This window comes from Streptacidiphilus jiangxiensis (assembly GCF_900109465.1).
Classification (GTDB): domain Bacteria; phylum Actinomycetota; class Actinomycetes; order Streptomycetales; family Streptomycetaceae; genus Streptacidiphilus; species Streptacidiphilus jiangxiensis.
Map to the genome: position 1 here is coordinate 111,240 of NZ_FOAZ01000020.1, position 55,444 is coordinate 166,683.

General features: G+C 70.7%; 51 protein-coding genes and 9 pseudogenes (1 of these 60 running past the window's edge). 32 read left to right on the forward strand and 28 right to left on the reverse strand.

Features of this window, described 5'->3' with window-relative positions; genetic code table 11:
• Positions 1-24: 24 nt before the first annotated feature.
• Together BMY61_RS46630 and BMY61_RS48875 are read right to left on the reverse strand one after the other, a co-directional pair.
• On the reverse strand, positions 25-201 hold the full coding sequence (locus BMY61_RS46630; RefSeq protein ID WP_161791242.1) for a hypothetical protein: 177 nt from the start codon (positions 199-201) through the stop codon (positions 25-27).
• A gap of 366 nt (positions 202-567) precedes the next feature.
• A pseudogene (locus BMY61_RS48875) lies at positions 568-666 on the reverse strand (hypothetical protein); the annotation flags it as partial.
• A 194-nt stretch (positions 667-860) separates the two neighbouring features.
• On the opposite strand from BMY61_RS48875, the gene BMY61_RS31975 reads away from it, so the two are divergent.
• The 3 genes from BMY61_RS31975 to BMY61_RS31985 all read left to right on the forward strand — a co-directional run bounded on the left by BMY61_RS31975 (position 861) and on the right by BMY61_RS31985 (position 2,931).
• The gene (locus BMY61_RS31975) at positions 861-1,478 is read left to right on the forward strand and encodes an SMI1/KNR4 family protein (protein ID WP_082014965.1); all 618 of its coding nucleotides are present in this window, start codon (positions 861-863) and stop codon (positions 1,476-1,478) included.
• Positions 1,479-2,233: 755 nt separating this feature from the next.
• A complete protein-coding gene (locus BMY61_RS31980; RefSeq protein ID WP_042446690.1) occupies positions 2,234-2,668 on the forward strand; it encodes a DUF6325 family protein in 435 nt (144 codons plus the stop codon).
• Between the two features lie 20 nt (positions 2,669-2,688).
• A complete protein-coding gene (locus tag BMY61_RS31985) occupies positions 2,689-2,931 on the forward strand; it encodes an SHOCT domain-containing protein (protein WP_075004144.1) in 243 nt (80 codons plus the stop codon).
• Between the two features lie 263 nt (positions 2,932-3,194).
• Here BMY61_RS31985 and BMY61_RS31990 read toward each other — a convergent pair whose 3' ends face one another.
• Positions 3,195-3,377 (reverse strand): hypothetical protein, encoded by a 183-nt coding sequence (locus BMY61_RS31990; RefSeq protein ID WP_042447028.1) that lies wholly within the window; start codon positions 3,375-3,377, stop codon positions 3,195-3,197.
• A gap of 64 nt (positions 3,378-3,441) precedes the next feature.
• Positions 3,442-4,053, reverse strand: coding sequence for a hypothetical protein (locus BMY61_RS31995; protein ID WP_143094625.1), 612 nt, complete (start codon positions 4,051-4,053; stop codon positions 3,442-3,444).
• A 204-nt stretch (positions 4,054-4,257) separates the two neighbouring features.
• Here BMY61_RS31995 and BMY61_RS32000 point away from each other — a divergent pair.
• Positions 4,258-4,578 (forward strand): annotated as a pseudogene (locus BMY61_RS32000) (phosphotransferase-like protein); the annotation flags it as partial.
• 91 nt (positions 4,579-4,669) lie between these two features.
• Here the strand turns inward: BMY61_RS32000 and BMY61_RS32005 are convergent.
• Positions 4,670-5,647 carry an aldo/keto reductase gene (locus tag BMY61_RS32005; RefSeq protein ID WP_042446686.1) on the reverse strand — a complete coding sequence of 326 codons (978 nt, stop codon included), beginning with the start codon at positions 5,645-5,647 and terminating at the stop codon, positions 4,670-4,672.
• Between the two features lie 97 nt (positions 5,648-5,744).
• Here BMY61_RS32005 and BMY61_RS32010 point away from each other — a divergent pair, with 97 nt between their 5' ends.
• Positions 5,745-6,338, forward strand: coding sequence for a TetR/AcrR family transcriptional regulator (locus BMY61_RS32010; protein ID WP_042446683.1), 594 nt, complete (start codon positions 5,745-5,747; stop codon positions 6,336-6,338).
• A gap of 163 nt (positions 6,339-6,501) precedes the next feature.
• Here the strand turns inward: BMY61_RS32010 and BMY61_RS32015 are convergent, their stop codons facing one another.
• Positions 6,502-8,820, reverse strand: a complete 2,319-nt coding sequence (locus BMY61_RS32015; protein ID WP_075004145.1) for an XRE family transcriptional regulator — start codon at positions 8,818-8,820, stop codon at positions 6,502-6,504.
• Between the two features lie 72 nt (positions 8,821-8,892).
• Positions 8,893-10,110 (reverse strand): RICIN domain-containing protein, encoded by a 1,218-nt coding sequence (locus BMY61_RS32020; protein ID WP_082014963.1) that lies wholly within the window; start codon positions 10,108-10,110, stop codon positions 8,893-8,895.
• A gap of 331 nt (positions 10,111-10,441) precedes the next feature.
• Between BMY61_RS32020 and BMY61_RS32025 the strand changes: the two genes are divergently transcribed.
• From BMY61_RS32025 to BMY61_RS32040, 4 genes and pseudogenes are all read left to right on the forward strand, one after another.
• Entirely contained in the window at positions 10,442-11,017 is a 576-nt protein-coding gene (locus tag BMY61_RS32025; protein ID WP_143094626.1) for a hypothetical protein, read from the forward strand.
• 50 nt (positions 11,018-11,067) lie between these two features.
• A complete protein-coding gene (locus tag BMY61_RS32030; RefSeq protein WP_042446675.1) occupies positions 11,068-11,289 on the forward strand; it encodes a DinB/UmuC family translesion DNA polymerase in 222 nt (73 codons plus the stop codon).
• A 17-nt stretch (positions 11,290-11,306) separates the two neighbouring features.
• Positions 11,307-11,498, forward strand: a pseudogene (locus BMY61_RS48880) (IS256 family transposase); the annotation flags it as partial.
• A gap of 214 nt (positions 11,499-11,712) precedes the next feature.
• A complete protein-coding gene (locus BMY61_RS32040) occupies positions 11,713-11,907 on the forward strand; it encodes a hypothetical protein (RefSeq protein ID WP_042446672.1) in 195 nt (64 codons plus the stop codon).
• On the opposite strand, the pseudogene BMY61_RS32045 reads toward BMY61_RS32040, so the two are convergent.
• Positions 11,904-12,128, reverse strand: a pseudogene (locus BMY61_RS32045) (integrase core domain-containing protein); the annotation flags it as partial. The gene BMY61_RS32040 and the pseudogene BMY61_RS32045 overlap by 4 nt on opposite strands.
• On the opposite strand from BMY61_RS32045, the pseudogene BMY61_RS48015 reads away from it, so the two are divergent.
• The 5 genes and pseudogenes from BMY61_RS48015 to BMY61_RS32060 form a co-directional block, all read left to right on the forward strand.
• Positions 12,118-12,270 (forward strand): annotated as a pseudogene (locus BMY61_RS48015) (DUF6009 family protein); the annotation flags it as partial. The pseudogenes BMY61_RS32045 and BMY61_RS48015 sit on opposite strands and share 11 nt — an antisense overlap.
• Before the next feature lie 196 nt (positions 12,271-12,466).
• The gene (locus BMY61_RS32050) at positions 12,467-12,997 is read left to right on the forward strand and encodes a hypothetical protein (protein ID WP_075004147.1); all 531 of its coding nucleotides are present in this window, start codon (positions 12,467-12,469) and stop codon (positions 12,995-12,997) included.
• Between the two features lie 36 nt (positions 12,998-13,033).
• Complete coding sequence (locus tag BMY61_RS48500) at positions 13,034-13,168, forward strand: hypothetical protein (RefSeq protein WP_269083963.1); 135 nt, start codon at positions 13,034-13,036, stop codon at positions 13,166-13,168.
• Positions 13,119-13,268: pseudogene (locus tag BMY61_RS32055) on the forward strand (glycoside hydrolase family 3 C-terminal domain-containing protein); the annotation flags it as partial. The gene BMY61_RS48500 and the pseudogene BMY61_RS32055, both read left to right, overlap by 50 nt.
• A 13-nt stretch (positions 13,269-13,281) precedes the next feature.
• A complete protein-coding gene (locus BMY61_RS32060) occupies positions 13,282-13,686 on the forward strand; it encodes a hypothetical protein (RefSeq protein WP_042446665.1) in 405 nt (134 codons plus the stop codon).
• Between the two features lie 20 nt (positions 13,687-13,706).
• On the opposite strand, the pseudogene BMY61_RS48020 reads toward BMY61_RS32060, so the two are convergent.
• The 4 genes and pseudogenes from BMY61_RS48020 to BMY61_RS32080 form a co-directional block, all read right to left on the reverse strand.
• A pseudogene (locus BMY61_RS48020) lies at positions 13,707-13,946 on the reverse strand (IS5 family transposase); the annotation flags it as partial.
• 35 nt (positions 13,947-13,981) lie between these two features.
• Complete coding sequence (locus tag BMY61_RS32070; protein ID WP_042446663.1) at positions 13,982-16,744, reverse strand: helix-turn-helix transcriptional regulator; 2,763 nt, start codon at positions 16,742-16,744, stop codon at positions 13,982-13,984.
• Between the two features lie 81 nt (positions 16,745-16,825).
• Positions 16,826-17,506, reverse strand: coding sequence for a TetR/AcrR family transcriptional regulator (locus BMY61_RS32075; protein ID WP_236655984.1), 681 nt, complete (start codon positions 17,504-17,506; stop codon positions 16,826-16,828).
• 27 nt (positions 17,507-17,533) lie between these two features.
• On the reverse strand, positions 17,534-19,780 hold the full coding sequence (locus BMY61_RS32080; RefSeq protein ID WP_042446660.1) for an ATP-binding protein: 2,247 nt from the start codon (positions 19,778-19,780) through the stop codon (positions 17,534-17,536).
• A gap of 225 nt (positions 19,781-20,005) precedes the next feature.
• Between BMY61_RS32080 and BMY61_RS32085 the strand changes: the two genes are divergently transcribed.
• Complete coding sequence (locus BMY61_RS32085) at positions 20,006-22,798, forward strand: AAA family ATPase (protein WP_042446657.1); 2,793 nt, start codon at positions 20,006-20,008, stop codon at positions 22,796-22,798.
• Between the two features lie 8 nt (positions 22,799-22,806).
• On the opposite strand, the gene BMY61_RS32090 is transcribed toward BMY61_RS32085, so the two are convergent.
• The 3 genes from BMY61_RS32090 to BMY61_RS32100 all read right to left on the reverse strand — a co-directional run bounded on the left by BMY61_RS32090 (position 22,807) and on the right by BMY61_RS32100 (position 25,260).
• Complete coding sequence (locus tag BMY61_RS32090) at positions 22,807-22,998, reverse strand: hypothetical protein (RefSeq protein WP_042446654.1); 192 nt, start codon at positions 22,996-22,998, stop codon at positions 22,807-22,809.
• Between the two features lie 35 nt (positions 22,999-23,033).
• The gene (locus tag BMY61_RS32095; protein ID WP_042446651.1) at positions 23,034-23,543 is read right to left on the reverse strand and encodes a hypothetical protein; all 510 of its coding nucleotides are present in this window, start codon (positions 23,541-23,543) and stop codon (positions 23,034-23,036) included.
• An 82-nt stretch (positions 23,544-23,625) separates the two neighbouring features.
• On the reverse strand, positions 23,626-25,260 hold the full coding sequence (locus BMY61_RS32100; RefSeq protein WP_042446648.1) for an ABC-F family ATP-binding cassette domain-containing protein: 1,635 nt from the start codon (positions 25,258-25,260) through the stop codon (positions 23,626-23,628).
• 329 nt (positions 25,261-25,589) lie between these two features.
• Here BMY61_RS32100 and BMY61_RS32105 point away from each other — a divergent pair, with 329 nt between their 5' ends.
• The 5 genes from BMY61_RS32105 (at position 25,590) to BMY61_RS32125 (ending at position 30,620) form a co-directional block, all read left to right on the forward strand.
• Positions 25,590-26,306, forward strand: a complete 717-nt coding sequence (locus BMY61_RS32105) for a molybdopterin-dependent oxidoreductase (protein ID WP_042446645.1) — start codon at positions 25,590-25,592, stop codon at positions 26,304-26,306.
• Positions 26,260-26,868 (forward strand): cytochrome b/b6 domain-containing protein, encoded by a 609-nt coding sequence (locus tag BMY61_RS32110; RefSeq protein WP_075004148.1) that lies wholly within the window; start codon positions 26,260-26,262, stop codon positions 26,866-26,868. Before BMY61_RS32105 ends, BMY61_RS32110 begins: the two co-directional genes overlap by 47 nt.
• A 184-nt stretch (positions 26,869-27,052) precedes the next feature.
• A complete protein-coding gene (locus BMY61_RS32115) occupies positions 27,053-28,666 on the forward strand; it encodes a tannase/feruloyl esterase family alpha/beta hydrolase (RefSeq protein WP_174514491.1) in 1,614 nt (537 codons plus the stop codon).
• Between the two features lie 200 nt (positions 28,667-28,866).
• The gene (locus BMY61_RS32120; RefSeq protein ID WP_042447019.1) at positions 28,867-29,661 is read left to right on the forward strand and encodes an alpha/beta hydrolase; all 795 of its coding nucleotides are present in this window, start codon (positions 28,867-28,869) and stop codon (positions 29,659-29,661) included.
• Between the two features lie 65 nt (positions 29,662-29,726).
• A complete protein-coding gene (locus BMY61_RS32125; protein ID WP_042446637.1) occupies positions 29,727-30,620 on the forward strand; it encodes a Bax inhibitor-1/YccA family membrane protein in 894 nt (297 codons plus the stop codon).
• A 103-nt stretch (positions 30,621-30,723) separates the two neighbouring features.
• Here BMY61_RS32125 and BMY61_RS32130 read toward each other — a convergent pair whose 3' ends face one another.
• Positions 30,724-31,791, reverse strand: coding sequence for an alpha/beta fold hydrolase (locus BMY61_RS32130; protein ID WP_042446634.1), 1,068 nt, complete (start codon positions 31,789-31,791; stop codon positions 30,724-30,726).
• A 249-nt stretch (positions 31,792-32,040) separates the two neighbouring features.
• Between BMY61_RS32130 and BMY61_RS32135 the strand changes: the two genes are divergently transcribed.
• A complete protein-coding gene (locus tag BMY61_RS32135) occupies positions 32,041-32,514 on the forward strand; it encodes an SsgA family sporulation/cell division regulator (protein ID WP_236655983.1) in 474 nt (157 codons plus the stop codon).
• Between the two features lie 61 nt (positions 32,515-32,575).
• Positions 32,576-33,130 carry a CGNR zinc finger domain-containing protein gene (locus BMY61_RS32140; protein WP_042446632.1) on the forward strand — a complete coding sequence of 185 codons (555 nt, stop codon included), beginning with the start codon at positions 32,576-32,578 and terminating at the stop codon, positions 33,128-33,130.
• A gap of 51 nt (positions 33,131-33,181) precedes the next feature.
• Here the strand turns inward: BMY61_RS32140 and BMY61_RS32145 are convergent, their stop codons facing one another.
• From BMY61_RS32145 to BMY61_RS32165, 5 genes are all read right to left on the reverse strand, one after another.
• The gene (locus tag BMY61_RS32145; protein ID WP_042446629.1) at positions 33,182-34,696 is read right to left on the reverse strand and encodes a GMC family oxidoreductase; all 1,515 of its coding nucleotides are present in this window, start codon (positions 34,694-34,696) and stop codon (positions 33,182-33,184) included.
• Positions 34,697-34,799: 103 nt separating this feature from the next.
• On the reverse strand, positions 34,800-35,231 hold the full coding sequence (locus BMY61_RS32150; protein ID WP_042446627.1) for an Ohr family peroxiredoxin: 432 nt from the start codon (positions 35,229-35,231) through the stop codon (positions 34,800-34,802).
• 68 nt (positions 35,232-35,299) lie between these two features.
• On the reverse strand, positions 35,300-36,163 hold the full coding sequence (locus BMY61_RS32155; RefSeq protein WP_042446623.1) for an alpha/beta fold hydrolase: 864 nt from the start codon (positions 36,161-36,163) through the stop codon (positions 35,300-35,302).
• Positions 36,164-36,220: 57 nt separating this feature from the next.
• Complete coding sequence (locus tag BMY61_RS32160) at positions 36,221-37,057, reverse strand: alpha/beta fold hydrolase (protein WP_042446619.1); 837 nt, start codon at positions 37,055-37,057, stop codon at positions 36,221-36,223.
• A gap of 80 nt (positions 37,058-37,137) precedes the next feature.
• The gene (locus BMY61_RS32165) at positions 37,138-38,583 is read right to left on the reverse strand and encodes a dihydrolipoyl dehydrogenase family protein (RefSeq protein WP_042446616.1); all 1,446 of its coding nucleotides are present in this window, start codon (positions 38,581-38,583) and stop codon (positions 37,138-37,140) included.
• 264 nt (positions 38,584-38,847) lie between these two features.
• Here BMY61_RS32165 and BMY61_RS32170 point away from each other — a divergent pair, with 264 nt between their 5' ends.
• Positions 38,848-41,112 (forward strand): ATP-binding protein, encoded by a 2,265-nt coding sequence (locus BMY61_RS32170; protein WP_042446614.1) that lies wholly within the window; start codon positions 38,848-38,850, stop codon positions 41,110-41,112.
• 1 nt (position 41,113) lies between these two features.
• Here BMY61_RS32170 and BMY61_RS32175 read toward each other — a convergent pair whose 3' ends face one another.
• On the reverse strand, positions 41,114-41,575 hold the full coding sequence (locus BMY61_RS32175; RefSeq protein ID WP_042446613.1) for a nuclear transport factor 2 family protein: 462 nt from the start codon (positions 41,573-41,575) through the stop codon (positions 41,114-41,116).
• A 326-nt stretch (positions 41,576-41,901) separates the two neighbouring features.
• Here BMY61_RS32175 and BMY61_RS32180 point away from each other — a divergent pair, with 326 nt between their 5' ends.
• Together BMY61_RS32180 and BMY61_RS32185 are read left to right on the forward strand one after the other, a co-directional pair.
• On the forward strand, positions 41,902-42,330 hold the full coding sequence (locus BMY61_RS32180; protein WP_042446611.1) for a hypothetical protein: 429 nt from the start codon (positions 41,902-41,904) through the stop codon (positions 42,328-42,330).
• A 52-nt stretch (positions 42,331-42,382) separates the two neighbouring features.
• Entirely contained in the window at positions 42,383-43,297 is a 915-nt protein-coding gene (locus BMY61_RS32185) for an alpha/beta hydrolase (RefSeq protein ID WP_042446609.1), read from the forward strand.
• A 252-nt stretch (positions 43,298-43,549) separates the two neighbouring features.
• Here the strand turns inward: BMY61_RS32185 and BMY61_RS32190 are convergent.
• The 3 genes and pseudogenes from BMY61_RS32190 to BMY61_RS32200 form a co-directional block, all read right to left on the reverse strand.
• A pseudogene (locus BMY61_RS32190) lies at positions 43,550-44,005 on the reverse strand (transposase); the annotation flags it as partial.
• A 73-nt stretch (positions 44,006-44,078) separates the two neighbouring features.
• Complete coding sequence (locus BMY61_RS32195) at positions 44,079-44,816, reverse strand: hypothetical protein (RefSeq protein ID WP_052438628.1); 738 nt, start codon at positions 44,814-44,816, stop codon at positions 44,079-44,081.
• 1,011 nt (positions 44,817-45,827) lie between these two features.
• Positions 45,828-46,589, reverse strand: coding sequence for a TetR/AcrR family transcriptional regulator (locus BMY61_RS32200; protein ID WP_063773233.1), 762 nt, complete (start codon positions 46,587-46,589; stop codon positions 45,828-45,830).
• Positions 46,590-46,652: 63 nt separating this feature from the next.
• On the opposite strand from BMY61_RS32200, the gene BMY61_RS32205 reads away from it, so the two are divergent.
• Positions 46,653-47,285: a class I SAM-dependent methyltransferase gene (locus BMY61_RS32205; protein WP_042446605.1), complete on the forward strand. Its 633-nt coding sequence runs from the start codon at positions 46,653-46,655 to the stop codon at positions 47,283-47,285.
• A 41-nt stretch (positions 47,286-47,326) separates the two neighbouring features.
• Entirely contained in the window at positions 47,327-48,001 is a 675-nt protein-coding gene (locus tag BMY61_RS32210; protein ID WP_052438627.1) for a DUF2218 domain-containing protein, read from the forward strand.
• 51 nt (positions 48,002-48,052) lie between these two features.
• Here BMY61_RS32210 and BMY61_RS32215 read toward each other — a convergent pair whose 3' ends face one another.
• A complete protein-coding gene (locus tag BMY61_RS32215; protein WP_042446602.1) occupies positions 48,053-48,907 on the reverse strand; it encodes a class I SAM-dependent methyltransferase in 855 nt (284 codons plus the stop codon).
• A 101-nt stretch (positions 48,908-49,008) separates the two neighbouring features.
• On the opposite strand from BMY61_RS32215, the gene BMY61_RS32220 reads away from it, so the two are divergent.
• From BMY61_RS32220 to BMY61_RS32235, 4 genes and pseudogenes are all read left to right on the forward strand, one after another.
• On the forward strand, positions 49,009-49,587 hold the full coding sequence (locus BMY61_RS32220; protein ID WP_042446600.1) for a TetR/AcrR family transcriptional regulator: 579 nt from the start codon (positions 49,009-49,011) through the stop codon (positions 49,585-49,587).
• A 205-nt stretch (positions 49,588-49,792) separates the two neighbouring features.
• Positions 49,793-50,056, forward strand: a pseudogene (locus BMY61_RS32225) (integrase core domain-containing protein); the annotation flags it as partial.
• Between the two features lie 98 nt (positions 50,057-50,154).
• Positions 50,155-51,393, forward strand: a complete 1,239-nt coding sequence (locus BMY61_RS32230; RefSeq protein WP_042446597.1) for an IS256 family transposase — start codon at positions 50,155-50,157, stop codon at positions 51,391-51,393.
• Positions 51,394-51,645: 252 nt separating this feature from the next.
• The gene (locus BMY61_RS32235) at positions 51,646-52,125 is read left to right on the forward strand and encodes a hypothetical protein (protein ID WP_042446594.1); all 480 of its coding nucleotides are present in this window, start codon (positions 51,646-51,648) and stop codon (positions 52,123-52,125) included.
• Between the two features lie 194 nt (positions 52,126-52,319).
• Here the strand turns inward: BMY61_RS32235 and BMY61_RS32240 are convergent, their stop codons facing one another.
• The gene (locus tag BMY61_RS32240) at positions 52,320-53,150 is read right to left on the reverse strand and encodes a hypothetical protein (RefSeq protein ID WP_052438626.1); all 831 of its coding nucleotides are present in this window, start codon (positions 53,148-53,150) and stop codon (positions 52,320-52,322) included.
• Between the two features lie 5 nt (positions 53,151-53,155).
• Positions 53,156-54,874, reverse strand: coding sequence for a hypothetical protein (locus tag BMY61_RS32245; protein WP_042446592.1), 1,719 nt, complete (start codon positions 54,872-54,874; stop codon positions 53,156-53,158).
• A gap of 124 nt (positions 54,875-54,998) precedes the next feature.
• Between BMY61_RS32245 and BMY61_RS32250 the strand changes: the two genes are divergently transcribed.
• On the forward strand, positions 54,999-55,444 hold the start of the coding sequence (locus tag BMY61_RS32250; protein ID WP_042447000.1) for a tetratricopeptide repeat protein. 1,972 nt of this gene lie beyond the right edge of the window; 446 of the gene's 2,418 nt are visible here — the first part of the coding sequence; it begins with the start codon at positions 54,999-55,001; the stop codon falls past the right edge of the window.

The following is a 55,444-nucleotide window of genomic DNA, read 5'->3' on the forward strand; positions in this document are numbered from 1 at the left end:
ACGGCCGTAGGGTGGGGCTGGGTATTACCTGCTGTTCATCCAGAACAGCGCGGCTGATGCTGCTGTGACGGTGGTGATCAGTGCGCAGAGGCGGGCGGTTCGGGGCGTGCTTTCCAGGGCTTCCCCGACCGTCCGCTCCACCCAGTCGATCAGGCGCATGACCACCTGGTGCCACCACGGTTCGAACGATGTCGGTTGCAAGTTTCACCTCCTTCGCCGGACTGGCAGGGGCTGTTGCAAGGGCCCCAGAAACGCAAGAACCCGCCTGCACGTGTGTCTGCAGGCGGGGGACGACGCTGGCCCTCTTGCTCCGGAACTTACACCACTTTCGGCAGGCGACGGCGCCTTCTTGCCTCACGCGATGCATCGCCCCTGCTCGGAGGGGAGTTGGGCAGGAAGGCGATGCCAACCGCGTAGCGATTGGGGGTGTCCACCCCTTGGAACCCCGCAGCCGACTCTGGTGGCGAGCCGGCAGGCGGAGTTCCTCGCGGTTGGCGTCCAGCGGCGGGTTGGTGACCTGCGCGAAGGACGGGCAGCTCCTCCTCGGTGTGGCCGAAGGTCTGCTGACGCCTCGCGGGCCGTCATCCGGTTGCGGTTGCCCTTGACGGTGTTGATCTCACCGTTGTGGGCGACGAAGCGGTAGGGGTGCGCCAGCGGCCAGCTCGGGGAACGGCTCGGCTGCCCGGTGGTGATCGACGGCTGCTTCGCCGCTGCCGTTCTGCCACTGAGCGACATTCCCTGACCGCTCTCCGCATCAACACCTGGATGCAGGCATCCCCCAGGACTACCGATGAGCTCCCGAACCTGGCCGCGACCAGCACGGCGTTTGATTGTCGTAGGCCTGGCCTAGGGTCGGCCGCATGGCATCACAGGTTCCCGACCTGCTTCGACCGGCGTGGACTCGGTTCTCCGGCTGGCTCGCCGTGAATGCGCCGGCCAGTCACGCTTCCCTGGGCCGCATCGCTTTCGCGCAGGAGATCGCGTCCCTGGAGAGTCAGCTCGGCTTCCGGCTTCACCCCGAACTCAAAGCGCTCCTGCGTCTGCACAACGGAACGACCGGGGAGGGGTCGGCCATCTTCCTGCCTCTCCATCACCGCCTGATCGGCACCGCCGAGATCCTCCAGAGTCACTTCGCGCTCCTGGATCTGGGGTGGCACGACGAGAACGAGGATCTCCCGTGGGGAGAGGACGACTTGAACGGGCACATCCATCAGTGGGTGCCGTTCGCGGTTCCCCTCGACGGCGGTTACGCGTTCGTCGACCACCGGCCCGGGCCGTCCTATGGCCATGTCTACGAGATGGGCATCGGCTCCGGAGACTGCGACGGGACTCTATGGGCCACCAGCCTCAGCAGCCTGTTCGCCCAACTCGCCGACGCTGTCGAAGGCCAAGCGCCCTTCCGGCGCTTCGCACCCCGGCTTGTCCACGACCCCGATCAGGGCAGCACACTCACCTGGGACATCCTCCCCGCTCGCTGACCGCGACGGCCGTCATTCAGGCGGGGCAGCCGGGGGCTCACCCTCATGACCACACTGTCCGTCGCCGGCTTCGACCAGGGACTCAAGCGGACCTTCCCCGCACCGTGCCGCGCTCAAGGCCACGAGCTGGTTGCCGCCCTGCCCCATTGATCGCTCGGCGGCCCTGGCTGTGCGCGCGGGGGAGTCGGGGCGTCTGGTCGCTCCTCTCTGTCGCAGGTGGCTGCTGGTCCGGTCGTTGAACGACAGAGGATGGATTTCAGGGCCACCCTGTACCGGCAGCTCACCGGTGTCGATCATCAGGTCCCAGGCAGACGTTCCGTCGCGCAGATCATGCCGAATGTGGCCTGAGGCGGGCGCCGGCCGGGTGGGCGTCCTTCACCCTCGACCCTGCTCGGCATCGACGGTGCCGGGCCTCGAGCGTTTCAGAGAAGGCTGCGCGGTCCACCCCAGCGCCGTGCCGGACCGCGAAGCCGCGCTTCGCCTTCACCGAATCGTCGAGGACCTGCCCGACCTCCCGCCGTGAGGCTTGGCGCGCAGGAGCGGAACCCTGACCCCTGGCCGGTCCAGCCCGCCCGGTGCCTTGAGATCAGTGGGGCGGGGTCGGGCAACGGACTGGGGTCGGCTCGCGGGGGAGAGGGACGAATGGAAGACTTTGTCGCAGGTGCGCCGTTTGAATCGCCCGGTGCAGCCACCTCTTCCACGCGGGCCGCAGTCAGTGCTCACGGACCACGCGACGGATCAGTGGAGGTCGTCCCATGGACGCAGAGATCCTCGGCCCGATCGACTACCTGGTGATGGAGCTTCCGACCGGCCACCTGACTGGCGAGGCATTCGACCGTCTCCGTGAAATCGCCGACAATCGAACGGTGCGCGTGCTCGACCTCGAGTTCGTCGCGAAATCCGAGACCGGCAGCGTGAAGCTGGTCGCTCTCAGCGAGGTTGAGCCTGAAGGGCATCACGATGTCCGGCGCTGGGAAGGCCTGTCCTCGGGCCTGCTCGACCAAGCCGACCTGGAACGGGTCGGCTCCGCCATCGACCCGGGGAGCCTGGCAGTCGTCCTGGTCTACGAGAACCTCTGGGCCGTTCCGCTTCTTGCCGCGCTGGACCACGCCGGCGCGAACCTGATCGGCCAGGGCCGCATCATCCCCGAGGACCTCGTGGACCAGCTCGACGCCACCGAGACATCCTGAACCGAGCGGAGGCGATACGGGTGGGACTGATCAAGACAGGACTGAAGGCGGCGATCGCGGTGAAGACCGCTCACATGGTTCACGAACGCATCGAACGCCGGCAACAAGCGAGCCCAACGGCCGAAGCGGCAGCGCCCGCAGTCTCGTCTCCTCCCTCGGACGTGATCGATCAACTCGAACGTCTGGGGAGACTCAGAGACGCCGACGTCCTAAGCCAGGAAGAGTTCGAGACGCAGAAGGCCCGCATCCTTGACGGCCGTTGAAGGGCTGATCAAGAGCGTCAACGCCTCTTCACGGGAGCGGCAAGCCCGTGCAGGGCGTCGCGGGCCAGTGATGCCACGGGTTGCCAAGGGTGCCGGCCTGTCGTGAGACTGCGGTGCCCGGATCCGCACCGACGCTCCTTGTCCTCGTCGTGCACCCCTGGGCAAGGCGAATGTCCAGTCCTACCCAACAACGTGGCACCCGGCGTGTGAGCGCGACGTGCGTGGTCGGGCCTGGACAAGCTAAGGACTGCACGCGGTGAGAGCTACCTGGAGCTGGTGCCCGCGCGGTGGCCGAACCGCTTCCCGAATCGGAAAATCCCGACCAGCACAGCCACGACAAATACGACGCAGCCGATGATCAGGAGCCAGAACAGGCCCTTGATGATCGCGCCGAGGACCCCGAAAACGATGGCGATCAACACCAGGATCACGAGAAAGGCGAGCATGGCCTCCTCCGCTGCCAAGGCGGTCCCCGGCTCCATTGTCGCCCTGGCGCTCAGGGGACGCGCGTCAGGTCTCGCGGTCCATGTCCGGGCCCAGGCCCCGAGTAGCGGCGGCCTCGCGCACGCGTTCACGCAGGCCGGCGAAGAGCCACTCGAAGGTGATGTAGTCCGGCAGGGCGGCGATCGGGACCAGCGGACGCAGCGCTGTTCGCACTGCGCGCCGTTGGGGCTCGGCGAATCGCAGCCGCGTGTAGAGGCGGCTGGTGCGGTCGTCGAGCGGCTCCACCAGGAACAGCCAGCTGAAGTGATAGCCCCCATCTGACCTGGGCCGATCCGGAATGACCGATCCGTAGACCAGCTGGTTCTCCTCGACCTGGAGTACCTCCAGGGAGCCGGGCCCCCAGTCGGCCAGCATCGCGCCGAGCCGGGGCGGGGGCATCTGAGGGTCGATGGTGCGCAGGCTGCGGGGGTGGCCGCCGAGCAGCGTCTGCAGCCATCGGGGTGCGTACCAGCCGCCGCGGCCCTTGCCGACCTGCAAGAGCCAGGGCCAGACCTCGGCTGCTGGTGCGGGTAGCACGGCGGCACGGTCGACGACGTGCCACGGCACCTGCACGACCGAGTCGCCCGGCAGCGTCCTTGCGAGATCCGCGTCGCCGACATCCCCCGACCGGCGAGCCACCCGCGAGCCGGCGCACCACAGCAGAACTGCTGCGACGCCGGCCGGCGCAATTCGTCGGCCCGTCCTCGCGAAAGCCGCACGAGCGATCATCTGCCGTCCTCAGGATTGTGGTCCGCAACCCAACTCTGCCAGTGCGTCGGAGCTGGGCAACCTCAGTCACGGCCACACACACAAACCGGTCGGTGAACGTGCTGTCCGGGCTGAGTCGGCGTTCACTGCCCGTTGCCGGAGCTGGCACGACGGGAACAGATCCGTGGCGACCGGACGCCAGGTTTTGCCGCGCGGCAGTTCGAGCGGGTTCATGCGCACGGCGTCTACGACATCGAATGCGACACGAGCCGGAACACCCCCGGGGAGCTCGCCCAGCAGATCAAGAGCACCTTGGCCCAGCGGCCCACTCCGACCGCATTCACGCGCTTGAGGGTCGCCCTACGCCGGCTGGCTTTGTTCATGAGAACGAGCAGCGTTTGTACCGCACTTCGGACGGCACCTCCGGCCAGCGAGCATTCGAACAAGCCGCGGTGAGGGGGGATCGAAGGGGGCTCAGCCCGACTGCGGCTGAGCCCCCTGCATGCATGGCGCGCTTGTCAGGTGCTGAATCGACGGTAGGTCCTGGTCAGTTCCAGGTGGGCAGGTGGCCTTCGGCGTAGCGGGCGCCGTATCCGCCGGTGGGCAGGATGTCGCTGATCGCGGTGAGGTCGTCCTGGGTGAGGGCGAGTTCGGCGGCGCCGGCGTTCTCTTCGATGCGGGCGGCGCTGCGGGTGCCGGGGATGGGGACGATGTGCTCGCCCTGGGCGAGGAGCCAGGCCAGGGCGAGCTGTGCGACGATGGCGTCCTTGGTGGCGGCCAGGTCGGCGAGCCGGCTCACGGCGTCGAGGTTCTTCTCGTAGTTGCCGGGCTGCCAGCGGGGGTCGTTGTTGCGCATGTCGGTGGCGTCGTACTGGCCGGCGGGCTTGGCGGTGCCGGTGATGAAGCCGCGGCCGAGCGGGGAGTAGGCGACGAAGCCGATGCCCAGGTCGGCCAGGGTGGGGAAGAGCTGTTCGGCGTCGCGCTCGAAGAGGGAGTACTCGGTCTGCAGCACGGAGACCGGCTGCACGGCGTGGGCGCGGCGGATGGTCTGCGGACCGGCCTCGCTGAGGCCGAAGTACTTCACCTTGCCCGCGTCGATGAGCTCCTTGACGGTGCCGGCGACGTCCTCGATGGGGACGGCGGGGTCGACCCGGTGCTGGTAGAAGACGTCGATCTGGTCGACGCCCAGGTGGCGCAGGCTGTTGTCGGCGACCTTGCGGATGTTCTCCGGGCGGCTGTCCAGGCCCAGGCCCTGCTCGGTGCGGGCGAAGCCGAACTTGGTGGCCAGCACCACCTGGTCGCGAAAGCCCTGGACGGCCTTGCCGACCAGGGCTTCGTTGTTGCCGGTGCCCCAGCCGTAGAGCTCGGCGGTGTCGAAGAAGGTCACGCCCAGTTCGTACGCACGGTGGATGGCGGCGATGCCCGCCTGCTCGTCGCCGGGGCCGTAGGCCATGGTCAGGCCCATCGCGCCGTAGCCGAGGGCCGAGACGGTCAGGCCCTGGGCGCCCAGTGTCCGCTGCTGCATGGAATCTCCCGAAGTCAAACCAAACTGTTCGGTTTGACCTTACGCCGCCGACCGCCCGGATCCAAACCAAACGGTTCGGTCAGGTAGCGTGGGATGCATGACCCCCACCAGGAGCAGCGCCGACTCGGCCCGCGAGCGCATCCTCGCGGCGGCCCTGGCCGAGTTCTCCCGGCACGGGATCGCCGGAGCGCGAGTGGACCGCATCGCCAAGGCCGCCAGGACCAGCAAGGAACGCTTCTACGCCTACTTCGGCTCCAAGGAAGAGCTGTACCGGCACGTCTCGGCCCAGGAACTGGCCGCCGTGGCAGAAGCGACCCGACTGGACCCCACCGACCTGCCTGCCTACGCCGGCCGCATCCACGACTACTTCCTGGACCACCCCGAGCACCTGCGCCTCATGCGCTGGGGCCAGCTGGAACTGGACGCCAACGGAGACGGAGCCGACGACGCCGTCCGGCAGTCCGTCGCCGCCAAGGTCGAGCAGCTCCGAATGGCCCAGGAGGCGGGTCGGTTGGACGCCGCGTGGGAGCCGATCGACATCCTCGTCTTCGTCAACCAGATCGCTTTGGCCTGGGCGTCCCAGCCTGATCTGCTGCCACCTGACCACGACGAGCGAGCCGAATTCATGGCGGCCCGTCGAGCAGCGGTCGTCTTCGCCGTCGCCCGGCTCTTCCCGGCATCCACCGGCTGATCGCCTTCAAACCACCGTCTTCCGAGCGCGACCTCGCGAAATCGAACGGCCGCTGCGGGGAGTGCCGCCCACACTCGCGAACACGTGCTGTCTCCATTCATGAACAGAGCCACGCCGGCGATCCGAACTGAGCTGCAGACGTCGGGACGACTTCCCCCAAGACTCACCCAGCCAGGCCGGCCCCGCCGGTCACGTCGGCGAGCCGCTCGATCTCCGCCTCGGCGTCGGCCGTCTGCGGGCTTCCGAGCTGCGCCAGTACTGCGCGTGCATCGACGAGGACCTGGCGCGCCTCGTCCGGGGCGCCGCTGCGGGCGAGGGCGCGGCCCAGAGCCAGTCGGCTCTGGCCGATCCAGCTGGGCATGTCCGCGGCTTCGAAACCGGCAAGGGCCTCGCGCAGCCACGATTCGGCTTGCGCCCACTCCTCGAGGGCGGCCAGGTCGTTGCCGATGTTCAGGCAGGTGGCGGCCTGATACAGCGCGATCAGCTCCGTCGGCTGGTCCGGAACCCCGGCTCGGCAGATGGCGTTGCTCCTGCGGTGCACGGTGAGTGCCTCTTCGGCCCGTCCGGCGTCGCGCAGGTGGTTGCCCAGCGTGTTGAGTGTGTAGAGCTCGGAGAGCCGGGCGCGCCCGCCGCTGAGAGGGGCGAGCGTGTGGGCCGCCTGCCGCAGTCGCTCCAGCGCCGGTTCGACCTGGCCGAGGCGGCGCAGCGCTGCGGCGCCGAGAGCGAGGGCGTAGCCCACCTGCTCGGGTTCTCCGATGGTTTGGGCGAGCCTGAACGCGGCGTCTGCCGCGGCCAAGGACGCGTGGGGATCGTCCGCGCATTCGAGGGCGGCCCAGGCGAGGTTCGTCTGCTGCACGGCCTCGTCGTCGGGGCTGCCCGATGCCCGCGCTGCCTGGGCCGCGTACCGGGACACCTCGCACCACACGCCCCAGTGCCGGTTCAGTTGTGCGAACCAGTGCAGCACTTCGGCGGTCGTGATCACGTCGCGGTGGCGGCCGGCTGCCAGCATCCTTTGCAGCCCCGCCTGCCACTGGGCCTGTTCCGCGTCGAGCCAGGCCTTGGCACTCTCCTGGTCGGTGGGCGCGCTCGCGGGATCGGGGTCGCAGATCGAGGTGTCCAGTCGCCGCACGGCGTCGAAGCGCGCGGCGGCTACCCTGGCTCGGGCAAGTGTCCATTCGTCGAGTTCGCGCAGTGCCTTCTCGCGCTCGTCGGGCGGGTCCTGGCTCGTCAGTTGCTCGGCGGCGAAGACCTTGAGCAGGTCGTGGAGGCGGAATCGTTCCAGGGCCGGGTGCGGGTGGAGCAGACCGGCGTCCACCAGCTCGTCGGCGTACAAGGCCGTCTGGCGGACCGACAGGTCGGACAGCAGTGCGGCGCCGTGCAGGCTGAAGTCGGCTCCGGAGGTCAGCGAGGCGCGGCGCAGCACCCTCTGCGCTCCTGTGGACAGCTGTCGGTACGACAGCTCGAAGGCGCTCCTGATGCGCAGGGAGCCCGCTTGAAGGACGTCGAGTCGGCGCTCCTCACAGGCGAGTTGGGTGGCCATCTTGGCCAGCCGCTCGTTGGGGCGGCTGGCGAGTCGCTGGGCGGCGATGCGAATGGCCAGCGGGAGCCCTCCGCACAGCTCCACCAGGTCCTGTGCCGCCTGCTCCTCGCCCTGGACCCGATGCGCGCCGATGATGCGCTTGAGCAGTTCCAGGCCCTCCCTGGGGTCCAGCAGCGTGAGCTCGATGCGGTGGACCGCCTCCAGGCCGGCGAGGGCGCGGCGGCTGGTGACCAGCGTCAGGGAGCGGCCGGCTCGGGGAAGCAGGGGCCCAACCTGGTCCTCGTCGGCCGCGTTGTCCAGGACGAACACGGCCCGCCGCTGGCCGGCGAGCGTGTGGAACAGCCCGGACCGCGCCTCGGTCCCGGCCGGGACCGCGCCGGCGGCGACGCCCAGCGCCGAGAGGATCCGGCCGAGCGCCTCGTGGGGGCTGGGCGGATCCTCGTCGGTGCCGCGCAGGTCGAGGCAGTACTGCCCGTCGGGGAAGCGGGATGTGAATTCCCGTGCTGCGTGCACGGCGAAGGCCGTCTTGCCCAGCCCCGGCTGACCGCTGACGACCACGGCTGGAGGAAGGGTGGCGACCCGGTCGACGAGCTCGCGAAGATCGCTCGATGCCGCGTCGCGCCCGGTGAAGTCCTCAAGGCCCCGAGGCAGCGGCAGGGACAGAACACCCCCTGCCGCCTGGGCACGGCTCGGACGCGGACGCCCGGCGCGGGCGGCGTGCTCCAGCGCCTGGGTGTCCGCCTCGTCGAGGGCGAGCGCATGGGCGAGTGCCTGGACCGTACGGCGCTGCGGTCCCCGCGAGCGGCCGCGCTCGAGATCCGCCAGTGCCCGGACGCTCGCGCCGGACAGGTGCGACAGGGCCTCCTGGGTCAGGCCGGCGCGCAGGCGATGGCCGCGCAGCAGTACCCCGAACTGCGGACCTTCCGCCGCCCCTGCCCCCATGCCCGTTCCCCCGGAACTACCTCGCCGCACCCCGAACGAGGAGCCTGGTCAGTATGACCGATCCCTGGACGGTCAGCTGGTGTAGGAGTACTCCTGCTGCGGGGCGAAGTTCTGGGCGCCGGTCACCAGGTCGGCCTTCGAGTAGCGGCTGGTCGGGTACAGGTAGGTGCCGTAGCCGATGTTCCCCAGGACGTACACGGACTCTTCGTAGTCGAGCGGGTAGACCGTCGACTTGTACTCGTTGAACTGCCACTGCTGGTTGAGCAGGGTGGGCTGGCAGGTCTGCTGCACCACGGGCGCGTTGTTGCCCCGGCCCGTGGCCGTGAGACAGAGCCCGCTGGCGGAGTTCTTGACCTGCCAGCCCTTGCTCGCCCAGGTCCAGTTCCACACCTGCGTGGAAGAGCTGCTGGTCGTGCACGGCTCGATGTCGACCTGCGCAACGGTCTTGCTGTTGCCCAGGGCCTGGATGCACATGTTGGTGATGTCGGAGTTGACGAGTCGACCGTTCGACGGGTACCAGGCCAGCGTCGAGGCCTGTTGCAGCACCGGAAGAGTCTTGACGTAGGTCTGCCAGTCGCTCCCCGTGCAGTTCTTGATCTCGTCGGTGGACATGATGCGGTCCAGGCCCTGGAATGAGTCCGTGGTCGGGCTGGCCAGTGGCGCGGCCCCGTAGGTGGTGAACTTGTACGGATCCTCAGCGTAGGTCTTGCCGTTGAAGTAGTTCGCGGTGACTGTCATCTGCGATTCGTCGTAGGTGGCGTCGTCCTCGAGCCAGCCCACATGGTGGTAGTCGGCGTTGACCGTCTCGGTCGATCCGTGGGTGCGCTCGGTGACGGTCTCGTACGAGGCCTCGGGTGCGATCGCCGCAGCGATCGTGCTGCCCATCAGTGCGTGCTCCCACTCCATTTCGGGGAACAGGAAGCCACCGAAGTTCCAGCCCGTGGACAGGGTGACCTCGAAGTCCTTGGCGACCGAGATCCCGGACGTCGAACAGGCCTCGCCGACAGGGCTTCCGGTGCCGTCCTTGGAGCTGATCATCTGGGCGGGGAAGATCACCGAGGTCTTCGTCACCGGCCCGGCGGTCACCGTGCACGCGGGGTCGGACCTGTCCAGGAGGTAGGCGGCGTTGTTGCAGTCGTGCATCATCTGCGCGGGGCTCTTCAGGCTGCCGTCGGGATTGAAGGGCGAGAAGGGCGCCGTGTCGGCCGACGCCGGCGTCGAACTCACCAGCATGCTCGCGAGCAGCGCGCCTGCGAACACGGATGCGCCCAGCATGTGTGCGGGTTTCATGGGAAGCCTTCCTGAGACGGACGCGGCGTCGGGTACGAGGACAGATCGCCTGCGGTCGCTACGAGGGGTGCCCGGTGAAGTCGGCACATCCCTTTCCGGGGCCTGAGTGGATCACGCCAGGGCATCGCCGGAACAGGCGGAACTACCAGCAGAATTACCGCCACCGTCTGGTCGTGCCGGTAGTTCCGCCTGGTCCGCATCGCTCGCCCGTGATGGCGTGGGACCCACGTCGACCGCGCGTGTGGCCACCGCATGCGCCGCAGCCCGGGAGGAGCATCGAAAGCGTCCCGCCCGGGGTTGACGCATGCGGAAACCTCCGTAGGGTTGACGCATGCGGAAACCCATCCCCAGGGACACCATGGGCGCCACTGAGCCCAGCAATCCGGGCGGACGACCGGAAATCGGCCCCAAGATCGATGTTCGTCTGCCGGTCGACACCCTCCGCCGTCTCGACGCGCGGGCCGAAGCCGCCGACGAGTCCCGCGCCGTCACGCTCCGTACCCTCATTGCCAACGGCCTCGAACACCCCCGGACAATCGCGGAGCTCGCCGCCGAACGCCCGCTCGAACTCGTCGACGAGGTCGTCGAAGGCGACCAGGCCCACGGTGTCCGGCCCCACGGTGTCCGCGTCCACCGCAGCGGCCGCACGTTCTGGCTCTCCAGCTGCCCGGACGGGTGGATCCTCGCCCACAGCCCGAACACCTACCGCATCGCCGCCTTCCAAGGTGCGGCGCTACTCGCCTTCCAACGCCTCCCCATCAACGAAGTGACACCCCAGCGGCAATCCGACGAGCCCGCCTTCCCCGCCCTGATCGCCGCCGGACGGGCCATCCTCGACGACATCGGCGCACAAGAACGCCTGCTGAGCCGAAACCTCGACACCATGCAGTGGCCGCCCATGCTCTGACCAGTACACGGCCTGGTCAGGGCGACGTGGTGACCGATGGCTGCCGGCCGGTGCCCGAAGCACCCCGAACCACCACCGTCCGCACCCGCAAACTCGCCGAGGCCACCGCCCACACCACGACCCTGGTCGGCGCCGCCTACCGCCTCTACACCACGCTCGGCCTGCAGCGCGCCCGGGTCCGGGTCTTCACCTTGAAGGCCGACGGCATCCGCCCCGCCGAACACGTCACCCAGCAGCTCACCTTCGACCCGGCGACGAGCGCCAGCGCCTGATCGAGACCGTCGCCGACAAGTTCCGCACGAAGGTCATCCAGGGGTGCAGGCAGTCAGGCCGCGGCGCTCGCGATGGTGTTCAAGCTCGTCGAGTCCACCCAGTCCCGCTGGCGCACGATCACCGGCGCCCACCTGGTCCCGCTTGTCCGCGCGGCGCCGGTTTCGAGAACGGCCACCTGGTCGAACGGACCGAGAACCACGCAGCCTGAGGAGCAAGCCCACCGCGATGACCGTCACCGACACCTACGGCATCCACGCCGGCCGCACGTACTCGGGCTCGACGGGCCAGCCTGTCGGGACGTCGGGTGTGGGCTGCTGATGGGTGGGCATGATGCTCGGGTCCTTTTCATAGAGGGGACGGGCTGGCCCGTGCCGCCCGCCTGCACTGCGGGCGGCACGGGTCTCGTTGTCACGGGGGCGCATGTGCTGACGAACGTGGATCACGGCATCACCGCGCTGATTCCGGTCGTGGCCGGCTATGCGATGTACGTCAACTTCGGGGGCCAGTTCGGCAGGACCCCCCGAGCGCGCCGCCGCTACCGACGAGGCGGAATCGCATTGATGGCCTTCGGACTGCTGCTGGTCGCCCTGACGCTCTGGGTTGCAGTGCGCCACTAGCTGTATTGATCCGCAGCGTTGTTGACTCGGCTGACGGGGGTCTGACCTCCCAGGGCGGTGTGGCAGCGGAGGTAGTTGTAGCGGTGGAGGAAGTCGGGCAGTGCGTCCGTTCGTTCCTGGTTGGACGTGTAGGGGCGCAGGCACGCCCACTCGTCGGCCAGGGTGCGGTGGAAGCGCTCAACCTTCCCGCTGGTCTGCGGGCGGTAGGGGCCGCACGACCGCGACACCGCACCCGACGGCCTCTACGCCACCGGCGCCCCGGCCGAAGCGATCGACCCGCGCACCCTGAACCCGGGCAGCAAGGGCAGCAGGACCGAGCGCTCCGGAGGCGGCCCGCCGTGCAGCGCCAAGCAGGAACTCGGACAACCCCTCCGCTGCGACGCTCGAGGCGGTCCATCCACACGCGGCCTCGACCTGGACACTCCGCGCGGACACGTTCGAGTGACCCAGCGGCGAGGCACAACAGACCTTGCGTCGCTGCGGCCTTACGGTCACGGCCATGCGCGTTCCTGCTGCCGCCTGCACGTGCGGGCCTTCCGTCATCGAGGGCCCTGGCCTGATGGCAGCCGACCTCCTCTACCGCTCACGCCTGTACGCCGAACGCCGCCAGAGCGGAAGGCGGCTGCGCCGACGGGAGTCGGACCACCTGCCCGGACACCTGCTCCGCCTGATTGCCGCGAGGATGACCGGGGACGCGGCGGTACTGTTCCGTCTCGACGGCGCCCGGGATGAAGCGCCACCCGACCAGCTGCGGGCCGGGCTGGCATGGTTGCATGACCACCAGTTCATTGCCCTGGAAGGCACCGTGGACGCCATCGCACGGGTGTGGGTGAACCCGGCCGTCGCCGTGCGCGGCGGGGCGGACCCGCGGACTGCCGCTGCCCGACACCACTTCCCGTACATCTCGGTCGCGGACACGGGGATGGCAGCAGAGGAGCCGGTCACTTTCCACCCCTACCATCCGGACCTGTGGGAAGTCGTCTACGAAGGCAACCAGGAGACCTTCGACCAGAGCACCTTCTTGGACTGGCAGTGCCCTCGGCACGGACAGTCCAGTGTCTACCCGCGGCTGGTGCCAGACCGCGAGTAAGAAGAGCGGCACTCGCGGATCAGCTTCCACGATGCGGTGACCAACCAGATCGACCTGGTCGAAGGCGACATTCACAAGCTGCGCGGACTCACCGCACGCGGCGACTCCACCTACTACGTCGACCTCGGTCGTGGTCAACGCTGGCGCCCCCATCCTGATGCCGTGGCGTGACCAGGTCGCCGCGATCCTCCTCACCTGGTTCCCCGGCCAGGAAGGCGGCCCGGCCCTGGCCGACGTCCTGCTCGGCCACCGCGAACCCCAGGGGATGCTCTAGGCTCGGCCACGTGATCTTCGACAGGTTCCCGTTGGTCGGCGGCTTCAAGGAACTGGAGTACGGCAGGCCGGACGCGCCGCCGATCCTGACCGCGGTGCGGGCGACCGCGGCGGAGCGCGAGGACGATCTGGTTCGGTACCTGCGTGCTGGGACGGTCCTGGTCGCCACGCCCTCGGCTGTGCCCGACGTGCTGAGCGAGACCGGCGCGCTCATCGGAGGGCTGCACCTGCTGACCGATGGGCAGTGGCTGTGGTACTCCGACCTGGCTCACTACGTGGGGTGCTACCACGTGGAGCTCGACCCAGTGTTCATCGAGCACGCGCACGGCAACAACTGGGCCGTTCCGCAGGTCGGCGACGAGCACCTTGAGGCGATGGTGGCGTTGCTCATTGGAGACGAAGACCAGTCGAACTGATATCGCTGGCCGCGCCACGATCACACCGAAGTTCGGGTCAACGGACGCGGACCCGAACGCGAAGCCGGCGTTGCCCGGGTCAGTCGCCGGACCATGATGCCGATCATCGCCCAGCGGATCATGGTCTCCGACCGCGCCGGGCTGGCCTCGTCGTCCCTAGCCAGAAGTCGGTGGGCGGTCAGCCACGAGAAGGTACCTGCTACCACCCAGCGCTTCGACTGGACTTGGAAGCCCCGTTGTTCAGGGTCCTTGCGGACGATCTGCCTCCATCCGGCGCGAACGTTCGGGCGCCTGCTCACGCGCTCGTACGGTCGGGAAGTTTCTCCAGCGCATCGCGCAGTGCCGCGCGCGAGGAGACGCCCAGCTTGGGAAAGACCCGATAGAGATGTGAGCTGACGGTGCGGGGGGAGAGATGGGTCCGCTCGCCGATCTCCTTGTTGGTCAAGCCGCTGGCAGCAAGATCGGCGATCCGACGTTCCTGCCAGGTCAGCGAGGTCACCGGGAGTGCCGAGGCGCGGGCGGGCAGGTCGATCGCGCAGAGCTCGGCAAGCGCTCGCTCGGTCCAGGCGGTGGCGCCGAGCAGCTCGAACGAGGCCGCCGCGCGGCTGAGCAACTGACGTGAGGCCCGGCGGCCATGAAGCTGCCGAAGACGGATGCCGCGGGCCAGTTGGATCCGCGCCAGCTCGAACGGGAAGGTCGCACTCGTCGGATGTGCTTCGGCGCGGGCGTACATCTCGGCGGCCTCCTGCTCGTCCTCCGCGGTCATCGACAGGACTCCGTAAGTCAGCAGGGCCAGCCGTGGTGAGATGTACGGAAGTCCGGCGGCCTGGGCAGCCAGCGCGTGGTCTCGGGCCTGTTGGGTGCGTCCCGTGTGCAGGGCAGCCTCGACCAGGTCGAGAAGTGTCTGCGAGGCCTGGTGCTGGTACGGCTCGAAGCTGCCCGGCCGGGTGATGCCGATCGCGTGGAGGTAGGCCGCCTCGTAGTCCCCCTCGCTCAGCGCGGCGATCGTGCCCGCGGTGTCGGCGAGCTGGGTCAGCAGCCCGATTCCGCGCGGGCGCGCCCAGGAGTCGACCTGGGCCTGGAGCTCACGTGCCCGCTCCAGCCGGCCCCGCATGGCCGCGAGGACGGCCAGGTACGCGCGGCTCTGGTAGGAGAAGAGGGTGAGCCCGCGGGCTGTGGCCAGCTCCAGGCTGCGCTCTCCCGATTCTTCCGCGGCTGCCCAGTCCCCGCTGGCCACCTGATCGAGATGGTTCAGGTGGAGCATGGCGATCCCACTGGCCCTGGTCCCGCCGGCCCTCTCCCGGTCCAATGCCCGGCGGAGCTGGGAGCGGTACTGGCCCAGGGTGTCTACTCGGTGGGCGGCCCCGCAGAGCAGGGCGACATCCCATGGTTCGAATGGCGGAGTGTCCACGAAAGCGCGGTCCACGCGCTCGGCCAGCCCGGCGCCGCGCCGCACGACGTCGCTCCAGGCATCGTGGTGGAGACGCGAGTTCGCCGGGACCAGATCGCCGAGAGAGGTCAGGACCCGGTCGGTCTCCTCCCACATGTCGCGGTTGCTCGCGTACTGGCTGATCACGAGCAGGGTGTTCACCACACGGGCGAGCGTCTCGGGCGGGCCGCCCGTGGTGCCGTCACGCAGGCTCTCGACCGCGCCGACCAGCTGACGGTGGGTGGAGCGCACCTCTCCGTCCCCATACAGGGCGACGTACGCGGACGCGAGGACGGCGGCGGGGGAGTCCGTGCCGGGCGAGATGCCGACGTGGACGAGGTGCTGTGCCTGGTCCAGGAGGCCTGCCTGTCCGGCGACGAACGCCGCGTCACCGAGCCTGCGGGAGCGGTCCTCCCGGCTCTCGCTCAGCTCCGCTGCGCGGGTCAGCCACGCCACGGCGGCGGCTGATCCGCCGCGTCGTCGCGCCGAGGCGGACGCCGCCTCCAGGGTGGCCGCGACCTGCTCGTCCGGGTCGACGGTCGCGGCCGCGAGGTGGGTCGCGTGCCGTTCGACGTCGTGCCGGTGCACGTGTGCCAGGACGGCGTGCGCGGCCTGGCGTTCGTTGGGGGTGGCCAGCTGGACCACGGTGGAACGGACGAGTGGATGACGGAAGACGAAGTCACCGCTCACTGGGTCCACGTCGAGCAGTCCGCAGGTCGCGGCCTCCTCGGCGTCCAGCATCCGGTACCCCACCGCACGCGTCGGCCCGGAACCCGCCCCCGCGCCCACGCCGTCCAGGGCGCCACGCAGGAGTTCGGCGCGCACGTCCGGGGTCAGCGCCGCGATGCGCGTGCCGTAGACGTGCTGGAAGCGATGACGGAAGGAGCCCCCTCCCGATCGGGACCCCCCGTCCAGGCCGTGTCCGGGATAGGCGCTGCCTAGCAGCGGTGGTAGTTCGACGAGTGCCAGCGGGACTCCCAGGGCCTCCGCCAGGACGCGCTCCCTCAGTTGCGGGTCGAGGTCGGGGTAGCGGCCGTCGAGGACCTGCTCCGCGGCCTGCCGCGACAGGGGTGGCACAGGTGCCTCGGGAAGTGCGGCGGCGTCGAAGGCCGAAGGGACACCGGAGCGCATGCCGAGCAGGAGCCTCACGGCGCTGCCGGCCAGGCGTCGGCCGACGAACCCGCAGACCTCGGCGCTGGCGATGTCCAGCCAGTGACCGTCGTCGACCACCAGGAGCAGCGGCTTCGACGTCGTCGCGAGGGAGAGCAGATCGAGGACCGCGATGCCGAGCGTCATCGTCGACGGCGGTGTTCCGTCGCCTCCGCTGAACGCGGCTTCGAGGACCGCCCGGTGAGCGCCGTCGAGCTGTTCGGCGTCGGGGAGCAGCGGGTAGAGCAGCTGGTGCAGTCCGGCGAAGGGGAGCTTCGACTCGGCCTCGGCTCCGACCGCGCGGATCACCCGATGGCCGGTCGTGGTCGCGAGCTCCGACGCGTGGTCCAGGAGTGTGCTCTTGCCGACTCCCGTCTCTCCTCGGAGGATCAGGGCCCGCCGGTCGGGCGAGGTCAGGTAGGTCGAGAGGACCTGCAGCTCGATCTCGCGGCCCACCAGGGCGTCCGCTCGGGACTCCATCGCCGGTACCCCCTTTCCGGTGGGATCGGCCGTGCCGATCCCGGCCAGTCGCGCGTCCCGTTCCGGGACGTCGCAGGAAACTCAGTCGGCGGGGCGGCGGTACGCGCCGTACCAGAAGATCCGCCCCAGCTCCCGGGCGAACGCGGCGTCGCCGCTCCCGTCGTCCGTGCCGATGTGACGCGCCATCGCCCCGCCGACACCCCAAATGATGATCTTGCTTGCGTTGGCGGCGTCGAGGTCGGCCGGTGCCGAGCCGGCGGCCTTCTCCGACAGCAGCAACGAGCGGATCAACTCGTCGAAGGTCTCCAGGTCGTCGCTGTAGAAGTCGCCCACGCCGGGGTCGTAGGAAGCCGCCACGCGGACGGCCGCCATGATGCTGTGACTGGCCCGCTGGGCCGTGATGATCTCCAGCCAGTACTGGGCGTACCGCTCGGCACCGTCCTCCTCCCCGAGCGTCGGGTCCCAGGCCTGGGCCCGAGCGAGCTGTTGCTCTCTCAGCCGGTCCGCCAGGCACACGAGTACGTCGGACTTGGTGCGGAAGTGTGCGTAGAAGGTGGCGCGAGAGACCCCGGCTTCCTCGATGAGCCGCTGGACGGTGATGTCCGTGAAGGACTCACCCGCATCGAGCAGATCCTCCATGGCCGCAAGGAGCTTGGCCTGCGTCGCGGCCGAACGGGCGGCGTGGTAGCGGGCCTGCCGCCCGGTCATGGGTCGCACGTGCACCTTCAGGTCGATCGTGTTCCGGATGTCGTCGACGAACATCACCATACACAGTGTTCAGTCACTCTGTCAGGTCACGTTGTCCGCGCGTGCCCGCATCTCCTCGGCGCGCGCGTTTCCGCTCCCGCTCAGCAGATCAGCGGCCCGCAGCCAGCTCGCGCGGGCCGCGCCACCGTCCCCGAGGGCCACGTGGACCTCTGCCAGATGATCGAGTACCTCCGCCTGGTTGTACGGGTTGAGGACCTCCTCGTAGAGGCGCAGGGCGTTCTCGAAGTGGCGTACGGCGTCGTGGTACTCGCCCAGGTGGTACAGGGCGTAGCCGATGCTGTCCCAGGTCGCGGCCTCGCTGAAGCGGTTGCCGGTCTGCTGGAGCAACGGCAGCGCCTCCCGGCAGCTGGCCACCGCTTCGGGGTGCCTGCCGAGCAGGGTCAGGTACCAGCCCACGGCGTTGAGTTCGCGTGCGACGAGATCGGGGTCCGCCAGGGTCCGGTAGATCGCGAGCGCGGCACTGGCGTGGTCGAGGGCCTCCTGGTGACGACGCTGCCGCCCTCGCACCCAGCCGATGCTGCGTTGGGCCTGGGCCTGCTTCAGAAGGGGCAGCCGGTTCAGGTGTTGCTCGATCAGGTCGATCAGCTGGTCGGCCTCCTCGCCCCGACCGATCTCGGCCAGTGCCCGTGCCAGGGCGGCGGCGGCGTTGCCGACCTCCACGGCGTCGTCGAGCAGGAGAGCGGCGTCGAGGGCCAGCCGCTGCATCGTGATCTCGTCGGCCCACTGCCCCTGCGCGGAGAAGTACGGGATGCAGTCCTGGGCGAGCCCCAGGCGGAAGTGGAGCAGCCTCGGGTCGTCGGTCGTGCGCACGGCGGTCAGGATGGTGCGCTCCTCCTGGCGGAACCAGGCGAGGGCCTGCTCGCGGTTGTCGAACGGGAGCAGCACGACCCCGGCGTTCGGCTCCTGGTCCAGATCGACGATGTGGCGGGTCTCCAGCACCTGGACCGCCGCACGGGCGTTGTGGCGGAGGTACCCGAGAAGCCGGAGTTCGGCGGCGTGTCGGTCATCCCCCTCCTGCCCGAGCAGGTCGGCGGCGTACTCCCGGACGAGGTCGTGCAGGACGAAGTTCCCGTCCGCGTCCCGGGTCAGCAGGCTCGCTGCGGTGAGGGAGTGCAGCAGACGACGTGCGGAGGCCAGGGGCTCGCCCGCGGTCGAGGCCGCCGCGGCGGCGGAGAACACCGGGCCCGGGAGCACGGGGAGATGACGGAACAGGCGTGCGCTCGCCGGATCGAGCGCCCGGCAGGACCAGGAGAAGACGGCCCGCAGGTCCGTATGGGGGTCGTCCGTGCTGAAGGCGTCCAATCGGGGTTGGGTGCCGGCCAGTTCGTCGGCCGCGACGCGCAGCGACAGCGTGGCCTGGGCGGCGAGGTGCGCGCCGAGGATGGCCACCGCCAGCGGCAGCCCGCCGCACAACTTTGTCAACATGGCGGCGCTGGCCGGCTCGGCGACCGTGCGCTCGGCGCCGATGCGTGCGGAGAGCACGTCGACCGCCTCGTTGCCGGTCCACGGGCCCAGGTCGACCAGCTCGGCCTCCTCGCTCGCGGCGAGGGCAGTCAGCTGGTTCCGGGAGGTGATGACGGTGAGGCAGCCCGGGGTCCTCGGAAGCAGCGGACGCACCTGCCGGGAGTCGCGGGCGTTGTCGAGGACCACGACCATCCGGAGGTTCGCGACCCGTGCCCGGAACAGGGCGCTGCGCTCCTCGGTCCCGGTGGGGAGCGAGGGCCCGGGGACGCCGAGCGCGATGAGGAATCCGCCCAGGGCCTCGTGCGGGTCCAGCGGTTCGGCCGAGGGGTCGAAGCCACGGAGGTTCACGTAGAGCTGGCCGTCCGGGAACCGGTCGGCGACCCGATGGGCCCAGTGGACGGCCAGGCTGGTCTTGCCCACCCCGGCCATGCCGCCGATCGCGGCGACCGGCGGATGTCCCGTGCCTGCGTCGTCACCCGGGGAGCCGATCCGCAGGACCCGTGCCAGCGCGTCCTGACGCCCACGGAACGTGCGCAGGTCGGGCGGCAGTTGGCGGGGCACGTGGTGGGCGGGGGCCGGACCGTTGCCGTGTGCGGCCGACTCCAGCCTCCGGCGCCCGGCCTCGTCGAGGTCCAACGCGTTCAACAGCTCCGAGAGCGTGCTCTGCCGAGGGAGGCTGCGACCGCGTTCCATGTCGCCGATCGCGCGCACGCTGACGCCGGACGCGGCGGCGAGTCCGTCGAGTGTGAGCCCGCTGCGCTTGCGCCCCTGCCGCAGCAGCTCACCGAAGGTCGTCTGCTCCAAGCCGCCACTCCCTGGGTGCCCGTTTTGTGGAGATCATCGCACTGCGCGTGCCGATGGGCGAAGCCGCCTGCGAACTGCCTGCCAACTGCCTGGTCCCGGAGGCACGGGATGACCATGCTGAGGTGGCATGGGAGCGCTCTCCGGCCCCGGAAGGCGAGCAGGCCCCGAAGTCGCCGCGAGCGCCGCCGTGACCAGCCGACCATTCGGGAGAGGAGCAACAGAACTGTGGAGTCCCTCACCACACGCCTCGTCGGTCGGGAGTCCGAACGATCGGTCCTGGCCTCCTTCCTGGCGTCACCGCAGGGGCAGGCCCTGGTCCTCAAGGGTGAGACCGGCGTCGGGAAGAGCGCGTTGCTCGACCAGCTCTCCGGGCAGGCGGCGGAGGCCGGTTGCAGGGTCCTGCGAGCGGCCGGCGTCGAGGCCGAGTCGAACCTCCCGTTCGCCGGCCTGCACCAGCTGCTCTTCCCGCTGCTCCCGCACGCGGAGCGGCTGGACAGGGCGCACCGGGCCGTGTTCGATGTGGTCTTCGGACACGGTCGCGACCAGGCTCCCTCCGTCATGGCGCTCGGCATCGCGGTCCTCGACCTGATGACGGTCGCGGCCTCCCACGAACAACTCCTGCTGGTGCTCGACGACGGCCAATGGCTGGACGCGGCCAGCACCGAGGTCTGCGGCTTCGTCGGTCGCCGCCTCGGAGGCAACGGCGTGAAGCTGGTCGTCGCCCTGCGCCCCGAGCAGTCTTCGGGCTTCGACACGGCGGCCCTTCCCGTCCTGCCGGTGCCGCCGTTGTCGAAGGACGCCGCGGCGCGACTGCTCGACGCGCGCCATCCGCACGTGGATCCGCACGTCCGCAGCGTGACCCTCGACCAGGCACAGGGCAACCCGCTCGCCCTCGTGGAACTCCCGCCGTACCTGGCCGTGCAGGACCTCCAGGGTCCCGGTGGGCACCTGGAGGCCCGACTCGTGCCGCTGCCGGACCGGTTCCGGCAGGTCTACGGGGCGCGGATCACCGCTCTCGCGCCGGAGTCGCGCGCCGAACTGCTGCGCGGCGCGCTGGACGGCGTCCACGCCGGAGCGGTGGCCGCGCCCCTGCGAACCGTGCGCTACCGCATGAGGGGCGTGGACGAGGCGGCGGCGGTGGGGCTTCTGGACCTGGACGCCGTCAGCGGGGAGTACGTGTTCCGGCATCCTCTCGTGCGCTCGACGGTCGTGCGGTCGGCGACCCCGAACGAGCGCCGGGCGGCCCACGCCGTGCTGGCTCAGGTGCACCGGGACGACGTCGAGCGTCGGGCCACACACCTGGCGGCCGCCACAGTCGATCCGGACGAGGAAGTGGCCGCCGCCCTGGAGGTGGCCGCCGCGTCGGCGACCCGCCGCGGCGGCGCGGCTGCGGCGCTGACCTGGCTGACCCGCGCGGCGGAACTGAGCCCCGATCCGGCCGACCGGTCCCGACGCCTCGGGGACGCCGCGTTCGTCGCGGGGTTCGCCGGCCTTCTCGACCAGGCCCAGCGCCTCGCCGACACCGAGGACCTGCCGGGTGGATCCGGGAGCCCGGCCGCCGTCGTGGCCTTCGCCTACGGAGCCCTGTACCAGGACGGCGACGTCCGGTCCTCGCACCGCCAGGTCGCGGCGGCCGTCGAGAGGATCCGGGACCGGGGGAGCGCCGAGCCGAGCCCCGAGCTCACCCGGCTGCTGAACCTGCTCGTCGCCGTCAGCCAGTTCGCGGGTGACCGCGCGTCATGGCAGCGAACTCATCACCTGCTCGACTCCCTGGGGGACGTCGTTCCCTCGGAGACGCGCATCTACCAGGATGCCTGGTGCGACGTGGTCCGCCGCGGCGCCGGCGTCGGGGAACGCGTCGCGGAGGCGTTCGCCGCCTTTCCGAACCTGGACCCGTGGGACGTCACCCGGCTCGGTGTCGCCGCCTACCACGTCGACACCCTGCACCACTACCGCGCCCACCTGGTACGGAGCGTGGAGCGTGAACTCCGGACCGGCGCGGTGGGCGCCGCCATGACCATGCTCCACCTGATCATGCTGGACCAGATCGGCTCGGGCGAATGGGACGCCGCCGAGCAGACCGGCCAACGGGTCCTGGAACTGACGCAGGCGCACGGTCACGTGCTCTTCGTCCACCAGAGCCACGCCTATCTGGGGCTGGTCGCGGCTCTGCGCGGGGACGTCGACCGCGCCCGGGACCTGCGGGCCGTCGTCGAACGGTGGGCCAGGCCGCGCGGGATCGGCTTCCTGATCCAGATCGCGGAGGCCGTCGCCGCCACCGCTGCCTTGGGGGCAGGGGACTACGAGACGGCCTACCTCCATGCGTCGAGGATCACCGCTCCGGAGTCGTTCGAGCCCTGCTCGCACCAGGCCGCGCGCACCCTGCTCGACCTCGTGGAAGCGGCCCTGCACACGGGGCGCACCGAGATCGCCCGCCGGCACGCCCTGGCGGCGCAGGCCGCGGGCCTGCCGGAACTGTCGCCCCGACTCGCGCTGGTGACCTTCGGGGCCCTGTCCATGACGGCCGGGGACGACGAGGAGGCGGTCGAGATGTTCCGGCGTGCCGAGGCGCATCCGGCGGCCGTGGACTTCCCCTTCGAGCTGGCCCGCATCCGCCTGGCGCACGGCGTCCGGCTGCGCCACGGCCCCGGGCCCAAGTCCGCCCGGCCGGTGCTGAGCGAGGCCGCGGAGACGTTCCAGCGCCTGGGCGCCGCAGGCTGGGTCGGGCGGGCGCTCGCCGAGTTGCGCGCCTGCGGCGGGGCGGCCGCCGCCACCGCCGCGAGCCCGACCGCGAACGTGGGGGCGCTGACCTGGCAGGAGCGCCGGATCGCCGACCTCGCCGCCAGCGGCCTGACCAACAAGGAGATCGGCGAGCGGACCCACCTGTCCCCACGGACCGTCAGCTCGCACCTCTACCGGGTCTTCCCGAAGCTCGGCGTCACCTCACGGGCAGCCCTGCGCGACGCCCTGGCGGCGGCACCCGGCGCCACCGGGCCGGACTCATCGAACCGGCGGTAGCGTCTGCATCAGAGCAGGCTGCCGCACCAGGCGTTCCGGGCCAGCCACTCGTCGTGGTCGAACGAGTCCCGGCCGGGACTCGGCGTCGACGCAGGTACGGAGACGAACGTGTCCTCCAGCCGGATCCGCTGCGGCAGCGTGCGGAAGCGGGCCCGTCCGGCCTCGACCGCAGGATCGACGTGGTCTTCGCGAGGCTCCACTGGGACCTCCCCGTCCTAGGAAGTGTGTCGCCCAGTCAAACGTGTGAGCGGCCGGACTGATTCCCCGGTCGCTTCACGAGGGTGTACGTCACCAACCGGTCGTCCTTGTGGCGCCGGACGTGCCCCTTGGCGACGAGCGATTCGAGGGTGTTCCGCACGACCTGCGGTGTGGGCTCGCGGTCCGGGTGCGTCCTCAGGAGGTCGTCGCGCAGGTCCTTCGCCGCACGGGGCTTGCTGTGGCCCGAGAGTAGTTCCAACAGCAGGTCGCCCAGCAGCGGCTGCTTTCCCTTCGCCACCGCCGCGGGCTTCGTGGTGGTCCGAGCGGCTCGAGCCGACGACGTGCCCTGCTCTGGGAGGGGGGAGGGCACCGTGTCGACCTGGTGCTGCTCGGCCAGCGCGATGATGTCGACCAGGAGTGTCTCCTCCTGGCGCAACATCCTCAGCTCCTCGGCCAGTTCCCGCTGGCGGCGGCGGTTCTCCTCCAGGTCCGCGGCGGCCTGGACGGCGTACCGCGAGCGGAGCGTGGCCGCTGGTTGGTTGGTCACATTCGGTCACTCCTCCGTGAAGATGGTGCTGCGCATGTTACCTCCGCGCAGCGCACACCTTCTGAGGCATCTCCGGTCGGACTCACACGTCGGGCACGCCCTGTTCCGCGAGGGACCCGTCCGCCAGCCGCAGCCAGCGGTTCACGCCGATGCCGGCCAGAAACCTCTCGTCGTGGCTGACCACCACGAACGCCCCCTGGTAGGACTCGAGCGCGCTCTCCAGTTGGCCGACGCCGACCAGGTCGAGATTGTTCGTCGGTTCGTCCAGCAGGAGCAGATGCGGTGCGGGCTCACCGCACAGGACGCAGGCGAGGGTGGCGCGCAGCCGTTCGCCCCCGGAGAGCGCCCCGACCGGGAGGTGGGCACGGGCGCCCCGGAAGAGAAAGCGGGCCAGCAGGTTCATCCGCTCGACCGGCGGCAGGTCGGGGGCGGCGAGGGCGAAGTTCTCCGCCACGGTCAGGTCCGGGTCCAACAGGTCCAGACGCTGCGAGAGATAGGCGACACGGCCGTCCGCGCGCCTGATCCGTCCCCCTTCGGGGGTGAGATCGCCGACAAGCAGGCGCAGCAGCGTGGTCTTACCAGACCCGTTGGGGCCGGTCAGCGCGATCCGCTCGGGGCCCCGGACCGTCAGACCGACGCCGTCGCCCGCGAACAGCGGAGTGCCCTCGCGCAAAACCTGAAGGTTCTCGCCGATGAAGAGGTCACGCCCGGCCGGCACCCGGCTGCCGGGAAGGTCCAGGATCAGCCGCGCCTCATCGCGCAGCGCGCGCTCCGCCTCGTCGAGTCGGGCCTGGGCCTCCCCGACCCGGGCCGAGTGCGTCTGTCCGGCGCGTCCCGCGGACTCCTGGGCGCCGCGCTTCATGGTTCCGGCGAAGATCCTCGGCAGACCGGCGTTCTTGAGATTGCGGGCGGCGTTGCTCGCGCGCCGGTCGGCGCGCTCCCGCGCCTGCTGCAGTTCCCGCTTCTCCCGCTTCAGCTCCTGCTCGGCGTTGCGGACGTTCTTCTCGGCGACCTCCCGCTCGGCCTGCACGGCCTGCTCGTACGCCGTGAAATTGCCTCCGTACACCCGCAGTTCACTGACGTCCAGCTCGGCGATCCGGTCCATCCGGTCGAGCAGGGCACGGTCATGGCTGACCAGCAGCAGGCAGCCGGAGTAGTCCTCCAGTACGGCGTGGAGCCGTTCGCGCGCGTCGGCGTCGAGGTTGTTGGTGGGTTCGTCGAGCAGCAGCACATCGGGGCGCTTGAGCAGCTGCGCCGCGAGGCCGAGCTGGATGATCTGCCCGCCGCTGAGCGTGCCGAGCCCCCGGTCGAGCCGCACGTCGCCGAGGCCGAGGCGTTCGAGCTGGGTCCGACTGCGTTCCTCGACGTCCCAGTCGTCGCCGATGGTGGCGAAGTGCTCCTCGGCCACGTCGCCCGATTCCACGGCGTCGAGGGCCCGGATCACCTCCGCGACGCCGAGCACGTCGGCGACGGTGAGGTCCGCCGTCAGCGGCAGGTCCTGCGGCAGGTGGGCGGGTACGCCACTGACCGTCAACGAGCCGGCGCTCGGCCGGAGTTCGCCGGAGATGAGCCTCAGCAGCGTGGTCTTGCCCGAACCGTTGGGGGCGACGAGGCCGGTACGGCCGGTGCCGAAGGAGAAGGACAGGTCCTGGAAGACAGGGGTGTCGTCGGGCCAGGAGAAGGACAGGCGGGAGCAGACGACGGACGCGTCGGACATGTGAGCACAACCCGTGGGTGAGCGGGCGGATACAGCTCCGCCCGTGAGTGAACAGGGGAACGGGTACGACGAACCGAGCCGCGGCGCTGGGGCGCTCAGCGCCCGCCGGCGGCTTCAGGGCCGGGTATCACCCGGAGATGTCGTCGTCACCAACCATGTTCGCGATCCACGCTTCCACTCATGGGTTTCTGGCTGCCCCAGCGTAGCACCCACACCTGCGAACCTCGCGTCTACGCGGTCCGACACGTCTTGACTCCGGCGCGAGATGGATGCCACTCTCGTAACCGTTCAGAACGGTTACTCGAACTCGTTCGTGGTGCGGGGAAGACATGTCAGACGAACACGAGCAGCACATCGAGGGAGCTCCGGTGGGGCGGCGGACGCTCCTGGGCACCTTGGCGGCGGGCATCGCCGGATTCGCCGTCGCGCCGTCCGTGCAACGAGGTTGGGAGGGATTCCTGGCCGCCGCCTCCCAGCACGACCCGACCGGGCTCACCGGCCTGCTGCCGGATCCGGGCGGGTTCCGCTACTACAGCGTGGTGGGCTCGGTGCCGCAGAAGGACGACACAGACTACGCCCTGCGTATCGACGGCCTCGTCGACCGGCCACACACCTACACCCTGCCGGAGCTGCGCGCTCTCCCGCAGACCCGCCTCGTCCGGGACGTGATGTGCACCGACGGCTGGCGGGTGGACAGCACTCCCTTCCAGGGAGTGCTGCTGGCCGACCTGCTCGACGCCGCGGGGGTGCGCGCGGAGGGCAGGGCGCTGCGCTTCACCTGCTTCGACGGCGTGTACAGCGAGAGCCTGACGCTGGAACAGGCGGGCCGTCCCGACGTCCTGGTGGCGCTGACCATGCAGGACAAGCCGATCAGCCACGCGCACGGCGGCCCGGCCCGCCTCTACGTGGCGCCGATGTACTTCTACAAGTCGGCCAAGTGGCTGTCCGGCATCACCGTCACCGACCGGGTCATCCCCGGCTACTGGGAGGGGTACGGGTATGACGTCGACGGCTGGCTCGACGGTGCCGACCGCGGGGCCGCCTGAAAGGGTCGGCCGGGTACGCCGGTTCGGCCGGGTCCCACGCCTGGTCCACCGCTCGACCGGATTGCTGATGCTGGTCTGTCTGACCACCGCGGCCTGCCTCTACCTCGGCCCGCTCGCGCAACTCGTGGGGCGACGGCGGCTCGTGGTCACTCTTCACGAGTGGTCGGGCCTGCTGCTCCCCGTCCCGCTCCTGCTCGGCCTGCTCTCCCGCGAACTGCGCGCCGACCTGCGGCGGCTGAACCGCCTGGCTGCGGGTAAGTTCAACGCCGGGCAGAAGCTCTACTCGGGCTGGATCGCCGGAGCCGTACTGATCATGCTGTCCACCGGACTGCTGATGTGGTTCACCCATCTGCTGCCGTTCCTCTCGCGCACCAGCGCGATCTTCGTCCATGACTGCCTGGCCGGGGTCATGTGCGCCGGGCTGACGGAGCACACCCGCCGTGCACTCCGGGATCCGGAGGCACGCAGGGGCATGCGCACCGGCTACGTCAGCCGGCACTGGGCGCGCAGGCAGCACCCGCGGTGGCTGACAGGCTCCGACGGCCGGGACACGGTCGAATGACCCAAGTGTGCCTGGTGGTCCGACCAATGACGGCCGCTCGAGACCGGGTGACACCCACACGCCTGAAGGCGTCACCCGCCGTCAACTGACTGATGTGTCATCCCCTTGCCCGAACCAGTGTGGAGCCTGTCAGCCCGGCTCGACCGGCACACACCCAACCAACTCCCTCCTTGGACGGATCTTGATGAAGCGATTCCTGACGCTCGCCGCCGCCGCGGTGCCCTTGACGGCCGCCCTGGTCTACGCTCCGAACGCCCTGGCCACGGCGGGCGCCTCGGCGCCCTCCCTCACCTGCGCCGGTCCCGTGGTGAAGGCTCCGGCCGGAACCAGGGTCGAGAGCGTGACCGCTGTCGCCCACGCGGCGGGCACCGTGAACGTGCCCCCGGTGTTCCCGCTGGACGGCTACCCGGTTCCCGACGTCCCGGCCTTCTGCGACGTGACGGTCACCCTGACCCACGCGGGCCAGGGCGACCACGCCAAGACGCAGGTCTGGTTGCCGCTGCAGCACTGGAACGGCCGCCTGCAGACCGTCGGTGGCAGCGCCTACGCCGCCGGGGACTACGGCGGCGGCCTGGCCGCCGCGGTCAAGGGCGGCTACGCCGCGGCCACCACCGACGCCGGGGTGCGCACCTACGTGGACACCAGCTGGGCGCTGACCAGCAGCGGCAAGGTCAACCGGACGCTGCTGACGAACTTCGCCTCCCGGTCCGAGCACGAGACGGCCGTGGTCGCCAAGGAGGTCATCTCCGGCTTCTACGACCGGCCCGCGTCCTACGCGTACTTCAACGGTTGTTCCACCGGCGGCCGCCAGGGCTATGCCGAGGCCCAGAACTACCCCACCGACTACAACGGCATCCTCGCCGACGCGCCCGCCGTCAACTGGCCCCGGTTCGAGGTCGCCACGTTGTGGCCGCAGGTGGTGATGAACCAGGAGAAGACCTACCCCACCGCCTGCGAGTTCGACGCCTTCACCAACGCCGCGATCAAGGCCTGCGACGGGCTCGACGGCGCCGAGGACGGACTGATCGGCAACCCCGACGCGTGCCACTTCGACCCGCGCCGGCTGGTCGGCACCACCATCGAGTGCAACGGCAAGCAGGTGACCATCACGGCGGCCGACGCGGCGGTGGTCCGCAAGATCTGGGACGGCCCGCGGACCGCCTCGGGCCGGAAGCTGTGGCCCGGCGTGCCGGTCGGCGCCGACCTGACCGGCCTGGCGGGCACCAAGACCGACGCGACGACCGGCAAGACAGTGGGCTTCCCGTTCCCGGTCCCGGCCGAGTGGGTGGCCTCGTGGGTGGAGAAGAAGCCCACCTTCGACGTCTCGACCATCACCTACAGTCAGTTCACCAAGCTGTTCCAGCAGTCCGAGGCCGAGTACGACACGGTGATCGGCACCGACAACCCGAACCTCACAGCCTTCCGCAACGCCGGAGGCAAGCTCCTCACCTGGCACGGACTGGCCGACCAGTACATCCCCACGGACGGCACGGTGCAGTACCGCGAGCAGGTCGAGCGGCAGATGGGCGGCGCCAAGAAGGTCAACGACTTCTACCGTCTCTTCCTGGCGCCCGGCGCCTCCCACTGCCTCCTCGGTGGTGGCCACGACCTCGCGGCGCTGACCGACTGGGTCGAGCACGGCAAGGCTCCGCAGACGCTGTCCGCGACCGTGACGAACACTGCGGGCCGGACGGTCGGCCGGAACCTGTGCGCGTTCCCCGAGGTCCTGCGCTACAAGGGTCACGGCGACCTTGCCGACGCCTCCAGCTTCCGCTGCGGCCCGGCGTCCCGGCACTGACTCGGCCCCCGGCCACCTGCGGCCCGCACCCTGCCAGGGTGCGGGCCGTACGGCTTCGGCGGTGCGCGCGGCAGCGGTGGTCCCGGACGTCCGTACGCGGTCACATTCAGTCAATCGACTGATCCCCCGAGCGGGTGTGTGGCCGAAGCTGGTGGGGTCGCCACGTGGCGGTGGTCGTCGTCGTGCTCGGAGGACCCGCTGTGACCCGAACTCCCGTCGTGTTCATCCATGGCGCGTGGCTGCACGCGCTGTCCTGGGAGTGCTGGGAAGACTCCTTCGCGGGCCGGGGCTTCCTCACCTGCGCGCCGGGGTGGCCCGGCGAGGCGGCCACGGCACGCGAGGCACGCGCTCGCTCCGCCCCCGGGCCCGACATCGGCCTGGAGGCGCTCACGACGTACTTCGCGGAGGTCGTGCGCTCCTTCGAGGTGCCCCCGGTCATCATCGGGCACTCGGTCGGCGGGCTGGTCGCCCAGCACCTGGTCGGTGTCGAACTGGGACAGGCGGCCGTCGCCATCGCCCCCGTGCCCATCAACTCGATCGCGCTGGAGGAGGGTTACCAGCTCGTCGGTGGCGGCCCGGTCGATGCCCCCGTCCTGCTCTCCGCCGAGCGCTTCCGCGAGGACTTCGCTAACGCCGTCAGCGCGGAGGAGTCGGACCGGCTCTACGAGAGGTACGTGGTTCCCACGCCGGGCCGCCTGCTCAGGGATCTCGGCTGTGGTGGCGGTCCGAGGCATCCGGGCGTGCGGGTGGACACCGGCAACATGACGCGCGGGCCACTGCTGCTGGTGTCGGGTCAGGAGGATTTCCTGGTGCCCGACCGGGTCACGCGCGCCGTCTACAAGGAGTACGGCGACTCCAGGGCGCTGACGGAGCTCAAGCAGTTCGCCGACCGCGGTCACTCCCTGGTGGTCGACAGCGGTTGGCAGTTCATCGCCCGTTACGTGCTCGGCTGGCTCGACGAGCGGGGGATCCGCCCCACCGACCTGAGGCGGTGAGCGCCCCCGAAGTCACCACGTCGACCGCGTCCCACACGTGTTCGAACAGGACGAGGAGATCCGAGGTGGTGGTCTTCGTGCAGGGCCCCTTGAAGAGCAGCAACCCGATTCTCTCGCGTGCCGCGCTCATGCGAGAGGGCGGTCTGAAGACCGTCGCGGCCGGCGACCTGACGGTTCGGGCGGCCCTTGGAACGGACCGGGACGGTGGCGCCCGGGAGCCGCTGCCGCATCGACCCGGCCCGGGCCTTCCCCCGCTCGTGACGGGCGACCTGCTGACCCTCGACGCCGTGGTTCGCCGGGCCGCGGCGACCCTGGCGGTCGCTGTGGTCGCGGCGGGGCTGACGTGGGCGTTCCGGCCTGCGGACATCCGTGTCGGGTACGTGGCAGCGGGCTGCCCCGGGCTCGTGGCGGCGCTCCTCACGGTCGTCCAACGCCGTCGCGGTACCCCGTCGGCTGCGTTGGCGTTCGCCTTCGCGTCGGCCGAGGGGGCGTTCCTGGGCCTGCTCTCGGGCGCCGCGTCGCTGCAGACGTCGTCGGGCGCCGCCGTCCAGACCGTCCTCGGCACCATGACCGGCTCGGTCGGCGTGCTGATCGCCTACCGGGCACGCGTCGTACGGATGAGCCGGAGATTCAGGGGCTACGCGGCGGCGGGCGCCCTCGGAGCCGTCCTGCTCGCGAGCACGGACCGGCTCGTCGCCCTCCTGCTGGGCCCCGGCAGCCTGGGCCTCGTGAGCGAGGAGAGTTGGATCATCGGCGCCCTCTGCGGCCTGGCAGGCCTCCTCCTGGCCACACCGGCCATGTCCGTCCACATCCAACGGATCGAGGAGGTGATCGCCGAGGGCGCACCGGCCCGCCTGGCGTGGACGGCCGCCTTCGGCCTGACCCTGACGCTGGTGTGGCTGTACGTGGAGGCTCTGCGCGTCTCCACCCTGGTCGGCGACGAGGAGCTCTGGCTGTAGCGGTCTCCGCGCCCTCCGGGCGGAGGGGACGTGGTTCTGCCCCGCACGCGGCCGGCACGGAGCCGGAACCACGGGCGGGGCAGAACCAGGACGGGGGCGCCCGTCAGAAGTGGTCCACGTCCACAACGGCCTGGGCGAAGGCGGTGGGCGCCTCCTGGGGCAGGTTGTGGCCGATGCCCGCGAGCGTCCGGTGCTCGTACGCCCCGGTGAACTTGGCACGGTAGGCGGCGCCGTCGCCCGGAGGGGTGAACGGGTCCAGGGCCGCGTCGAGGGTGATGGTGGGCACGCCGATGGTCGGGGCCTTGGCCAGCAGGTCCTCGTACCGGTCGTAGCGGTGCTGGCCCTCCTCGATGCTGAGCCGCCAGCGGTAGTTGTGGATCACGATCGCGGCGTAGTCGGGGTTGTCGAAGGCAGCCTCGGTACGCTCGAAAGTGGCGTCGTCGAAATTCCAGCTGGGGGAGACGAGTTGCCAGACGAGGCGGGTCAGATCGTGGCGCAGGTCCTTGCTCTCCATGGCCAGCTTGCCGCGCTCGGTGGCGAAGTAGTACTGGTACCACCAGGTGTGCTCGGCGGCCGGCGCGATCGGTTCCAGCTGCGCCTTGCGGTTGGTGATGAGGTAGCCGCTCACCGACACGAGGGCCTTGACCCGCTCAGGCCACAGCGCCGCGAGGATGTCGCCGGTCCGTGACCCCCAGTCGAAGCCGGCCACCACGGCCCGGTCGATCCGCAGGGCGTCCAGCAGGGCGATGATGTCCAGCGCGATGGCGGACTGCTGGCCGTTGCGGAAGGTCCGCGGCGACAGGAAGCACGTGGTGCCGTGGCCGCGCAGGTAGGGGACGATCACGCGGTAGCCGAGGTCGGCCAGGAGCGGGGCCACGTCGACGTAGCTGTGGATGTCGTACGGCCAGCCGTGCAGGCACAGCACGACCGGGCCGTGGGCCGGGCCCATCTCGGCGTATCCGACGTTCAGCAGTCCGGCGTCGACCTGCTTGAGGGAGGGGAAGGAGGTGTGGGTGCCCGAGGCGATGGTCGGCACGACCGGAGCCGTGCCGGAGCGGTGCGGCGTCGGCGCCGACGTGGCGCCGGCGACGCCCTGCAGGCCGGCCAGCGAGACGGCGGCCGCCCCCGCGCCGAGCCCCAGCGTCTTGGTGAAGGTACGCCTGTCGATCATGTGAAGCCTTCCGTGGGATGGGGGTTCCCCTGAGCGGGGCAGACCGACCGCCAGGTCGCTGCCCCGGTCGGTGCACCTCACTCTTCCGTTCGCGCGGAGCCCGCCACATCAGTCACGTGACGGTCGTGGCGTGTCGGACGACTCCGCGATGACTGATCCACGCCGGTCGTCAACTGACTCATGGCCCGCTCCGGCGTGTGAGGAAGAGTCAGGCGGACGAAGTCGCTCGTGGAGAAGGGGGAGCCGTCCGTGAACGGCGAACAGTCCGGCTTCCGGGACTACGGAACGACGCCCCGGGACGTGCCCGCGCTCACGCTGGTCGTCAAGCGGGTGCTCGGTGCGCACGCGTGGCAGCCCGTCCGGGCGCGGTTCGGGTTCGACCCGGCCGCTCCCATGCTCGTGTGCCTCACGCTGGCCGCGCCCCGGGGACCGAGCGTGACCTGGCGCGTCGGTCGGGAGTTGCTGTACCGAGGCCTCTTCGAGGAGAGCGGCGAAGGCGACGTGCAGGTCTGGCCCAGCCTGGGGCAGGAGAGTGAGATCGCCTTCCTGCTGCTGGACTCGGGGGAGTCAAGCGCAGTCCTGGAGCTGCCGGTGCCGGAGCTGGTGGACTGGCTCGAGGGCACCTACGCGCTCGTGCCGGCGGAGGCGGAGGCCGAGGCGGTCGACTGGGAGGGCACCATCGCCGCGCTGCTCGACCCCGCGCGTCGGCGGGCGCAGGACTGACAGGGGTCGCGCCCGGGGCAGGGACGTTGCACATTGCTCCGTCACTGGTCAGAATGGTGATGTGATTCATGCCTTTCCGTGCGGAACGCTGCCTCTCGACTTCGTCGGCACCCTGCGTGCGCGGCGCAACGAGGCGCCGATCGAAAAGCTGGCCGTTCCCGGGCAGCTCGGCGCGTGGTTCGTCGAGGCGGGCATGCTCGACGCCGCACCGGCTGCGGACGAGACCGACGTCGCCATCGCTGTCGAGCTGCGGGAGTCGATCTACTCGTTGGTCGCCGCGCGCCTGGACGGGCAACCGATGCCGCCCCGGGCGATCGCCGAGGTGAACAGGCACGCGGCGGGCCTGCCCGTCACCCTGCGCCTGCACGGCGAGGGCGCGTCCAGGACCGGCACCGTGGCCCAGGGGCTGACCGCGCTCGCGCGCGAGGCCGTCGACATGCTCGGCGGCGACGACGCGGCCCTGCTCCGCGAGTGCGCCCGCCCGGAGTGCACCCAGGTGTACCTCGACCGCTCGCGCGGCCACCGGCGCGAGTGGTGCGCCATGAAGACCTGCGGCAATCGCGTCAAGGCCGCCAGCTACCGCGCCCGCCAGCACAGCGGGGACGGGAAGGGCTGAGCGCCCTTCTCCGTCCCCTCGGCGGAGCTCGGTATGGACCCCCCGGTGTGATCAGCGGCGCAGCAGGTCCGCCGCACGCTCCGCGATCGCGTAGACGGTCGCGTTGGTGTTGCCGGACGGGATCGCCGGTATGACCGAGGCGTCCGCGACGCGCAGGCCGTCGATCCCTCGGACACGCAGCTCGGAGTCGACGACCGCCGTCTCGCTCTCACCCATGGCGCAGGTCCCGACGGGGTGGCAGTAGGAGGTCCGGTGACGGCGGACGAAGTCCCCGAGTGCGTCGTCGTCCACGACGCCCGGCCCGGGGGACACCTCCGCTCCCCTCCACGCGGCGAGCGCGGGGGAGCGGGCGATCTCGCGCGCTGCGGCGATGCCGGACAGCACGGCCCGCACGTCCTCCTCGGCGGTGAAGTACCCGGGGTCCAGCACCGGGGGCGTGGTGGGGTCGCTCGAGGTGATGCGCAGGGTGCCGCGACTGACCGGACGCATCGGCGAGACGCCGATGGTGAAGCCGCGCGCCACCGTGGCGGCCGGGTTCGGCACCGGGATGTCGATGAAGATGATCTGCAGGTCCGGCCCGGTGAGTTCCGGCGCGCTCCGCAGCAGGCCGAGGATCTCGCCGTGGTTGTTGCGGGCGGGTGGCACGGGGACCTGCGTCTCGTGGACGAGGTTGACGCGCGGGTGGTCGTGGAGGTTGCGTCCCACTCCCGGGAGGTCGTGCACGACGTCCACGTCGGCGGGACGAAGCTCGTCCGCCGGGCCGACGCCGGAGCGCAGCAGCAGCTGGGCCGAGCCGATGGTGCCTGCGGTGAGCACCACCTCCCGCGTGGCGGTCGCGGTGTGCGTCCGGCCGTCCGCGAGGTAGCGAACTCCGGTGCAGCGGCCGTCCTTCAGGATGAGCCGGTCGGCCAGGGCGTCCGTGACGACTGTGAGACCCGGCCGGTCCAGCGCCGGGAGGAGGTAGGCGTCCGCCGCGCTCTGCCGACGCCCGGCCACGATGTTGAGATCGACGGGGGCGAAGCCCTCCTCCAGCCCGCCGCTGATGTCGTGGGCCCGGCGGTGGCCGGACTGGACCGCGGCGGCGAGGCAGGCGAGCAGCACGGCGTTGGGGCGGGCGGCCGGGGCCACGGTCAGTGGCCCGTTGGTGCCACGGCCTGGGGCGCAGCCGAGCGCGGTCTCGCTGCGTTGGAAGTACGGCAGCAGGTCGTCGAAGGACCAGCCCTTGGCGCCAAGATCCGCCCAACTGTCGTAGCTGGTGCGGTGGCCACGGGCGAAGACCATCGCGTTGACGGCTGAGGACCCGCCGAGCCCGCGTCCGCGCGGCAGCGCGACGGGGCTGCCGTCCGGCCCCTGGGGAACCGTCATGTCGCCCCAGTTCGCCGGCGTGGCACCGAGGGTGGGCCAGGCCGGCGGCTCCGCCACGGCGCTCGGCAGCGCGCTGGTCGAAGGGCCCGCCTCCAGGAGGAGGACCCGGAGGTCCGGGTCCTGGGTCAGGCGTGCGGCGAGGACGCAGCCGGCGGTGCCGCCGCCCACCAGGATGATGTCGTAGTCGGGTCGAGCCTTCACGGAGTTCCCTCCTCGGTGCGGCGCCGTCGGTCGGGTCGCAGAAGTGGCCCGCCCGGGCCGTCGGCGCCTCACGGCGGCCCGGGCGGAGACGTGCGCGGCTGCGTCAGCCGGTGACGGCCGTGGCGATGATGGTGACCGGGATGTTGCCGCGGGTGGCCTTGGAGTAGGGGCAGAGCTGGTGGGCGGCGTTGGCGAGCTCGGTCGCGGTCGGCTGGTCGACTCCGCCGAGGTCGAGGGTGAGGACGGCGCTGAGCCCGAACTCGTCGTCGTCGCCGTGGGTCAGGGTGGCCTCGACGGTGATGGCGGTGCTGGTCAGGTGGAGCTTGCGCTGGGCGGCGGCGCGGCGGACCGCCCCGAGGAAGCAGGCGCCCCAGCCCGCCGCGAACAACTGCTCGGGGTTGGTGGCGCCGCCGGCGCCGCCCAGCTCCTTCGGGATGGCGAGCGAGGTGGTCAGGTGCCCGTCGCTGGCGGCGATCTGACCGCCGTTGCGGCCCTCTCCCGTCACCGTGACCACACCGGTGTAGCTGACTGCCATGGTCTGTCTCCTTGCGTAGGTCGAACGGTTATCCGATGAGGCGCTCCGCCGTCACCGGTTCAACTGGTTCAGCGGGTCGCCCTGGCGGCTTCCTCGATCACCTCGGCTACGAGGCCCGGGCGGGAGACGGCGACCGAGTGCGAGGCCGCGACCTCCGTGATGTGCGCGTGGGCGCGCCGGGCCATGTAGAGCTGGACGGCCTGCGGGATGTTCAGGTCCTCCGTCGTCACGACGTCCCAACTCGGCTTCTGCATCCAGGCGGCGACGGTGGCCGGCTCCTGCAGGGCGCTCTGGGCGATCGGGCGCTGTGTGGCCGCCATCAGGGCGGCCTGACGCGCCGGGACGTCGGCGGCGAACTGGTGGCGGAAGGCGTTCAGCCGGATGTACAGGTCCGTCGTGCGGGCGCCGCCGGGGAGGGAGTAGGTGACCGGGTCCAGAGCGCCTCCCAGCGTGGATCCGGGGAACTTGCCGGTCAGCCCGAGCGCCGTCTCCCCGGGGGCCGGGAGGAAGGCGGCCACGTACACCAGGGCCTTGACCTGCGGTTCGTTGGCCCCGGCCTCGCTGATGACGGAGCCTCCGTAGGAGTGGCCCACGAGGATCTTCGGTCCCGGGATGTGGTCGATCACGCTGCGCAGCACGGCCGCGTCGGCGGCCGGGCCCCGGAGCGGGTCGGCGGGCGCGACGACCGGGTAGCCGTCGGCCTCCAGCCGCTTGATCACGGCGTCCCAACTGGACGCGTCGGCGAACGCGCCGTGCTCCAGGATGATCGTCGGCTTGGCGCCGGCGTTCGCGTTCGCGCTGACGGGGACGGGCGACGGTGCGCTCGCGCTCGCCGTTCCGCCGACCACCGCCGTGGCCACCGTGAGGGTCGCCGCCGCCCACACCACCGCGGTCGTCAGCCGGCGGTTGCGGTTGCGCTTGTCTGTCGTCATGGGGAAGTCCTCTCGTGGATACGTGTTTCGGGGTTTCGGTGCGTCGACACAGCCCGTCTATCGGGCGAGGAAGGCCAGCAGGGCCTGGTTCACCTCGTCCGCGTGGGTCCACAGCAGCCCGTGCGGGCCACCTTCGATCTCCATGTACTCCGCGGTCGGCAGGGCCTTGTGGAACGGGCGGGCGGTGGCCTCGACGGGCAGGATCCGGTCGGCCGTCCCGTGCAGGATGAGCGCCGGAACGTCGACCCTGGGGATGTCGGCGCGGAAGTCGGTGCCCCAGGTCAGCGGCGCGGCCGCCGCGGCGTGCGCGCCGCCGCTCGCGGCGACGTTCCAGCTGTTGCGCAGGGCCTCCACCGAGATCCGGCTGCCGAGGTTGTCGTCCAGGTTGTAGAAGTCCTTGAAGAACGCCGTGTAGTACGCGTAGCGGTCGGCCGCTGCGGCGTTGCTGACCTGCTGGAAGAACGCGGCGGGGGCGGCGCCGCCGGGGTTGTCCGGCCCCTGGAGGAGCCACGGCTCCAGGGACGCCAGGAAGGCGACCTTCGCGAGCCGACCGGTGCCGTAGGTCCCCGCGTAGCGGGCGACCTCGCCGGTGCCCATGGAGAACCCGACGAGGACCGCGTCGTGCAGGTCCAGTGCGGTCAGTACCTGGTGCAGGTCGGCGGCGAAGGTGTCGTAGTCGTACCCGACGGTGGGCCGGTCGGAGCGGCCGAAGCCGCGGCGGTCATAGGTGATCACGCGGTAGCCGCCGCCCAGGAGGGCGGCGGACTGCTTCTCCCACGAGTCCCCGTTGAGCGGGAACCCGTGGATGAGCACCACGGGCTGCCCGGCCCCGTGGTCCTCGTAGTACAGGCTGATGTCGGCGGAGTTCTCCCGGCCGACGGCGATGAAGGGCATGACGGTGTTCCTTTCTTGCTGATGCGAAACGGAGGTGAGGGGAACGCACACGTGCGGAGACCGAGGTGTCGGGCTGCGGGTCAGCCGCGGTAGGTCTCCAGCAGCCGGAGCCAGACCTCGCTGATCGTGGGGAACGCCGGGACGGCATGCCACAGTCGGTCGACGGGGACCTCGCCGGTCACCGCCACGGTGGCCGAGTGCAGCAGCTCCGCGACGCCCGGGCCGGCGAAGGTGGCGCCGACCACCGTGCGGCGGTGCGGATCGATCAGGATGCGCGCCCGGCCCTGGTAGTCGGGGCGGTGCTGGAGCGCGCCCACCACCTGTCCGATGTCGTAGTCGACGACGTCCACGCGGCGACCCAGCCGCCGGGCCTCTGCGGCCGTGAGGCCGACGGTCGCGATCTCCGGATCGGTGAAGACCACCTGGGGGAGGGCCTCGGTGTCGGCGGTGGGGCTGTGACGACCCCAACGGGCGCTGTCGAGCGGCTGGTCGAGGGCGCGTGCGGCGACGACGGCACCGGCGACGCGGGCCTGGTACTTGCCCTGGTGGGTCAGGAGGGCGCGGTGGTTGACGTCGCCGACCGCGTAGAGCCAGCCGCCGGGAACGCCGCAGACGTTGAAGCTCTCGTCTGTCGTGAGCCAGTCCCCGGGGCTCAGGCCGACGCTCTCCAGGCCGAGGTCCTCGGTGCCGGCTGCGCGGCCGGTGGCGAAGAGGAGTTCGTCGGCGGTCAGTGTGCTGCCGTCGTCGAGTGAGATCGCGACCTCTCCGCCCGGGCCCTTCGGACGCTCCGCGCCAAGGACGTTCACCCCGAACCGGAGCTCCACACCGGCCTCGCGGAGCCGCTGGGCGACGAGCTCCCCGGCGAACGGCTCCATCCGGGACAGCAGGGCCGACCCCCGGGCGATGACGGTCACCCGGGCTCCGAGGGCCTGGTAGGCGGTGGCCATCTCGACGGCGACGACTCCGGCGCCGACGACGGCGAGCCGCCCGGGGACGAGCTGTGCGCTGGTCGCCTCCCGACTGGTCCATGCCTGCAGCGAGTCGAGCTCGGGCAGAGGAGGAAGGGCGGCGCGCGATCCGGTGCACACGGCCACGGCGTGGCGGGCCCGTAGGCGCAGGACCCTGCCGTCGAGCGTGGTGACGGACACCTGCCTTGTTCCGTCCAGGCGGCCGTGACCGCGGACGAGTTCGATGCCGGCGGACTCCAGCCACCGGACCTGGCCCTCGTCGCTCCAGCCGGCCACCATCCGGTTCCGGTGGGCCAACACGGCAGCCACGTCCAGGGGTTCTTTGCCCGCCGCCGGGAACACCCCCGGCACGGCCACCGCGTCGGCGCGCAGCAGCACGGGCCGCAGCAGGGCCTTGCTCGGGTCGCAGGCCCAGTACGAGCAGGCGCCGCCGACGAGTTCGCTCTCGACGACGATGGTGCTCAGGCCCGCCGAGGTGGTCCGATCGGCCACGTTCTCGCCGACGGGGCCGGCACCGATCACGATCACGTCGACGGTGCGTGTCTCTTGGGATGCCACGAATTCTCCCGGAGATGTCAGGGATTCCCGGCCGTTGCGGTCGACCGCGTCGCCGGTTCCCCCTCACCCTCCGCCGTGAGCGTGCGCGGGGAGATCAGTCACATGACGGTCAAACCTGACAGCGCGTGTGACTGAGTCACGACTGTGCCCGGCCGGTGCGGTGTACGTGTGCGCGCCGACGACGGCGTGCGCCACCTGGCGGACGAATGCCCCGTGCCGTCACCTACGCCACGTATGGTTCGAGTGTCCGGGGAGGGAGAACTGGTGTCTGGAGCGTCGTTCGGGGTCGTGTTGCGTGACCTGCGGCAGCGGGCCGGGTGGACGATCGAGGAGCTCGCCGAGGCATCCGGGGTCAGTGTCCGGGCCATCGGTGACATGGAGCGAGGGCACAGCCGCGTTCCGCGCCGACGCACCGTGGCGGCGCTGGCCGACGGGCTGGGCCTGGCCGACGCGGAGCGGGAGGCGCTGGTGGAGGCCGCGGTCGCGGGCCGACCGAAGGCCCTGACGGAGGCGCTGGGCGCGACGGCCGCGACCGCCGTCCCGCCGAGGTCGGTGCGGGACTTCACCGGGCGCGTGCCGGAGTTGGCCCGGCTTCGCGAGGCCGCCCGGAGGGCGGGCACGGGCGCGGGGACGTGCGCGATGGTGGTCTCGGGACCTCCCGGGTGCGGGAAGACGACGCTGGCGCTGAGGGCGGCGGCGGACCTGGGAGCGGAGTTTCCTGACGGATGCCTCTTGGTGGACCTGCACGGGGTGGACGGTCCCGTGGACCCCGGCGAGGCGCAGTTGCGGCTGTTGAAGGCACTCGGGGTGTCGGACGGGCGGCTGGCGGCGGAGGACACGCCCGGCCGCGCGGGCCTGCTGCGAGCGCTCCTGGCCGAGCGCCGCTGCCTGGTGGTACTGGACAACGCCCGCGACGAGGCGCAGGTGCGTGCGTTGCTGCCCGCAAGCGGGTCCAGTCTGGTGCTGGTGACCAGCCGCCGCCCGCTGACCGGCCTGGAGGACGTCGATCGGCTGGCACTGGCGGAGATGACGCAGCCGGAGGCGGTCGAGCTGCTGCGCGCGATCATCGGCGCGGAGCGTGCGGACGCGGAGGCCGAGGCGGTCGCGCAGGTGGCGCAGCTGTGCGGATGCCTGCCGTTGGCGCTGCGGGTGGCGGCGAACTGGCTGACGGTGCGTTCGGGGTGGAGTGTCGACCACCTCGTGCGGCGCCTGGCGGACGAGGAACGCCGCCTGGGCGCTCTCACCGCCGGGGACGTACGGGTGGAGGCGGCGTTCGAACTGTCCTACCGGCAGCTGACCGCTCAGGCGGCCCGGATGATGCGCCTGCTCAGCCTGGCGCCCGGCCCCGATTTCACCTCGCCCTACGGCGCCGCGCTCACCGGCACCGACCTGTTCGAGGCCGAGGACGTGCTGGAGGAACTGCTGGAGGCCGGGCTGCTCCGGGCCACCTTCGCCGGCCGTTACCAACTCCACGATCTGCTGCGGCTCTTCGCGCGCCAGCACCTGGCCGGCGAGGAGAGCCGCGGCGAGCGGGAGGCGGCCGAGGGCCGGCTGCGCAGCTGGCTGCTGGACACCGCCGTTGCCGCCGGGCGCTGGTTCACGCCCGACGTCACCGCTCCGCCCCCGCCCGGGCACGGCCTGGTCCGCCTGGAGACCGCCGAGCAGGCGCGTGCCTGGCTGGAGAGCGAAACCCCGGCCTGGTACGCCGCGCTGCGGAACTCAGCAGCCCGGGGCGAACACCGCCGAGTGGTGGAAACCGCGGGGACGCTGTTCTCCTTCGGCGACCTCTGCCCCTGCTGGGGACAGTGGACGGAGGTCTTCCGCCTGTCCAGCGAGGCCGCCACCGCGCTCGCCGACCCCCGTCTGCGGGCCGTCCACCTCAACCACCACGCCTGGGCGCTGGGCAACGAGCACCGGTTCCGGGAGGCCGTCGAGCGGACCGAGGAGGCGTTGGCGCTCGCCCGTCGCGCCGGGGACATCTGCGAGCAGGCGAGGGCCCTGGTGCTGGCCGGATGGCCGCACAAGCAGCTCGGCCAGATGCAGGAGCGCTACGACAAGGTCAGCGCCGCCGTCGACCTGTTCGAAGCCGCCGGTGACCATGTGGGCTGGCTCAACGCCGTGCAGTCCTTCCGGGCCTGCCTGCGCGATGCCGGCCGCACCGAGGAGGCGCTGGGTCTGTACGAGCGTACGGTCGCCTTCCTGGACGCCCCCGACTGCCCCGTCAGCGGGTACAACGCCGACTACATCCGTGCCCGGGCCATCTGCGGACTCGGTCGCGACGTCGCCGCGGCTGGGCGCTGGCGGGAGGCGGCCGACCACTCACGCGGCGGACTGCTCCTGATGCGGCAGCTGGGTTTCGCCGGCGGGGAGGCCGAAGCGCTGATCGACCTGGGGCGGGCCCTGATCGAACTGGGAGAGACGGCGGAGGCCCGCTCCTGCTTCCGCGAGGCCCTCGCTGTCGGCGATGCGGCGGACAGCAGGAGCCTGGGGGTGGCGCAGCGCATTCTCGACTCACTCCCTGCCGAGTGAACTACCGCGGGCGCAGGTGGCGACTGACGTTGCCGACGAGGTTGATGACGACTCGCCGCTCCACGAACCGCCAGCAGCCGGCCCGCCGTTCGAAACGGTCGTGGTAGCGGCCGCCGGCGATGGGCTGAAGTGGCAGGTCGGGTAGCGACTGCAGGACCGTGACGTACGAACGGGCGACAGCCCGGTCGTTCTGCTCGTCGACCTCGACAGCCACGTTGGTGACGACATGCTGCGTGCGCGGGGTGCCGTCGGCGTAGACGATCAACGTGTCCTGGAACATCTCGGTGATCGCGTCGGCGCCGCTGACGGGCTCGCTGCTGCCCACGAAGGTGGCGTCGGCGAGGAGGTCGCCGAGTCCGACGAAATCGCCGTCGTCCACGAGTTCGGCGTAACGGGCGATCAGGTTCCCGACGGCGCGGTGGCTCGGCGTCGCGTCGTCGGGGGCGTTGGTGGATTCGGACATGTTCTCCTCCGGGTTCGCGGCGTGCTGGTGGGCCTCGACAAGTATGGCCCGTAGGGCAGTGGCACACGTATGACGGAGCAGGATCCTGCGACCGGCCTCCTTGCCTTGCTCTCTGTCGCGTAACCTGTCAGAGTGGTTACGTGCTTCGAATCTCCAGCTCGAAGTGGGATTTGCAGCATGCGGCAGCACCGCATGACGGCGGAGTTCAGTCCCCGTCAGCGGTCAACTGACGGAGGCGATCCGTCGCCGCCGCGACCAGAGTCAGTGCTGCCGGCAAAACCCGGCGCGCCGCCCAGCGACCTTGTGCCCACACACCTGGAGTTCCCATGACCGTCGTCGACTTCCATCTCGTCTCCTCGCTGAGCCCCGCCGGCGTACTGGAGGTGCTCACCGACTTCAGCCCGGCCCGAACGCAGGCCTGGCCCAGCATCGACACCGAACACTTCGAGGTCCACGGCCGGGGCGAGAACTGGGCCGAGGTGACCGAGGGCACCAGCGCTGCCTGGGAGCGGGCGCGCTACGACTGGGAACCCGAGGGGAACGAGGTCGTCATCACCACCCTCGAATCCAAGCTGTTCGGCCCCGGCGGCGGTTGGGTGTTCCGGATGACCCCGCAGGCCGACGGCACCCGCGTCGACGTGCGGTTGACCAGAACGCCGAGCTCCCTGAAGGGCAAGCTTCTGGCGTCGCTGCTCCCCGTTGTCGGCCCGTCGTCCCTGCGCAAGTCGTTCGCCGGCCCGCTCCAGGCCCGATGACGTCGGAACGTCGTCGGCGCCAGCAGCTACCTCACACCCACGGGAGACGACCATGACCCGCACCCGCGTGACCTTCGACAGCGCCGGCATCGAGATCGCCGCTCACCTCTACCTCCCGGACGGCCGGGCCTCGGGCCCGCACCCCACCCTCGTGGTCGGTCACCCCGGCGCCGGTGTCAAGGAGCAGGCATCCGGCCTGTACGCCCGGCAGTTGGCGGACCGCGGCTACGTCACCCTGGCGTTCGACGCCGCCTACCAGGGGGAGTCCGGCGGGTCGCCCCGCGGCCTGGAGGATCCGAGTCAACGGGTGGAGGACTTCAAGGCCGCCGTCTCGTACCTCAACACCCTCGACTACGTCGACGATGACCGCATCGGACTGCTCGGCATCTGCGCCTCCGGCGGGTACGCCCTGAGCGCGGCGGGCGGTGACCACCGCGTGAAGGCCGTCGCCACCGTGTCCGGGGTCGACGTGGCCCGCCAGTTCCGCCTCGGTGCCGACGGGACACAGGACCCGGCGGTCTTCCAGAGCCTGCTCGACGCGGCTGCCCGCGCCCGCACCTCCGCGGCCCGAGGCGAGGACCCGGGAGCCCTGCCGATCTTCCCTGCGACCGCCGAGGAGGCGGCCGCACTCGGGGGAGCGCATGCCGTGGAGGGGTTCGAGTACTACTGCACCGCGCGAGGGCGGCACGAGCGCTCCGCCGCGACGTTCGCCTGGTCGAGCATCGACAAGCTGGCCTTCTTCGACGCCTTCCACGCGGTTCCGCTGATCGGCCCGCGACCTGTGCTTCAGATCGTCGGCACGCGTGCCGTCACCGCTTGGATGGCCCTCGACGTCCACCAGAGGGCGACTGGCCCCAAGGAACTGCACTGGATCGAGGCCGCCTCCCACGTCGACCTCTATGACCAGCAGGAGTACGTCGACCAGGCGGTCGACAGGCTGGCCGAGTTTTTCGGCAAGAACCTGTAGCCGGGCCATGGCGACACGAACAGCCGTCGGGCCGGGGGCGACCCCTCCCAATGCCCCGAGGTGGACGTGGGCGTGGGTATCGCTGGACCCGGTCGTCCGTTCCACGATGCTCTCGCAGGCCTCGACGCGTGGGGAGTTGGACGGCTACGCCGACCTCACGTGGCTCGCCGCCGGACACCTTCCGGCGGCGTCCCCGTGTGCATTCCGTGCATGAGCTCAATCCTTGACCACGCCGGGGTGCTGGGCGGCGACTTGGTCGAGGGCCCGCCGTCCGCTTTCGGGGTCCTGGATGGAGGCGGCGGTGACGATGACTGCGAGCAGGAGGCCGAGGGTGTCGGTCACCAGGCGGCGCTTGCGGCCCTTGATCTTCTTGGCCGCGTCGATGCCCTGGTCGGCCTCGGCGACGTTGCTCGAGGTCTTCACGCTCTGGGCGTCGAGGACGGCGGCGGCCTCCCACTTCGCGTAGTAGTCGTAGACCGTCTTGTAGGGCGGGAGGTCGTGCGGCAGGTACTCCCACGGGATGCCGGTGCGGTTCACGTAAAGGATCGCGTTCACGATCTCGCGCAGGTCGTGAACGCGAGCGGAGACACCCGGGCCACTGCGAGCCGCCCGCCAGGCCGTGAACGCGGGCTCCATCAGGGCCCAGCGGGCATCGGACACATCGCTGCGAACGGGCGCCGAGAGCTCACGAGACGTGCAACGAGCCATCCTCGCCGCAGTCACCCAAACCGCCCAATACCTAGATCAGTTGCCCTCTTAACGTCCTCTGAGGGGCGCCTGCTCACGAGTCCCAGGGATACTCCGGCGGCCAGCGGTAGCCGAGCTTCTCCGCGGCCGTCTGCGAACCGCCCCAAACCTGCGCCGTAGCACGGGGATCTTCGGCAGTCAGCCGGGCTTCGAGTTGGTCTGCCTGGCCGGCCGGGTCGTCCGCGGAGATCGGCAGCCTGATCCCGAACTGGAGCCAGTGGTCCTCGCGCTCGTCACAATCGCGGGGATGGCGCAGCACGACGTCGATCCAGTCGGGTTCGTTCCAACTGTCCCAGATCGCTTCGAGCTCGCAGTCCCACGCGGCCAGCCCGCTGCCGTCTGCCGTCAGCTTCGCTTCGAGCAGGTCGGCGACCACGGTGCCGGGCCACTGCCACCTGCGGTCCGCTTCGGCCCGGGCGACCTCGGCGTCGTACTGGGCGGCGGAGAACCGGCAGTCGGCCAGGCTGAAATCCTTGTCCATCGGATTGCGCCAGCCTGTCCAGAGCACGTGCTCCATCTCGCGCCTGATCGTCACGTGGACGGCGCCGCAGCACTCCTCCACGCATCCGGTCTTGGCGATGCGGACCTCGCGAGGGGTGGCCGTTGCCCGCAGTAGCGTGGCCGAACCCAGCAGGTGCCTTGGGCTGAGGCTCCGGTAGGGGGAGTCGGCGAACAGGTCCCGTCCGCCGACGATCGGGCGGACCTCCAGCCCGACCTCGGCGGCTGGCGGGCAGATGATGCGCAGTTCCAGAACGTCCACGGTTTCGGCCACCGACCGATGATGGTCGACCGGGCCGCCGCTGTCACCCGAATTGCCGCGGCCTGCGAATGAAGGGCTGGTGCGTGACCCGTGTCGGCGTGGTGGTGGACTTCACGTCGAAGATCAGAACCCCGGCCAGGAACTCGTGGGCACGCCGCCGATGCGGAGCTCCAGACCCCGGCCGACTCCTCGGGCTGACGCAGGGCCTACTCGGGGGAGGCGTTCCGGGGCGTTCGGCGAGAGGGACAGCTGTGTCGTTCCGTTGCAGTTCATCAATATCGCGGACACGGACCCTGTGGGTGCCGAATATTGCGTCCATGCAGGTCAAAGTGCTCTTGTGCTCCGGACTGCGCACGTGCGAGTTGAACGCTTTCCGTGGCTGCTCCCAACCAGCGGAGAGCAGTTCGCCTGCTTCTGCTCGAGATTCGAATTGCTTTCTTATGTGCCATTGTTGACAAGATATCTGTTTTATGACCAGCCTTCGGGGAGTGAAGGCTCGCCGACGTCGGCCAGCTCGGTGGCATCATCAATAAGTACCTACGTGCTGCTTGATCTGCGCGGATGAGGATATTGGCAGGCCCAGTCGACCGACGCCCACGGCCATCGCCACGACCACCACGGCCACCAGCCCGGTCACGGTGACCATGACGAGTGACGCGCACGATCTGCGGATGCCCGGCTCGGCCGATGCGCAGATCAGTGACCGGACGGAGGAGCCCGTGATGTCACGCCAACCTCTCGGGAACCCGTTGCCGCCGGGTTCCGTCCCAGAGGCATGCGAAGACTGGCGTGCGTAGGAAGCGTCGTAGCGGCGGCGGCGATGGTGGGCACGTTGATGACCGCGGCCCCGGCCCATGCGTCCTGTGCCGCTCCGGCAGCCGCCTCGGCAAGCCAGTTCACCGGGCAGGTGCTCTCCACAAGCCGCTCCGGGCGGGACGCCCAAGTGCGCACCCTCGCGGGCACCGTGGTGGAGGTGATCGGCACCCCGGCAGACGATGGGCAATTCACGAGTGTGGACCGTGCCTACCAGGTCGGTACGTGGTACGTCTTCGACCCGGACAACGCCTCCAGTCCCTTCCGCGACAACCTCTGCACCGCCACCCACGCCCTCCCAGCAGGTTGGACCCCGCCCGGTCGGACAGCGCCCGGGGGCGCGGCCCGCCAGACTGCGACACTGACCCAGCCGTCCGGCGGTTCCGCGACCTGGCCCTGGGCGGCCGCCGGTGCGGCAGCGGTACTCGTCCTGCTGGGAGCGTTTCGGTGGGTCCGCACCTCGCGCCGCCGAAGCTGACCCCGAGCGCCTGCGCGCGAGGTGGCCAGTTCCTCCGGGGAGGTGTCCTCGCGAAGACCCCCGGTCGCGGCGACGTCGGCGACCAGGTCTCGGAAGAGGTCGACGAGCTGCTGCTCGGCCCGGTCCATGGGTTCGCCGCGGTGGACCAGGGTGGAGATCTCACCGCCGTGCCGCGCGCGGTGGTGGCAGATCAGCGCATACGCGCCCAGAACCGATTCCAGGCGTTCAGCCGGAGTCCCGGCCTGGTCGCGCAGCAGCGCGAGTTGCGCGAGGTGTTCCTCGACGTGGCGCTGGTGGCGGGCGATCAGGATCGACTCGACGTCGGGGAAGTACTTGTACAGCGTCGCCCGGCCGATGCCCGCCTGCTCCGCGATCTGGGACATCTTCACGGCCGCGATCCCGTGCTCGACCGCGAGAGCGGCGGTGGTCTCCATGATTGCGTCGCGCACCGCGTGGGGGTGCGCTTCGACCGTCTCGTTCCACAGCTTCGGCACGACAGAGACAAAGTGTATCGATAAAGCTTGAGGGGTCGATCAGGATGAGGAAGTGAGGCTCCCGTGTCCGACGTGTCATCCGCCCATGCCGCCACCACCGCGTCGGGACCGCAGTCGTTGGACGCGCTGTATGTCGCTCCGCCGCCGTGGGACATCGGCCGCCCGCAGCCCGCTCTACTCGACCTCGCCGAGAGCGGTGTGCTGCGCGGCCGGGTGCTCGACGCAGGCTGCGGGACGGGCGAACACGCGCTGATGGCCGCCGCGCTAGGCCTGAATGCGACCGGTGTCGACCTCGCCGTGGCAGCCCTGGCCGGCGCCGAACGCAAGGCTCGGCAGCGCGGCCTGACCGCCCGCTTTCTGCGCTACGACGCGCTCGACCTGGCCGCACTCGGTGAGGAGTTCGACACCGTGCTCGACTCCCTGGTCTTCCACGGGTTCGACGGCGCGGACCGCGCCCGCTACGTCGAAGGCCTGCGCGCCGCGACCGTGTCTGGAGGCCGCTGCTTCCTGCTGTCGTTCCGCGACGAACCGCCGAACCGCTCTGCACGAGTGCACGCGGTCACGCCCGAGGAGCTTCGCGCCGCCTTCGCCGAAGGACGGCGGATCGACGCCATCGACCCGGTGAGGGTGGACAGCTCCCTGCCAGACCTGGCCAGCGGGATCCGAGGTTGGCGCACCTCCCTGACCCGAATTTGACGCACGTCCCCGCATCGATAAACCCTGCGACAGGAGCGGTCATGCCGACCGCCGAAGCCCATCTGGTGACCGCCCGCGCGAGCCGCTACCTCGTCCAACTCTGCCGCCATCTTGGCCAGATGACCCGCCTGAGCCACCGGCCGCGCGGCGGTCACGGCGGGGGCCGGACGCCGCCCGCCGTGCAGCACGTCGACTGGACAGACACCCACGGCACCGTCCGCTTCGCCGACGGGCAGTGGACCTTGGAGGCCACCACCGATCAGCTCACCCTGCGCGTGGAAGCCGGCGACGAGGAAGCCTTGCAGCGGCTCCAGGACGGAATTGCCGCGCGCATCGAGAAGATCGGCCGACGCGACGGCCTCCAGGTCCACCGGCAGCGACCCGAGACCGGCGATCTGCCGCCGACCGAACCCGCCGACGGGACGAGCCCCACTCCCGGGAAGGGGACTGCGCCACGCCGCACGCGTGGCACCACCCTCGGCCTGATAGCAGGCGGGGCAGTGATCGTCGCCGTTCATCTCGGGATCGGAGGCGCGGCACTCGCCGGTGCGGCGTGGACCGGTTGGGCCGCCAACGCCGTCCTGGTCCTGATCCTGATGAAACTCCTCTTCATGGGCGGCCACCTGTTCCTCGGGCGCGCAGCGCTCCGACGCGGAATCAGGCTCCGGCACGGGCGGAAGCAGAGAGCGCGGTCCGGTGCCGATGCCGCGGGCTGAACGGTCGCACGCCCGCGAGGCGCGCACAGGCAAGGCAGGCGAGTGGGCGGCTCAGGGCTGAGGGTTCCGGGCGGTCACCAGCCAAGCGGCAGCGGCGAGTTGCACGCCGTCCGTACCACTCTGGTGCGGGGCGAGGGCGGCGATGAGTGCCTCCCTGGCCGCTGCCACGTCCTGTGCTGTGGCCCGGGAGAGCAGGAAGCGGCCGGGGCCGGAGCTCATCAGGAAGTCGGCCGCGTCCGTTGCGTCGTCCCCGAAACGCATCGGTGCCTCGACCAGTTCGGCGTTGACCTGCTCGTAGCCCGCCTGCGCCAGGACACGGCGGAAGGTCTCCGGGTCGGCGAGCGAGAACATGCCCGGTTGTCCGACGGTGAAGTCCGGCACCGGCAGGTGCGGCCGGGTCGCGGCGAGCGCCTGGACCCACTCGACGCGGGACGGGTCCGCCATCGTCAGGACGGCCAGCCGCCCACCGGGCCGCAGCGCGGCGCGGATGTTGACGAACGCTGCTACCGGGTCGGCGAAGAACATGATCCCGAAGCGGCTGATCGCCACGTCGAACGAGCCCGGCGGCAGCGGGTGGGTCTGGGCGTCGCCGCGTTCGAACGTGAGCCGTGTCAGTCCCTCCGCGGCGGCTCGCTCCCGCGCGCGGGCCAGCTCGGGTGCGGAAAGGTCCAGTCCCAGCACCTGCCCCGCGGCCACGGCGCGGGCCGCGAGTCGAGAGGTCTGGCCGGCCCCGCAGCCGACGTCGAGCACCCTCAGTCCCGGGGTGAGGGCGGCCGCTCGCAGCAGCGGCTCGTTGAAGCCGGCGTTGACGGCGTTCCAGCGGTCGTCGTGCTCGGCCCAGTGCTCGCCCTCGTAGCCGTTCCAGGCCGCTTCCTGCTCGGTGTTGACGACAGCGACGGAACCCATGTGAGCCTCCTTCGTCAAGTATGGGCAAGCGCCCATACTTCAATGTATGGGCAGATGCCCATACCCACAAGGGTGGGTGCTTTGCGCTTAGGATCGGGGCCATGTCACCACGGGGAGTCGCCATCACCGGAGTGCGCGAGCTCTTGTTCGACGCCGCCGAGCGCGTGCTCGCGCGCGAGGGGCCGGCGGGGCTGACCAGTAGGGCGATCACCGAGGAGGCCGGGCGCGCCAAGGGCCTGCTGCATCTCCACTTCGCCGACCTCGACGACTTCGTCGCGCAGCTGGTCCTGCACCGTTTCGCCGCGATCGCCGCTCGGGTCGCCGATCTGCCCGCGGCCGCGGGCACCCGCACGCCGGCCGCGAACCTGGGCGACGCCGGGCGAGCCCTCCTTGGCGCGCCCGGCCCGGCGATCGCCGCCGCGGCCATGACCCGCACGGGCGCCGCACAGCGCGTCGCCGACGCCTGGGCGCACGGCGCCCCGGGCCTCGGCACGATCCAGTCCTCGATCGCCGACTACCTGCGGGCCGAGCAGGGGCTGGGCCGCATCACGGCAGATCGGGACTGCGAGGCACTGGCCCTCGCCTTCGTCGGCACCGCCCACCATCTCCTGCTCACCACCGGGCCGGGCGGCCCGGATCCGTACGGGCAACTGGAGCGCGTCGTTTCGACGTTGATCTGAACCAAGCCTTCACCTGCGCTGCGCTGAGCAGCAAGATGGCCGCGTCGTCCACCGGGCCAACGCGACGTCGACATCCAGACGCAGTTGCACGGCCTGCTCCCGAGCGCGCTGCCATTGCCGATCCGAGCAACTGTGCGCCTACCGAGAATGTCATCCGCCCAGGTCAGAGGCTGCTTGGGGTTGCGGCAAAATGATCACTCGTTTCATCATGGAGCGATGGGTGCAGACCTGCCGCCACGAACTCCTTGACCGGACCCTTATCTGGAACGAAAGCCACCTACGCCGTGCACTTCGCGAGTTCGAGCAACATCACAACGCCCACCGGCCCCACCAAGCCATGAACCAAGCGGCACCACTACGCCCGGTGCCTGAACCGCTCAACGTAGGGCAGATCACCCACCTGGACACACGCCGGAGAGACCGCCTCGGCGGGTTGTGTCCTTTGAGGTGGTGTACGGGTTCTGCCTGATCCGGGGGTTTGCTTCGGCGTCGGAGTGAGTCCTGGGATAGAAGAACGGCCACCGGCTGATCCTTCAAGACGACCAAGTCACGAAGGAGTTCAGCACGATGACCGCATCTGACAGTGTGCCTCTGCATGCCCTCACCGAGGAGAACATCGCGTCGGCGAGTCCGGATCTGCTGCGCGCGATGGTGAAGACGTTCGCGGACGCGTTGATGTCCGCGGAGGCCGACGCGGTCTGCAATGCGGAGTACGGGCAGGTCAGCGACGAACGCGTCAACCACCGCAATGGGTATCGCCCGCGCGAGTGGGACACCCGCGCCGGCACGATCGAACTCGCAATTCCGAAGCTGAGGCGGGGCAGCTACTTCCCGTCGTGGCTGCTAGAACGGCGTCGGCGGGCCGAGCAGGCCTTGATCTCGGTGGTTGCCACCGCCTACCTGCTCGGCGTCTCCACCCGCCGGGTCGAGAAGCTCGCCGAGAGCCTGGGCGTCACCCAGCTGTCGAAGTCGCAGGTCTCGGCCATGGCCCGGCACCTGGACGAGCAGGTCGCCGCCTTCCGCAACAGGCCTCTGGACGCCGGCCCGTATGCGTTCGTGTGGGTCGATGCGCTGACCCAGAAGGTCCGCGAGGGCGGCCGGATCATCAACGTCCACGCGCTGATCGCGGTCGGCGTCAACGCGGACGGACACCGGGAGATCCTCGGCATCGACGTGGCCACCGCCGAGGACGGCGCCGGCTGGCTCGCGTTCCTGCGGTCGCTGGTCGCCCGCGGCCTGTCCGGCGTCCAGCTCGTTGTCTCCGATGCCCACTGCGGTCTGGTCAACGCGGTCGGCGCGGTCCTGCCCGGCGCCGCCTGGCAGCGCTGCCGCACCCACTACGCCCGCGCGCTGCTGACGCAGGTGCCCAAGTCCGCCCAGCCCTGGGTCGCCACCCTGCTGCGGACGGTCTTCGAGCAGCCCGACGCCGACGCGGTCCAGTCCCAGATGACACACGTCCTGGACGCGCTGCAGGCCAAGTTCCCCCGCGCGGCCGAGCACCTGGACGCCGCCCGGACGGACCTGCTTGCGTTCACCCCGTTCCCGCGCGAGATCTGGCGGCAGATCTGGTCCAACAACCCGCAGGAGCGACTGAACAAGGAGATCCGCCGCCGCACCGACGTCGTCGGCATCTTCCCCGATCGCCCGGCCGTGATCCGCCTGGTCGGGGCGGTGCTGGCCGAGCAGAACGACGAGTGGACCGAAGCCCGCCGCTACATGGGTCGCGACCTCCTCGCCAAGGCCCGGCTCCACCCGATCGAGTCAGAAACCGACGACTCCCAGCTGCCGACCGAACTCACCGCATAACCTCAAAACTGGATCACCGAGTGGCCACCGCTACACCACTCCCAAGGACGTGACCCAGGCCGCGTGACCTCCACGACATGCTGCAGAACCAGGACAAGCACGTCCGCATCGCGCCTGCCGCGACGAGCTACAGCAGGTCGCTGACGGGGACGAGGTAGGCGAACGGTGGAAATGCCTGAGCGGTGCCACGAGCCGCCATGTGACCCTGAGGTCGCCCGAGGGCGGACCGCTGGACCATCGCAGGAGTGAGCAATGAAGTATGTCGATCTCGATGCCCGAGTCGGCGAACTGACCGGGGTCCTCGACCCTGGCCCCTACCTTGAGCTCCTGCCTGCGCTGAGCACCAGCCTGCCCCCGGGCGCCAGGGCGTTCGCCACCGACCCGAGCCACTACGACCTCACCGGGCGGCGCTGCGTCAAGGACCTGGCGCTCCACCAGGCGACCTTCCTCCACGAAGGTCAAGCCCTCGACCTCCGCCTCCGTCACAACTGCTGGAAGCACGAGGAAGACCTGATCATTCGATATGCGGGGGTGGCAACCGTCCAGATCAGCACTCCGAACGAGCCCTCAACCTGGGACAACCTCGGCACGCTGATCCTGGACGAGATCCTTCCGCACGACCAGGGCTGCACTCACGAGATGGCCTTCAGGCCCGGGTCGGTCATCGTCACCTGCAACGACATCACCGCTACCTGGGTCACAGCGCACTGCCCCGAAGCCCACGGAGACTGAACAAGCTCAGCGCCTCACCCACAAGTCTTGACCATTGCTCCCGCTCGTCAACGGCCCCGCCGTACCCGGGTGAGGTGGGCCGGGTGCCGGTCACGTTCGGCGCGCGGGAGCGGTGGCGGCGGACAAGGGGATCCTGGGGCTCCCGGGCAGCGGCACGCCGAGGCGACGCGACCTGTGCCGGGCGGCGCCCGGGTTCAGCTTCCCTTGCGGGCGAGGGCGGTGAGGTCACGTCCCGGGGTGGCGGAGGCTGGCGGGGCGAGGCGGAGGTCGACGGCGGCCTCCAGGTAGGCGCAGAAGGCGCGCGTCGCGCTACGCGCGCGGAGCAGTGCGACGTACCAGAGGGTGACTCCGGCGACTGCGCCGAGCCACCACACGGAGCCGGTGCACAGGAGGAGCAGCGCCCAGCCACCGAGGACGAAGGAGTGCCGCCACGCCACCGCCAGGGTCCGCAGGTCCTCGCGGGTCCGCGGCGCCATCTCCAGCCACAGGTGGGGCAGGGCCACCGCGAGGTCGAGTTCGTGTTCGGCGTCGGTGCGGCTGCGCAGGGCGGCGACCTGATCGGCCATCCAGGTGGGGCGGGCCGGCTCGGCGAGGCAGATGGCGTTGCGCCGGGCGGCATGGCGTAGCGCCGCAACGGTGTCGCCGCGTGCCTCCGCCGCGGCTGCGGCGGCGTCGGCGGCACGCCAGGAGCGTTGGCGGCGGGCGGTCAGGGGGGCGCCGATGACCGGCAGTCGGCGCGGTACCCAGACGGCGCGGGTCAGGGCGGCCGCAGCGCTCGCCGCCGCGCAGGCGGCGAGCGTCGCCAGGACGAGGGCCAGCAGGGCGAAGAGCACGCTCGTCCCACCTCCGCGTCCGAACCACCGCATGGCGGCCACGAGATGAGGGAGCAAGGCGGTGGGTTCGGCTCGCCGGCGTCGGCCGAGAACGAGTCCGACGGCGAGGAAGGAGAGCCAGAGCAGGGCCGGGGCGACGAACGCCGCGGCGGTCTCCCGTGCCCGCGGCGAGACAGGCAGCTCAGCATCCATGCGAATCAGCGCCGCCCTCGTTCAAGGGCCATCGGCCCACCTGCGGAGCCACCGGATGGCTGGTCGTCGGCGGACAGGTGGCACACGGGACGGCGGATGCCCGGAGTGCGGCGCTCGCGGCGGTCGCAGGCCAGGGGGAGCGGGCAGACGTACGACTCTCCGGGGCCTGCGGCGTCGGTGAGGCCCGGAAGGCCCAGGCGCGGATCAAGCTCTGGTCCGCCGAGGCGCCGGACCAGAGCGGCGTAGTCGGCCGTGCGGTCCTCGGCGCGCAGGGCCGCGCGGCACAGGTCGGCGATCGTGTTCTCGTCGGCGCGCGTGGCCGCGTCCAGGATGTGGGGCAGGTCGGCGCAGAGGGCGGCGACCCAGGCGCCGGTGGCCCCGGCCCCGGAGGGGACGAGGTCCGGGCGGACCGGGTCCAGCGCAGGGGCCTGGTCCAGGTGCGGGGCGGGTGCGGCGCGGTTCGGGACCCCTCGTCGTGGTGCCGCCGGGGTCTGCGCGAGGACTGCAGGGGGAGCGGTGTCGCGGGGGAGGCCGGACCTACCCGGTCGCGGCGTTTCCTCGTCCAGGCGTGCGTACCTATCCGCCGCACTCGCGGCCAGCCAGAGGAACCAGGCCCGGTCCTCGGGCCGGGTCGAGCTGCGCCCGTACAGGGTCAACGCATGTTCCACCAGGGCAAGGAGCCGCTGGGCGGGCCAGACGAAATCGACACCGAACCGGCCCAACCATGTGTCGACCGTGGGCTCCACCGCCTCGACCGTCTGACGGAGCCAGCCGGGGAGCTCGCCGAGGGCGCGCTCGGTCGCGCCGAGCGGTCCGTCGCGCATGACGGCGAGGAGGGCACTGCGGGCGGCCGGGGAGAGCTCGCCGAGGGTGCGCGCGGCCAAGTGCAGCAGCAGGTGCAGCGGGTCGTGGGCGAGTGACCCTTCGCTGACGGACTTGGCCAGGTCGATCAGGACGTAGTCCGGCACCTCGATGCACGGGGTCGTCGGCAGAAGCACGTTCTCCATGTGCAGGTCACCGTGGACGACCCCGGTCGCGATGCGTACGGGCCGCTCCGACGCCGGCGCGGTGCCGCGGACGAGCGCGAAGGGATTGGCCAGCGCCACCTGCTCGTCCGCGAACCGGATCGTCTCTTCGCGATACTGCGCGGCGGCTCGCTGGAGCGGTCCGCCAGGGGCGAAGCGGGCGCGCAGCCCGCGCCCGAGGAGCGCGGCCGCGGTGGTGGACTCGACCTTCGGCTGCTGCACCCAGCCGGTGAGCATGCCGTGCACGACCTCGCGGCAGCCGCGGGCGAAGGCGGTGGGGTCGTCGGCTTCGCGGAGGGAGGCCAGCGAGTCGTGGCGGTAAAGGCTGCCAGCGACCTTCTGGAACACGATCCAGGTGCTGTCCCCGACGCGCACGGGGCCCTCGTCCAGCGGTTCGGCGAGATGGCGGCGGAAGTCGGCCGGTGCGTCGCGGTAGGCCAGGCGGTGCCGCATGTGCTCGGTGCCCGTGTAGTCGGGGTCGCCGCGCCCGGGCTCCACCGGGACCCTGTCGTGCTTCAGGACGACCGCGCGGGAGCCGTGGCCGACATTGTCGTGGTCCAGGACCGCCGCGACGAAGGCGGAACTACGGCCGCTGGTGTAGATCTTGACAAACTCGTAGCGGTGTCCGCGGTGCGCCCCCCACTCGGCCAGCGCGCGGGCGGCGGCCGGATCGAGACCCTGATCGGGCGCGTCGTCCACGGCGTCTCCCTCGTCCTGTCCGACCGCTGACGTTCCATCGTGACACAGTCGTTCCGATCGCCATGCTATGGAAGACTTGTCGCCTGCGCTGCGGTTTCCGCGGCAGACCGGGCGGGGAGGCGGCATGCAGGACGACTCCGAGGCGGGCGGAGTGGGCTCGCTCGGCCGTGCGGAGTTGGACACCGTCGCCACCGTCGCGGACTTCGGGCGGGCGCTCACCCGGCTGCGGGCTGGAGCCGGGCTCAGCATCCGCGGTGTGGCGGAGCGGTCGCAGGTCTCGCTCAGCACCCTGAGCGGGTACTTCGCGGGGACACATCTGCCCGGGCCGGCGCACGCGGCCAAGCTGCGGCGCGTGTTGGCGGTCTGCGGGGTCACCGACGGGCCGGAGATGGACCGTTGGCACGAGGCGTGGATCCGGTTACGGCACGAGGGCGGCGGGCCGCGGCCGGTCGCGGAACCGGCCGCCCCGACGACCTTACCGACACCCGCCGCATCTGTCGGCCTGGTCGGGCCGCGCGCGGCCGAGGCGGTGCGGCCGGTGGCCCGCCCGGCCCGGCACGTGCTGCCGAG

What these genes read in the sequence shown, in the direction of transcription:
- BMY61_RS32155 (WP_042446623.1), bottom strand. Translation starts at nt 36,163, where the DNA reads ATGACGACAGACAAGCGCAACCGCAACCGCCGGCTGACGACCGCGGTG.
- BMY61_RS32110 (WP_075004148.1), top strand. Translation starts at nt 26,260, where the DNA reads ATGACGTCGACGGCTGGCTCGACGGTGCCGACCGCGGGGCCGCCTGAA.
- BMY61_RS31990 (WP_042447028.1), bottom strand. Translation starts at nt 3,377, where the DNA reads ATGCTCGCCTTTCTCGTGATCCTGGTGTTGATCGCCATCGTTTTCGGG.
- BMY61_RS31980 (WP_042446690.1), top strand. Translation starts at nt 2,234, where the DNA reads ATGGACGCAGAGATCCTCGGCCCGATCGACTACCTGGTGATGGAGCTT.
- BMY61_RS32215 (WP_042446602.1), bottom strand. Translation starts at nt 48,907, where the DNA reads ATGGGTTCCGTCGCTGTCGTCAACACCGAGCAGGAAGCGGCCTGGAAC.
- BMY61_RS32150 (WP_042446627.1), bottom strand. Translation starts at nt 35,231, where the DNA reads ATGGCAGTCAGCTACACCGGTGTGGTCACGGTGACGGGAGAGGGCCGC.
- BMY61_RS31975 (WP_082014965.1), top strand. Translation starts at nt 861, where the DNA reads ATGGCATCACAGGTTCCCGACCTGCTTCGACCGGCGTGGACTCGGTTC.
- BMY61_RS32075 (WP_236655984.1), bottom strand. Translation starts at nt 17,506, where the DNA reads ATGTTCGTCGACGACATCCGGAACACGATCGACCTGAAGGTGCACGTG.
- BMY61_RS32180 (WP_042446611.1), top strand. Translation starts at nt 41,902, where the DNA reads ATGACCGTCGTCGACTTCCATCTCGTCTCCTCGCTGAGCCCCGCCGGC.
- BMY61_RS32070 (WP_042446663.1), bottom strand. Translation starts at nt 16,744, where the DNA reads ATGGAGTCCCGAGCGGACGCCCTGGTGGGCCGCGAGATCGAGCTGCAG.
- BMY61_RS32105 (WP_042446645.1), top strand. Translation starts at nt 25,590, where the DNA reads ATGTCAGACGAACACGAGCAGCACATCGAGGGAGCTCCGGTGGGGCGG.
- BMY61_RS32220 (WP_042446600.1), top strand. Translation starts at nt 49,009, where the DNA reads ATGTCACCACGGGGAGTCGCCATCACCGGAGTGCGCGAGCTCTTGTTC.
- BMY61_RS32235 (WP_042446594.1), top strand. Translation starts at nt 51,646, where the DNA reads ATGAAGTATGTCGATCTCGATGCCCGAGTCGGCGAACTGACCGGGGTC.
- BMY61_RS32025 (WP_143094626.1), top strand. Translation starts at nt 10,442, where the DNA reads ATGCGGAAACCCATCCCCAGGGACACCATGGGCGCCACTGAGCCCAGC.
- BMY61_RS32185 (WP_042446609.1), top strand. Translation starts at nt 42,383, where the DNA reads ATGACCCGCACCCGCGTGACCTTCGACAGCGCCGGCATCGAGATCGCC.
- BMY61_RS32100 (WP_042446648.1), bottom strand. Translation starts at nt 25,260, where the DNA reads ATGTCCGACGCGTCCGTCGTCTGCTCCCGCCTGTCCTTCTCCTGGCCC.
- BMY61_RS32160 (WP_042446619.1), bottom strand. Translation starts at nt 37,057, where the DNA reads ATGCCCTTCATCGCCGTCGGCCGGGAGAACTCCGCCGACATCAGCCTG.
- BMY61_RS32230 (WP_042446597.1), top strand. Translation starts at nt 50,155, where the DNA reads ATGACCGCATCTGACAGTGTGCCTCTGCATGCCCTCACCGAGGAGAAC.
- BMY61_RS32210 (WP_052438627.1), top strand. Translation starts at nt 47,327, where the DNA reads ATGCCGACCGCCGAAGCCCATCTGGTGACCGCCCGCGCGAGCCGCTAC.
- BMY61_RS32020 (WP_082014963.1), bottom strand. Translation starts at nt 10,110, where the DNA reads ATGAAACCCGCACACATGCTGGGCGCATCCGTGTTCGCAGGCGCGCTG.
- BMY61_RS32005 (WP_042446686.1), bottom strand. Translation starts at nt 5,647, where the DNA reads ATGCAGCAGCGGACACTGGGCGCCCAGGGCCTGACCGTCTCGGCCCTC.
- BMY61_RS32240 (WP_052438626.1), bottom strand. Translation starts at nt 53,150, where the DNA reads ATGGATGCTGAGCTGCCTGTCTCGCCGCGGGCACGGGAGACCGCCGCG.
- BMY61_RS32015 (WP_075004145.1), bottom strand. Translation starts at nt 8,820, where the DNA reads ATGGGGGCAGGGGCGGCGGAAGGTCCGCAGTTCGGGGTACTGCTGCGC.
- BMY61_RS32175 (WP_042446613.1), bottom strand. Translation starts at nt 41,575, where the DNA reads ATGTCCGAATCCACCAACGCCCCCGACGACGCGACGCCGAGCCACCGC.
- BMY61_RS32010 (WP_042446683.1), top strand. Translation starts at nt 5,745, where the DNA reads ATGACCCCCACCAGGAGCAGCGCCGACTCGGCCCGCGAGCGCATCCTC.
- BMY61_RS32050 (WP_075004147.1), top strand. Translation starts at nt 12,467, where the DNA reads ATGGCAGCCGACCTCCTCTACCGCTCACGCCTGTACGCCGAACGCCGC.
- BMY61_RS32130 (WP_042446634.1), bottom strand. Translation starts at nt 31,791, where the DNA reads ATGATCGACAGGCGTACCTTCACCAAGACGCTGGGGCTCGGCGCGGGG.
- BMY61_RS32115 (WP_174514491.1), top strand. Translation starts at nt 27,053, where the DNA reads ATGAAGCGATTCCTGACGCTCGCCGCCGCCGCGGTGCCCTTGACGGCC.